General features: G+C 68.3%; 48 protein-coding genes and 1 riboswitch (1 of these 49 cut by a window edge). Of the genes, 18 read left to right on the top strand and 30 right to left on the bottom strand.

Translation table 11 applies throughout. The features are described 5' to 3' along the window. Positions 1–212: 212 nt before the first annotated feature. Positions 213–875 (top strand): ribonuclease HI, encoded by a 663-nt coding sequence (rnhA, locus tag GGQ91_RS17670; protein ID WP_182592534.1) that lies wholly within the window; start codon positions 213–215, stop codon positions 873–875. On the opposite strand, the gene GGQ91_RS17665 is transcribed toward rnhA, so the two are convergent. The 12 genes from GGQ91_RS17665 to GGQ91_RS17610 form a co-directional block, all read right to left on the bottom strand. Next, positions 872–1030, bottom strand: coding sequence for a hypothetical protein (locus GGQ91_RS17665; RefSeq protein WP_182592533.1), 159 nt, complete (start codon positions 1028–1030; stop codon positions 872–874). The genes rnhA and GGQ91_RS17665 overlap by 4 nt on opposite strands. Before the next feature lie 376 nt (positions 1031–1406). Further along, positions 1407–3077, bottom strand: coding sequence for a SulP family inorganic anion transporter (locus tag GGQ91_RS17660; protein ID WP_182592618.1), 1671 nt, complete (start codon positions 3075–3077; stop codon positions 1407–1409). Positions 3078–3543: 466 nt separating this feature from the next. Then, positions 3544–4695, bottom strand: a complete 1152-nt coding sequence (locus GGQ91_RS17655; RefSeq protein ID WP_343066810.1) for an acetyltransferase domain-containing protein — start codon at positions 4693–4695, stop codon at positions 3544–3546. 259 nt (positions 4696–4954) lie between these two features. After that, positions 4955–6442, bottom strand: coding sequence for a DUF3526 domain-containing protein (locus tag GGQ91_RS17650; protein WP_182592532.1), 1488 nt, complete (start codon positions 6440–6442; stop codon positions 4955–4957). Then, complete coding sequence (locus GGQ91_RS17645; RefSeq protein ID WP_182592531.1) at positions 6439–7767, bottom strand: DUF3526 domain-containing protein; 1329 nt, start codon at positions 7765–7767, stop codon at positions 6439–6441. Before GGQ91_RS17645 ends, GGQ91_RS17650 begins: the two co-directional genes overlap by 4 nt. 62 nt (positions 7768–7829) lie before the next feature. Further along, positions 7830–8555 carry an ABC transporter ATP-binding protein gene (locus GGQ91_RS17640; protein ID WP_182592530.1) on the bottom strand — a complete coding sequence of 242 codons (726 nt, stop codon included), beginning with the start codon at positions 8553–8555 and terminating at the stop codon, positions 7830–7832. Then, positions 8555–10642: a TonB-dependent siderophore receptor gene (locus GGQ91_RS17635; protein ID WP_343066809.1), complete on the bottom strand. Its 2088-nt coding sequence runs from the start codon at positions 10640–10642 to the stop codon at positions 8555–8557. The genes GGQ91_RS17640 and GGQ91_RS17635 overlap by 1 nt, the downstream gene beginning before the upstream one ends. A gap of 236 nt (positions 10643–10878) precedes the next feature. Continuing rightward, a riboswitch (cobalamin riboswitch) is annotated at positions 10879–11085 on the bottom strand. Between the two features lie 566 nt (positions 11086–11651). Then, complete coding sequence (locus GGQ91_RS17630) at positions 11652–11852, bottom strand: hypothetical protein (RefSeq protein ID WP_182592529.1); 201 nt, start codon at positions 11850–11852, stop codon at positions 11652–11654. 330 nt (positions 11853–12182) lie between these two features. Next, positions 12183–13232, bottom strand: a complete 1050-nt coding sequence (locus GGQ91_RS17625; protein ID WP_182592528.1) for a patatin-like phospholipase family protein — start codon at positions 13230–13232, stop codon at positions 12183–12185. A gap of 94 nt (positions 13233–13326) precedes the next feature. Beyond that, on the bottom strand, positions 13327–15441 hold the full coding sequence (locus GGQ91_RS17620) for an alkyl/aryl-sulfatase (protein ID WP_182592527.1): 2115 nt from the start codon (positions 15439–15441) through the stop codon (positions 13327–13329). Between the two features lie 89 nt (positions 15442–15530). Then, positions 15531–15758, bottom strand: coding sequence for a hypothetical protein (locus GGQ91_RS17615; RefSeq protein ID WP_246410745.1), 228 nt, complete (start codon positions 15756–15758; stop codon positions 15531–15533). A gap of 97 nt (positions 15759–15855) precedes the next feature. Beyond that, positions 15856–16467: an HdeD family acid-resistance protein gene (locus tag GGQ91_RS17610; RefSeq protein ID WP_043350331.1), complete on the bottom strand. Its 612-nt coding sequence runs from the start codon at positions 16465–16467 to the stop codon at positions 15856–15858. Positions 16468–16834: 367 nt separating this feature from the next. Here GGQ91_RS17610 and aqpZ point away from each other — a divergent pair, with 367 nt between their 5' ends. Continuing rightward, a complete protein-coding gene (aqpZ, locus tag GGQ91_RS17605) occupies positions 16835–17569 on the top strand; it encodes an aquaporin Z (RefSeq protein ID WP_043350328.1) in 735 nt (244 codons plus the stop codon). A gap of 372 nt (positions 17570–17941) precedes the next feature. On the opposite strand, the gene GGQ91_RS17600 is transcribed toward aqpZ, so the two are convergent. The 4 genes from GGQ91_RS17600 to GGQ91_RS17585 all read right to left on the bottom strand — a co-directional run bounded on the left by GGQ91_RS17600 (position 17942) and on the right by GGQ91_RS17585 (position 24022). Further along, positions 17942–18592, bottom strand: coding sequence for a BON domain-containing protein (locus GGQ91_RS17600; protein WP_182592525.1), 651 nt, complete (start codon positions 18590–18592; stop codon positions 17942–17944). Positions 18593–18632: 40 nt separating this feature from the next. Further along, on the bottom strand, positions 18633–18866 hold the full coding sequence (locus GGQ91_RS17595) for a hypothetical protein (RefSeq protein ID WP_244538828.1): 234 nt from the start codon (positions 18864–18866) through the stop codon (positions 18633–18635). A 426-nt stretch (positions 18867–19292) separates the two neighbouring features. Beyond that, the gene (locus GGQ91_RS17590) at positions 19293–21131 is read right to left on the bottom strand and encodes an AMP-dependent synthetase/ligase (protein WP_182592524.1); all 1839 of its coding nucleotides are present in this window, start codon (positions 21129–21131) and stop codon (positions 19293–19295) included. Positions 21132–21133: 2 nt separating this feature from the next. Beyond that, entirely contained in the window at positions 21134–24022 is a 2889-nt protein-coding gene (locus tag GGQ91_RS17585; RefSeq protein WP_246410743.1) for an AMP-binding protein, read from the bottom strand. Positions 24023–24300: 278 nt separating this feature from the next. Between GGQ91_RS17585 and GGQ91_RS17580 the strand changes: the two genes are divergently transcribed. Further along, on the top strand, positions 24301–24663 hold the full coding sequence (locus GGQ91_RS17580) for a hypothetical protein (RefSeq protein ID WP_182592523.1): 363 nt from the start codon (positions 24301–24303) through the stop codon (positions 24661–24663). A 67-nt stretch (positions 24664–24730) separates the two neighbouring features. Here GGQ91_RS17580 and GGQ91_RS17575 read toward each other — a convergent pair whose 3' ends face one another. Together GGQ91_RS17575 and GGQ91_RS17570 are read right to left on the bottom strand one after the other, a co-directional pair. Continuing rightward, entirely contained in the window at positions 24731–25060 is a 330-nt protein-coding gene (locus GGQ91_RS17575) for a c-type cytochrome (protein WP_078947047.1), read from the bottom strand. Continuing rightward, the gene (locus GGQ91_RS17570; RefSeq protein WP_179697932.1) at positions 25060–25872 is read right to left on the bottom strand and encodes a universal stress protein; all 813 of its coding nucleotides are present in this window, start codon (positions 25870–25872) and stop codon (positions 25060–25062) included. The genes GGQ91_RS17575 and GGQ91_RS17570 overlap by 1 nt, the downstream gene beginning before the upstream one ends. 173 nt (positions 25873–26045) lie before the next feature. Here GGQ91_RS17570 and GGQ91_RS17565 point away from each other — a divergent pair, with 173 nt between their 5' ends. Next, on the top strand, positions 26046–26864 hold the full coding sequence (locus tag GGQ91_RS17565) for a universal stress protein (RefSeq protein ID WP_053608952.1): 819 nt from the start codon (positions 26046–26048) through the stop codon (positions 26862–26864). 14 nt (positions 26865–26878) lie between these two features. Continuing rightward, a complete protein-coding gene (locus GGQ91_RS17560; RefSeq protein ID WP_043382136.1) occupies positions 26879–27070 on the top strand; it encodes a hypothetical protein in 192 nt (63 codons plus the stop codon). Positions 27071–27225: 155 nt separating this feature from the next. Here the strand turns inward: GGQ91_RS17560 and GGQ91_RS17555 are convergent, their stop codons facing one another. The 4 genes from GGQ91_RS17555 to GGQ91_RS17540 form a co-directional block, all read right to left on the bottom strand. Continuing rightward, positions 27226–28734 (bottom strand): DUF2336 domain-containing protein, encoded by a 1509-nt coding sequence (locus tag GGQ91_RS17555; protein ID WP_182592522.1) that lies wholly within the window; start codon positions 28732–28734, stop codon positions 27226–27228. Next, positions 28731–29816: a lytic transglycosylase domain-containing protein gene (locus GGQ91_RS17550; protein WP_182592614.1), complete on the bottom strand. Its 1086-nt coding sequence runs from the start codon at positions 29814–29816 to the stop codon at positions 28731–28733. The genes GGQ91_RS17555 and GGQ91_RS17550 overlap by 4 nt, the downstream gene beginning before the upstream one ends. Before the next feature lie 89 nt (positions 29817–29905). Further along, positions 29906–30535 (bottom strand): flavin reductase family protein, encoded by a 630-nt coding sequence (locus GGQ91_RS17545; RefSeq protein ID WP_043349196.1) that lies wholly within the window; start codon positions 30533–30535, stop codon positions 29906–29908. A gap of 11 nt (positions 30536–30546) precedes the next feature. Next, on the bottom strand, positions 30547–31110 hold the full coding sequence (locus tag GGQ91_RS17540) for a nitroreductase family protein (protein ID WP_182592521.1): 564 nt from the start codon (positions 31108–31110) through the stop codon (positions 30547–30549). Positions 31111–31263: 153 nt separating this feature from the next. Here GGQ91_RS17540 and GGQ91_RS17535 point away from each other — a divergent pair, with 153 nt between their 5' ends. Continuing rightward, positions 31264–32181, top strand: a complete 918-nt coding sequence (locus GGQ91_RS17535) for a hypothetical protein (RefSeq protein ID WP_043755151.1) — start codon at positions 31264–31266, stop codon at positions 32179–32181. A gap of 17 nt (positions 32182–32198) precedes the next feature. Here the strand turns inward: GGQ91_RS17535 and GGQ91_RS17530 are convergent, their stop codons facing one another. Further along, on the bottom strand, positions 32199–33086 hold the full coding sequence (locus tag GGQ91_RS17530; RefSeq protein ID WP_075381572.1) for a DMT family transporter: 888 nt from the start codon (positions 33084–33086) through the stop codon (positions 32199–32201). A 276-nt stretch (positions 33087–33362) separates the two neighbouring features. On the opposite strand from GGQ91_RS17530, the gene GGQ91_RS17525 reads away from it, so the two are divergent. Beyond that, positions 33363–33761: a PRC-barrel domain-containing protein gene (locus GGQ91_RS17525; RefSeq protein WP_043349208.1), complete on the top strand. Its 399-nt coding sequence runs from the start codon at positions 33363–33365 to the stop codon at positions 33759–33761. A gap of 171 nt (positions 33762–33932) precedes the next feature. Here the strand turns inward: GGQ91_RS17525 and GGQ91_RS17520 are convergent, their stop codons facing one another. Beyond that, positions 33933–34235: a hypothetical protein gene (locus GGQ91_RS17520; protein WP_246410741.1), complete on the bottom strand. Its 303-nt coding sequence runs from the start codon at positions 34233–34235 to the stop codon at positions 33933–33935. Positions 34236–34524: 289 nt separating this feature from the next. On the opposite strand from GGQ91_RS17520, the gene GGQ91_RS17515 reads away from it, so the two are divergent. Together GGQ91_RS17515 and GGQ91_RS17510 are read left to right on the top strand one after the other, a co-directional pair. Next, positions 34525–35019: a phosphohydrolase gene (locus GGQ91_RS17515; protein ID WP_182592520.1), complete on the top strand. Its 495-nt coding sequence runs from the start codon at positions 34525–34527 to the stop codon at positions 35017–35019. Between the two features lie 394 nt (positions 35020–35413). Further along, a complete protein-coding gene (locus GGQ91_RS17510; RefSeq protein ID WP_170867471.1) occupies positions 35414–35572 on the top strand; it encodes a hypothetical protein in 159 nt (52 codons plus the stop codon). Between the two features lie 157 nt (positions 35573–35729). Here GGQ91_RS17510 and GGQ91_RS17505 read toward each other — a convergent pair whose 3' ends face one another. Next, complete coding sequence (locus GGQ91_RS17505) at positions 35730–35918, bottom strand: hypothetical protein (protein ID WP_053608958.1); 189 nt, start codon at positions 35916–35918, stop codon at positions 35730–35732. Between the two features lie 676 nt (positions 35919–36594). On the opposite strand from GGQ91_RS17505, the gene GGQ91_RS17500 reads away from it, so the two are divergent. Then, positions 36595–37884 carry a D-serine ammonia-lyase gene (locus tag GGQ91_RS17500; RefSeq protein ID WP_182592519.1) on the top strand — a complete coding sequence of 430 codons (1290 nt, stop codon included), beginning with the start codon at positions 36595–36597 and terminating at the stop codon, positions 37882–37884. 168 nt (positions 37885–38052) lie between these two features. On the opposite strand, the gene GGQ91_RS17495 is transcribed toward GGQ91_RS17500, so the two are convergent. Continuing rightward, on the bottom strand, positions 38053–38304 hold the full coding sequence (locus GGQ91_RS17495; protein ID WP_053608960.1) for a PilZ domain-containing protein: 252 nt from the start codon (positions 38302–38304) through the stop codon (positions 38053–38055). A 1076-nt stretch (positions 38305–39380) separates the two neighbouring features. Here GGQ91_RS17495 and GGQ91_RS17490 point away from each other — a divergent pair. From GGQ91_RS17490 to GGQ91_RS17475, 4 genes are all read left to right on the top strand, one after another. Next, entirely contained in the window at positions 39381–42650 is a 3270-nt protein-coding gene (locus GGQ91_RS17490; protein ID WP_182592518.1) for an efflux RND transporter permease subunit, read from the top strand. Further along, complete coding sequence (locus tag GGQ91_RS17485; protein ID WP_182592517.1) at positions 42650–44035, top strand: efflux RND transporter periplasmic adaptor subunit; 1386 nt, start codon at positions 42650–42652, stop codon at positions 44033–44035. Before GGQ91_RS17490 ends, GGQ91_RS17485 begins: the two co-directional genes overlap by 1 nt. A 176-nt stretch (positions 44036–44211) precedes the next feature. After that, positions 44212–44892, top strand: a complete 681-nt coding sequence (locus GGQ91_RS17480; protein WP_043347627.1) for a response regulator transcription factor — start codon at positions 44212–44214, stop codon at positions 44890–44892. Continuing rightward, the gene (locus GGQ91_RS17475; protein WP_182592516.1) at positions 44879–46264 is read left to right on the top strand and encodes an ATP-binding protein; all 1386 of its coding nucleotides are present in this window, start codon (positions 44879–44881) and stop codon (positions 46262–46264) included. Before GGQ91_RS17480 ends, GGQ91_RS17475 begins: the two co-directional genes overlap by 14 nt. 67 nt (positions 46265–46331) lie before the next feature. On the opposite strand, the gene GGQ91_RS17470 is transcribed toward GGQ91_RS17475, so the two are convergent. Together GGQ91_RS17470 and GGQ91_RS17465 are read right to left on the bottom strand one after the other, a co-directional pair. After that, positions 46332–46625: a hypothetical protein gene (locus GGQ91_RS17470; RefSeq protein ID WP_182592515.1), complete on the bottom strand. Its 294-nt coding sequence runs from the start codon at positions 46623–46625 to the stop codon at positions 46332–46334. A gap of 719 nt (positions 46626–47344) precedes the next feature. Then, positions 47345–48943, bottom strand: a complete 1599-nt coding sequence (locus GGQ91_RS17465; RefSeq protein WP_043347634.1) for a porin — start codon at positions 48941–48943, stop codon at positions 47345–47347. Between the two features lie 848 nt (positions 48944–49791). On the opposite strand from GGQ91_RS17465, the gene GGQ91_RS17460 reads away from it, so the two are divergent. From GGQ91_RS17460 to GGQ91_RS17445, 4 genes are all read left to right on the top strand, one after another. Beyond that, positions 49792–51552, top strand: a complete 1761-nt coding sequence (locus GGQ91_RS17460; protein ID WP_182592514.1) for an ethylbenzene dehydrogenase-related protein — start codon at positions 49792–49794, stop codon at positions 51550–51552. Positions 51553–51566: 14 nt separating this feature from the next. Beyond that, the gene (locus tag GGQ91_RS17455; RefSeq protein ID WP_182592513.1) at positions 51567–52604 is read left to right on the top strand and encodes a 2Fe-2S iron-sulfur cluster-binding protein; all 1038 of its coding nucleotides are present in this window, start codon (positions 51567–51569) and stop codon (positions 52602–52604) included. 75 nt (positions 52605–52679) lie between these two features. Then, complete coding sequence (locus GGQ91_RS17450) at positions 52680–53489, top strand: PstS family phosphate ABC transporter substrate-binding protein (RefSeq protein WP_182592512.1); 810 nt, start codon at positions 52680–52682, stop codon at positions 53487–53489. Then, positions 53486–56347 (top strand): EAL domain-containing protein, encoded by a 2862-nt coding sequence (locus tag GGQ91_RS17445; RefSeq protein ID WP_182592511.1) that lies wholly within the window; start codon positions 53486–53488, stop codon positions 56345–56347. The genes GGQ91_RS17450 and GGQ91_RS17445 overlap by 4 nt, the downstream gene beginning before the upstream one ends. Before the next feature lie 75 nt (positions 56348–56422). On the opposite strand, the gene GGQ91_RS17440 is transcribed toward GGQ91_RS17445, so the two are convergent. Next, complete coding sequence (locus tag GGQ91_RS17440) at positions 56423–56809, bottom strand: DUF1203 domain-containing protein (RefSeq protein ID WP_279897522.1); 387 nt, start codon at positions 56807–56809, stop codon at positions 56423–56425. Between the two features lie 245 nt (positions 56810–57054). Next, positions 57055–57528 carry the 3' end of an adenylate/guanylate cyclase domain-containing protein gene (locus GGQ91_RS28530; RefSeq protein WP_043755123.1) on the bottom strand. Its footprint extends 582 nt past the window's final position, so the window shows 474 of its 1056 coding nt (coding positions 583–1056); the start codon falls outside the window, past its right edge; its stop codon occupies positions 57055–57057.

The following is a 57528-nucleotide window of genomic DNA, read 5'->3' as shown; positions in this document are numbered from 1 at the left end:
CCGTGAGGAGCAGCAGATTTGCGAGCCCCGCGATCGTGCTGACGGGCGCCACGCAGGCCCGGCCTGCGGCGTGGCCGGGGCGACAGGTGTGCTGCCCGGCTCGCAGCTCTCCAGCGGGACCGGCCTGGGGTGGGTATACCGTCCGTCAGCCGAGTTCGGGCATGGATGGCGGCCTCCCATCGACCACACCAAACGGAAGGGCTGACGCCACGATGCGAACGATCGTTTATGCCGATGGCGGTTGCGACCCTAACCCCGGGCCAGGTGGTTGGGGGGTCGTCGTTGCGGCCCCGGACGGCACGGTCGAGCTGTGCGGCGGAGAACCCGGTACGACGACCAACAACCGCATGGAGCTGACGGCCGCGATCAAGGGTCTCGAGCATTTCCCGGCCGGAGCCGCGATCGAGATGCGGTGCGACAGCCAGTACGTCGTCAAATCCGTGACCGAGTGGATGCGCGGGTGGAAGGCGAAAGGCTGGCGCACGACGACGGGTGACGTGAAGAACGTCGACCTCATGAAGCGCCTCGACGAACTGAACGCGGCGCGCGACGTGAAATGGACCTGGGTCCGGGGGCATGCCGGCGACCGTCTCAATGAGCGCGCCGACGCTCTCGTCCACCGAGGCCGCCGCGAAGCGAAGCTCGGCAAACTCGAATCGCGGACCCATGCTGCGCCCATACCTGCCCCGACCCCCGCATCGGCTTCGCCCAGCCAGGGTGCGGACCTGCGCGTCGATCTCGCGCTGGGTCTCCAGATCACGCGCGCCGCAAAGGCTGCGGGCGTCACGCCCGACGCTCTGGTCGACGATGCGATCCGCTTCTACCTTGAGATCGGGCCTCGCGAGGTCGCACGCCTGCGATCGAGCCGGGCCTAGTGGCCGAGGCCGATCCAATTCGCCTCGTGGATGTGTCCGCGGATGAGCGCGATCGCGCGGTCCTGGGTCTCGCCGACATGACGCCGGCTGCGACGGGCCTGCGCGACATTCATCCCGCGACGCTGCCGAAGCTTGACCTCGACTCGCAGGGGCACGGGGATGGTCGGCTACGGCGTGCAGGCGGCCGTCGAGACGGAGCGTCTGCTGTTCGCCGCCCCGCGCGCTCAAGCGCGGTGACCCGGTCGTCCTCGGCAATCGGCCCGCCCGCAAGGTCGGCGGTCTCCGCGCGCCTATCGAGGCGGCCAGCTGACGGTTACTCCACCGACCGGCCGACTTTTTCGACTTCAATCCGATCGGACTCGTCTTCGCCCCGCTCACGGCCAGACCACGCGCCGAAGCAGCCCGCGGAATCAGCGCCTTCTGGGACACCATCACACGCCTGTTCCCAGGCGCTTCTCCACGGCCGAGTGCCGCAACTTTCCCGCGGCCGCAGGCTCCGACTCTGACGATCCGGCCAGATCGGATGAAACGCTAGTCCGGCGCCGAACGCGGATGAAGCTCCCTGTATCGCGCGATGGCTGCCCGCGTGTTGAACAGCAGGCGATCCGGACCGAGTTCCTGATCCAGGCCAGCGCGCCGCACCATGTCGAGGACGCTCGGATTGAGGTCCACGAGCCAGACCGTCACGTCGGTCCGCCGTACGCCCTCCTGCAGCATCTGCAGCGCCGAATACTCGATGTCTGGCACACGGCTGAGGTCGAGGGCGACGATGCGTGGCGCACGGTCGGCGACCAGCGCCCGGATCCGATCGGCCACGTTCTGCGCGTTGGCGAAATAGAGGCGGCCTTCGGGACGCAGGATCAGAAGGCCCTCGAACGTCTCGTCGTCGGGGTGCTCCGGAGACAGGGGGCGCAGGACATCGGCCCCCCGCTTGCGGACAATGATCGAGACCCGCGGATGGGCGGTCTGGAGGGCAAGGCCGAGGAGCGAGAGCACGATCGCCACGACAATGCCCTGGAGTGTTCCAAAGACGAGCACGCCGAGTGCCGCCACAATCGCCCAGCGGAATTCCATGTGCCGTACGTGGTAGATGGCCCGGAACTCCTCCGGCTGAATGAGGCTGGCTGAGTAGACGATGACGATCGCCGCGAGGGTCGCCTGCGGCAGGAGACTGAGGATCGGAGCCAGGAACAGCATCGTGGCGAGAGCCGCCCCGGCCGTCACGAGCGAGGCCACTTGTGTCCTGCCGCCAGCGGCTCGGACGACACCGGTCTGAGACGTTCCGCCGCCGGCCGGCATGCCCCCGAGCAGGGCTCCCCCCAGGTTCGCCAAGCCCGTGGCGACCAGTTCGCGATTGGCATCCAGCGGCGGATCGCCGGGCCTCACGAACGCCCGTGCCGCGGCGATGCTCTCCGTGAAGCTCATCAGGGCGATGCCCATCGCGCCCGGCAGGAGTGCTTGAGCGAGCGCTAGGTCGGGCAGGCTGAAAGAGGGCAGGCCCTGCGGGATTGTCCCGACGGTCGACACGCCCGCGGCGCCGAGATCCAGCAGCCATGAGGCAATGAGGGCAGCCGCCACCGTGACCAGAGGGGCTGGCGCGTGCGGCTTGAGCCATTCCATCCCGACGAGCACGGTCAGCGTGGTCCCTGCGACGGCCAAAGTCGGCAGGGAGGTTGCGGGCAGGTGCTGAACGAGGCTCACCACGTCCGCAAGGAAGGACTGTTTCGCGACGTGCAGCCCGAGGAGCTTGGGAGCTTGGTCCAGCAGAATGACGGCTCCGATGCCGGCCTTGAAGCCCGTGAGCACCGGCAGCGAGATGAAGCTGGCGACGAAGCCCAGCTTCAGCAGTCTGGCCGCGAGGAGCAGAATTCCGACAAGTGCCGTCAGCGTCGCCGTCGCGGTGACGAGCTTCGCCGGATCGCCGTCAGGGACCACGCTGCCGAGTTCTGCCGCGGTCAAGATGGCCAGTGTCGTCGTCGAGCTGACGCTGAGCACGCGGGACGAGCCCAGAAGACCGTAGATGAGCGCGGGAACGAAAGCCGTATAGAGACCGACCGCCACCGGCAGTCCAGCCACGGTGGCGAAAGCCATCGCCTTGGGCAGGACGACGGCCGCAGCCGTAAGGCCTGCCACCACGTCGAGCCGAATCTCCCTTGGCGCGTCTTTCCGGACTGGATGTGGCGTCGAACCGAAGCCCTTCATGTGCGCTCCTCCGCGTTCGGCGTGGGCACGAGGATCGATTCTACCAGTGCTTGGACGATTCCCGCACATGACGCCGCGCAGCTTCGGCCGGATTCTTGTCTTGAGAACTTTCCTCAATTGAGTAATGGATCGCGTTCGATCCGCGAAGTCGGGCGTGGTGAAGACCGAGACTGTCGCGCCGGCAGCCGACAGCAGCATCCGCCACGGCCCGCGTCGATGGTTCACCTCGGTCTCGCCCAGGCCGATCCCCATATCGGGAAGGCGCTCGGTGTCGCGGTTGCCCAGGTCTTGCGACCCTCGGCCGGACTGGCAGACGCGGCCGCCGCCGGATCGCGACCCGCGGTGCAGACCCTGCGCCGTCGGACGATGCCGGCCAGGCCCCTCCCCCGCATCTGTTGGGTTATCCGTCACCAATGGGACGTCCGTCGTCCCGCTCTCTGCTCTAACTGGGACGATCTTCGTGCTCTCAAAGATAGCTCAAAGCCGGCCATCTCCCGGATCGTTTCAGCCGTACCATCGAACGGCAGGCCACCCAGAGGGGAATGCTGACAGCGGCGGCGATGAGCCAGAGCGCCGCCGGTGAGCCAGCCTCGACCCGTCCCGAGGCCCCAACCAGACCGGCCGTCGCGGCTCCGTCATACAGGAGACGCAGGAGCGCAAGGTGGAGCAGGTAGAAGAACAGCGGCGCGCCGCCGAAGACGCACAGCCAGCCGACGAGCCGCGCCGGAACCACCTCGAACAACGTCAGCAGGCAGAGGCCCAGCCCGAGCGTCAGCAGCAGGAAATCGGCGGACGGCGGGTACTTGGTCAGATTGACGAAGGACAGCGCGGTGGCGAGGGGCGTGCGGCCGGGCTGCCACGCCACCGGTTCGCCGTAACCGTTGAGCCCGCGCAGGACGAGGAAGGCGACGAGGGCGGCCGCCCCGAGCCCGACGAGCCAGGCGCGACGGCGCGTTTCGTTGACCGCTCCCGTGAAAAGCGGCCCGAGCGCGTAGCCTGCCGCGATCACGCCGATCCACGGCAGGAGCGGGTACGAAGTCCGCGCCACGCCGCCCCAGGGCAACGCGATCATCCCGCGCTGGTGCAGGATGGACCAGAGCACGTAGCCCGGCTCGTCCGCTTGGAGCACGAGCCCGTCGAGCAGGTTATGACCAAGCATGAGTGCCAAGGCTCCGGTCACGAGGAGAACCCGCGGCAGCCAGAGCAACGCGGCCAGCGCCACCATGCACAGGCCGATCACCCAGATCACCTGCAGATAAAGGATCGGCGGCGAGAAGCTGCCGGCCCAGGCGACATTGACGAGCGTCACTTCCAGCAGGATCAGGAGCAGCCCGCGCTTGAGCAGGAAGGCGGCGGTCGCTCGCGGACCGTGCTTCTGCCCATAGAGTCTGGCCGAAAGGCCGGTGAGCAGGATGAAGAGCGGAGCGCAGAGGTGCGAGGACGCCCGCGTCAGGAACAGGTCCGGCGGCGTCGCGGCGAGATCCATGGGGTCTCGGACCTGCGCATGAAGGTAGAAGAACTCCCGCACGTGGTCGACGAGCATCAGGAGCATCACCAGCCCGCGCAAGGCGTCGATCGAGAGGATGCGCGGCGGGCGCTTCACGTCCGTGGTCGTCACGACTGGTCCTCAAGACGGCAAAGCAGATTTGGGCGCGCGGCCGGGGTCCAGACGGTGCCCCCGCGGAGCATGCAGAAGCCGCGACGGCTCAATCCGCCGGCAAATCCCACCGGGGTGTACGGCCGCTCGCGCACGAGAGCCGCCAGTCGCCGCTTCGACGCGTGCCTGGACCAATGCGCGCGGAGCGACGCGGCTCGACGTTCTGCATCGCCGGGCCGCGTCTCAAAATCCGGGCGGGCAGCCGACGTCGCGACAGCGCTCATACGGACCATATCGCGAAGCGGCGGAAGGCCAGCCCGGCCAGAGCCAATGCCACGCCCCACAGGGTGAGCGCACTGAGCGCGGCCTGCCATCGCGCTGCGTCTGCCGCGATCACAGTCGGAAAGCGCGGCACGGCATCGTAGGCGTCGAAATCGAGGCGCGCCGGGCAGCCTGCGCAGACGGCCGCCGGCCGCAGCTCCTGCGCCAGGATGCGCGGTTCGAAGAAGGCGCGCAGGCTCCGGCGGTACTCGGAGGCTGAAGCGAGAAAGGCGGCGTGGCGGGCGGCGTCGGTGCCCGCCGCCGTGTCGAGCGTGAGGGCGAGCGTCGTCGCCGGAGACAGAAGAGCCAGGCGTGCGCTCCAGGCCGCGGCGCCCTCTGCGCGGGCCTGCATCCCTGCGCGGTAGGGGGCGAGCGTCGTCTCGTAGAACGCGTCCCGGGCCAGCCGGTTGATTTGCGGCGTCTCGCGCAAGTCGGGTCGGTCCGTGGTGCCGGGCAACCGCGCCGTCAGCCATGCGGCCGTGACTTTCGCCGCCTCGTCGCCCCGGTAGAAGGCATCCTGAACTTGGCGGCTGGCGTCGATGGCGGCGATCCGCGAGGGGGGCGGCGCCAGTTTGTCCACCGCGAGACCGAGGAGGGCCGGCAGGACAACGGTCACGCAGGCCCAGGTCAGCACGAGGATCGTCAGCGACGCCACAGCCCCGCGCCATAGGCTGGCGGCGAGGGCACAGGCGGCGACCCAGAGCACGACATAGGCGCAGAGCGCGGCGGCCAACAGGGCGAGGGTCGTGGCCCAGCCCGGAGGGAGGTCCCGCCATCCCGCCAGCGCCAGGGCCAACGCCGTCCCCCCGATCACGGCGGCGACGAGGATGAGCGCTGCCGCGCCGAACTTCGCGCCCGCGACGATCCGGGGGTGTACGGGCTGGGCCGCGATGAGGCGGAGGATCCCGGCATCCTGCTCGGCGGCGAGGCGCGTTCCCGCGATGGCGATCACCGCCAGGGGAACGAGGTAGATGAGGACGAAGGCGAGGTCGAAGGGCCCGAGCCTCAGCGCGGCGGAGGATCCCAGTTCGTAGGCCGTGTCCTCGAAGACGGTGCTGAAGCCGAAGCTCGTCTTCATGACGGCGGGCTGGATCTCGCTCTGCCCCGCAGAGAGCACGGCCAGGGGCGTCGGCGGCTTCACGGCGTAGGCGGCGAGGAAGTAGTGCATGTAGCCGAAGGCGTGGGTCGGATCCTGCCAGTAATTGACCGTCATCGCACGCGGCACGGCGTAGCGGGCGGCGGCCTCCTTAGCGTCTCGAAGGGAGCGCGCGGCATCGTCCGAGGCTTGCGCGATCGCGGCCCGTTCGCCCGCCACACGCTGGGCACCGGTATGGCCCCCGAGGCAGAGGGCCACCTGGAGCGCGGCGAGGATCGCCCAGGTCAGCCGCTCGCGAAGAATCAGGCGCAGTTCGGTCCTCAGCAGTGGGAGAAAGCGCGATTGGCTCACGGGGCCAGCCTGCGGATCAGGGGGATGCTCCCGGCGGCGAGCAGCGCCAGCCACAGACCGAGCAGGAGGGCCGGGACCCGGATCTCGGCGAGGGACCGCGACAGCGGCAGGGGCGCAAAGGCAAAGGGCGGAATTTCGCGCCACAATTCCGGCCCCGCCAGCATGGCGCGCCCGTCGCGCTGTGGGTTGTCGCGGATCTCGGCATTCATGCGCTCCGAGATCGCCCGCCGGTAAGCCTCGGCAGACCAGACGAAATGGGCGTGCTGAACGAAATCGGTCCCCGCAAGGCCTTCCGACACACGCTGGAGGGCGACGCGCGGCGAGAGCAGGCCCGCCCAGCCGAACGCGGCATCCCGCGCAGCCAGGGCCGCGAAGAAGGCCCCGAGTTCCCGGTCGTAGACCGCGAAGGCATGGTGGTCGTTCTCCACCATGATGAGGCCACGCAGATCCACAGGGAGTTCCTGCTGATCGCTCACGCCGTAGCGGGCGAGCGTCGCCTGCGCTCGCGCATCGCTGGCTTCGGCGGATTTATGGGGACGCAGGTCCCCGTCGATCCGCAGCCGGGTCTCGCGATAGGACGGGGCGGGCGAGACCATCTCCATGCCTGCAGTCGCGAGCCGTGGCGCGACGAGGCACAGCGCGATCCAGATCGCGAGGGAGATCGTCAAGGCTCCTCGCGCCGTGCGGGCCAGCAGCGAGGCGATCATCGCGATGAGCAGGAAGACGGCACCGTAGAGGGCCTGCACCGCGACCCAGACGAGGAGGCGCGGCCAAGCCTGCCAACCCGCGGTGCCGAGGCTCGCGATGGCCACGCCGCCGAGCGTGAGGAGGGGCAGGCAGACCAGGACCGCAAGGACGAGGGTCAGTGCGGTGAAGCGGGCGGCAAAGAGTGGGCCGGGCGGCGCGCCGTTGCCGAGGGCGAGGCGCAGGGTACCGCGCTCGCGATCCGCCGCGAAGGCGGCAAAGCCGAGGAGAAGCGCCACCAGGGGAACGACGAGGCCGACGACATCGGAGACATCGGAGAGGCCGGCCCGGTCGAAGGGGCCGGCATCCTGCACGGCGCGGTAGACCGCATCGTTGAATAGGTGCGCCTCGATCCGCACCATCCGGCCGGTATAGGGCTCGGTGCCGGGATCGAAGATGGCGAGGGGCGACGACGGGCGAAACACCCACAAGCCGTAATGATCGGCGGAATGCGGGTTCTTGGCATCCTGCCCGAGCCAGCGGGCCCGCTCTGCGGCCGTGACCCGCGCGACCTCGGCACCGTAATCGCGGGCGGATTGCCAGGCGCCGAGGCCCGTGACCATCAGGAGCAGGACGAGCATGCCGCCGATCCAGCGGACGCGCGCGTCCCGCCACAGCAACGCCAACTCCGCGCGGACGCGCCTCACGTGACCGCCCCCGACAGGCGCGCGATGTAGAGGCGTTCCAGATCGGTGTGCGCGTAGCGCCTCGGATCGATCTCCTCGGCGACGCGCCCGCCCGCCAGCACGCCGACCCGGTCGGCCATCTCGCGCACGCGGTAGAGGTCGTGGGTCGCCATCAGCACCGCCGTGCCGCGCTCCGCCGCCGCCCGCACCGTCCCGGAGAAGGCCGCCGCCGCCGACGGGTCGAGGCCGGATGTCGGCTCGTCGAGCAGCAGCAGCCGGGTCTTTCGCGCGAGCGCGATGGCGATGCCGACCTTCTGGCGCATCCCCTTCGAATAGCCGGAGGCGGGCCGCGACCAGGCCTCGGGCGCCAGGCCGGCCGCCGCGAGATGCGTCTCCGCCTCCGCCCGATCGATCGCGAGACCGGCGAGGGTCGCGAAGTAACGGAGATTCTCCAATCCCGATTGCCCCGGATAAAGGGCCACCTGCTCCGGGATGTAGGCGGTGCGCGCCCGGGCAGCGATGGGATCCGTCCCTGCATCGATCCGGCAGACCCGGACCTCCCCCGCATCGGCCTTCAGGAAGCCGAGGATGAGGTTGATCGTGGTGGTCTTTCCGGCACCGTTGGGACCGAGCAGGGCATAGACCTCACCCGCGCGCAGGGTGAGGTCGAGACCGCTGAGGGCGGTCCTGCCTCCGAACTGCTTGACGACGCGGCCGAGCGCCAACACCGGCTCAACCGCCATCAGAACCGCACCGTCACGGAGCCCGTGATGCGACGGGGCGAGCCCGGATAGACGCGGAATACGTTCAGTGAACTCTCGTAGTAATCGGTGTCGAATATATTCTCGATGTTGAGCGCCACGCGGGCGTTGCCGAATTTGTAATAGGCCAGCGCATCGACCGCGATGAAGCCCGGCAGGGTGAAGCCGGACCCCGCCGCGTCGCCCGCCCGCTCGCCCACGCCGCGCACGCCGCCGCCGATCCCGAAGCCGCGCCACGCGCCTGCTGGCTCGTAGACCGCGAGCAGGCTGCCGGAGTGGCGGGGCACGTTGACCAGGGGGGCGCCGACCGGAAGCACGTTGTCCTTGGTAACGCGGGCATCGGCATAGACGTAGCCGGCCAGGAGCTTCAGTTCCGGCGTGATCTGTCCTTGAGCCGTCAGCTCGAAGCCCTGGCTGCGCACGGCGCCGGCCGCGAGGGAGAAGCCGGTATTCGCCGGGTCGGGCGTGAGCACGTTCTCCCGCTCCACGCGGAAGGCAGCGGCGGTGAGGAGCAGATTGCCGCCGAACAACTCGGACTTGGCGCCGACCTCGTAGCCGAGGCCGGTCTCGGGCGGCAGCGCCGTGCCGCGCGTGACGGCGGCGGCGTCGGTGCCGATATTCGGCCGGAAGCTCGTGCCGACATTGGTATAGAAGGCGAGTTCCGGGATCGGCCGGTAGACCAGGCCCGCCCGGGGCGAGGCCGCGACCCGTGACTGGTCCACTTGGCTGCGCACCACGCGCTCGCGGAAGCTCTGCTCGAAGATGTCGAGCCGAAGGCCGATCAGCGCCCGCCATTCCGGGCTCAGGACGATCTCGTCCTGCGCATAGAGGCCGGTATTGGTGATGCGCTCGATATTGTTGCGTGGGATGGTGATCGGCGGCAGCGCCTGTCCGTAGACCGGCGAATAGATGTCGAGGGCGAAGGGGCTCGTGCGGAAGTTCGAGCGCAGATAGACCGTCCGGCTGTCGGTGCTCTCCCGGTCCATGCCGAGGAGGAGCGTGTGGCCGATGCCGCCCGTATCGAACCGCCCGATCAGGTCGGCCTGACCGACCGCCACGTCCCAGCGATAGTCGCGCACGTTGCGGTCGCGAAAGACGGTGCGGTTGTTGGCGGCGATTCCGCGGATCTCCGCCGATTCCCCTTCCAGATCGCCGGTGTTGAAGTAAGCGGCGAGCCGCATCTGCCAGTTCTCATCGAAGCGATGATCGACGCGGACCTGCAGCGAATTGTTGTTCTGGTAGGTGCTCTGAACGGGCTCGCCGAGGAACCGCGAGAGCGGCAGGAAGCCGAGCTGGCGGTTGAGCGCGATCACGCCCCGGTCGAAGACGATGCGGTTCTTCACGAACTCGGTCTCGACCGTAACGCGTGTGTCCGGCGTGACCTGCCAACTCACCACTGGAGCCACGAGCAGCCGGTCGCTGTCCACGAAGTCGCGGAAGCTGCCGGCCCCCTGTGCGGCGAGATTGAAACGATAGAGGACCGTCCCGTCCGCGTTCAGGGCACCGCCGGCATCGATGGTGCCGCGGGTCAGACCGAACGAATCGACCTGATTGCCGAACTCGACGAACCGTTCGGCGGTGGGTTGCTTGGTGATGAGGTTGACGAGCCCGCCGGGATCGCTGCGTCCGAACAGGGCCGCCCCCGGTCCCTTGAGCACCTCGATGCGTTCGATGTTCTGCGCGTCGGGCGGAGGCGGGGTCCCGCGATTGAGGGGGAAACCGTTCTTGTAGATCTCCGAGGTCGTCACACCACGAATGGCGTAACTGAAGATCGAGAGACCCCCGAAATTGTTCTGCTGGGCGACGCCGGGCAGATAGTTGAACGCCCGGTCTACGCGGGTGGCGGCGAGGTCGGTGATCGTCTCCCGCGGCGCCACGGACACGGCCACCGGCACGTCGATCTGCGGAGTGGCGGTGCGCGTGGCGCTGACGGCCGTGCCCGCTCCGTATCCCGGCGTCGGACCGATCAGGCCGATGGTGCCGCGCCCGGAGGCCGTCGTGCGGCCGGCACCCTCCCCGACCTGCTCGACCGAGAGTTCCTCCAACGTCACGCTCTCCTGCGCCCGCACGTCCTCGATCGGAAGCCCGGCCGAGAGGACAGCGGCGAGCGCCAGCCGCCGACCGCGATGCGGAGTCCGCGGACGACGCGCTGATGGCGCTGAAAACCGCGCAGGCTCGCCGAGAGACGGACGTTCGGAGGTCGCCACCACACACTCGCTGTTGCCGGGTGGAGGCCACGGGGATACGGGCAGCGTCGCCCACGAGACGGCGACACCGCGCGCTCCGCCGGGGCACCCCGCCCGAGGGACGTCATCGTGCCGAAGGCAGGTCTCCTGGCTCACGGGTCAAAGCGCCCGCCGGACCTTCCCAGTGCAAGCACCAGTGGTCATCGGTGGCAGGCGCTCGCCGCTCACAGTTGCGGGGGCAGCTTCGGATTCGCTCCGAAAAGCGCACCGAATTCCCGTCTTAGCTCCGGGCCGGGACCCGAAGAACCTTGGCTGGACGATATTCGCCACCGGCGCGCATCCGGTCAACGGGCCTGACAAACTTTGTAACAGTGTTACGTTACGTGTGGCGCTATGGACACAGTCGGATCCCCGATGGAATTTACGGCTCTCACGTTGCGGTGATGGACCGGATTGGGCTCGGACGACGCGGGTCCGAATGAGATCGGCGGGCCGATGGCGGCTGGATATGCGCTATGCTGAACCGAACGGACGAGCGGTCATCGACGCCCTGTTTCATGCGCCGCTGGGCGCCGAGCGTCTCAGCTGAATGGAAATCCGACGGAACGCTCTTGGCATCGTGTTGCTGACTGCGGAACGCGCGGCCCGAGCTCATGACCCGGCATACGGTCCTTCGGTGACCCGCTCCATCTCAGGGCCGGCCTTGCCGTCCAGCCTTGGATCGCGGCATGCGTCATCGCCGCGGTCGCGGTGGCCCCGTGCCAAAACTTCTCGTTCGGTGCGAACCCGATACCCTGACAGGCTGGCTTTGCACCGGGCAGATGCTCTCGATCGGTTCGGTTCTAAGCCAGCCGGTCAAGTCAGTCATGCATTTGCGGTCGCTCGATCGCCCCTACATCTTCCGCTCGCGATGGATACGCTTCTTCTTCGGAAGTGCCTTGTGACGGCCGATGGTGACCCTGGCTTCCGACACCGTCGGTCCGGCCAGCGCCTTGCCCGGTGCGGGGCCAGCGGCCGTCGCGTCCGCGAACGTCGCGAAGGTCAACAGGGGTAAGGCGGCCAGCGCCGCGCGAAGAGCCCGGATCGTGTGCATAAGCGTTCACTCCTCTGTCTGTGGGCGCCGGGCCGTTTCCGGGGCCGGCCGGATGCGACGAGCGGTCTTCGGTGTGAAGGTGCTCCCCCGGAATCGGGCCGGTCCGACTGCGAAGTGCCGCGCCGATCATGCGCGTGAACCGGTGTGAAGAGGCTTGGGCAGAGGCCCATTTAGTCTGACAAGATATCGTCGATCTGCAACGCGCAAGACTGATAAATGGAACACATGCTGTATTTATATTAAATAAATATAAGTCATAAATCAATATAGGCGCCTTGATTTTGATCAAGTTCTGCGAGCTCTGCCACGCGACGGAGCGTTCCGGCTGCGTCAGACGCCTTCGAGCAGTCGGTCGAGGTCGAAGGACGGACGCCGGCCTAGATCCGGCCCATGATCGGTCAGGAACGTCGCGGCGCTCCGGCGTCCCTCGTCCCGAAGCATCGTCAGGAATGCCCATTCCGCATTGAGCTTCGAGGACGAGCCCAGCTCGGCGACAACGTCGCTGGCGATGCGGTGCATGCGCATGGCCGCCCATCGTGCGCACTCGGAATTGTCCGTGGGCGCGACCTGCCGCAGCAAGGCCATCATCCGCAGTTCCTTGAGCAGGACCGCGTTGAAGGAGATCTCGTTGAGCCGGTTGAGGATCTCCCGGGCCGAGGTCGGCGCTTGTCTGCGCTCGACCGGATTGATCTGCACGATGATCGTATCGCGCGACTCGCATTCGCGGACCAGGGGGGTGATCGTCGGGTTTCCGGAATAGCCTCCATCCCAGTAAGAGGCACCGTCGATCCGCACCGCCTGGAACAGGGTCGGCAGGCATGCCGAGGCGAGGAGCACGTCGGCCGTGACCTCGGCGTTGCGGAACACCCGGCCCCGGCCCGTATGAACATCCGTCGCGGTGACGAAGAGCTTGATCCGGCTCCGTGCGATACGCTCGAAATCCAGCCGCGAGTCCAGGATCTGTCTGAGCGGGTTGAAGTCGTGCGGATTGAGGTCATACGGGGAGAAGACCCGCGCCATCAGGTCCGCGGCCAGATACAGAGGCGCGGAATCGAGCGTCCAGCGGCCCAGTATCACGTCGAGCGGGCTGCGCTGCAGCGGGCTGAACCGGGCCGCGCGCGAGACGGCGTCCCAGAAGGTCTGGAGTGCCGCGCGCGCACCGGTGGCCCCGTCCCGCTCGTAGCCGTCGATGAGGACGGCTGCGTTCATGGCACCGGCCGACGTCCCGGAAATGCCGTCGATGCTCAGCCAGGGCTCCTCGAGCAGGCGATCGAGGACCCCCCATGTGAAGGCGCCGTGCGCGCCGCCGCCCTGCAGGGCCAGATCGATCAGGACCGGATCCCGCCCCCGCCTGCCCGCCGTGATCGCCTCATCCGACATGGGACCGATACCCTCATCCCGTAAGCACCTCTTCCGTCGCCCTGCCGCCATCCCGGACCGCGACCGGCTGCGGAGCAAGAGCGGCTTTCGCCGTCTACTCGGCGACCGCCTCGCCGGAATCGGCCCGATACGGGTCGGACTGCACGCGATTGGCGGCGCCGCGCACCTTGGTGCCGGGCAGGATCTCGAATCGCGGGTCGAACGTCACCATCGTGGCGGCCAGCCGGCTCAGGAGGCCGGCGTCGCCCTCGACCTGCGCGGTCCCGTCGGCAATCTGCGCCTCCAGGGTCTTGGCGCCGATCATCGTCTGCTCGAGATCCGACCGGTTGATGGTCAGGGTGAGATCGGGCTTCTCGGCCTGGAAACCCGGGATGTTGGTCAGCGTCGCGTTTTCCAATTCGACGATGAACCGCTCGCCGTTGTCCGGCGTGATCAGATTGATGGTGAAGCGCATCCCCTCCGCCTTGCGGCTGTCCATGCGGATGCCGAGAAAGTTCAGGAAGAGCTCGGTCGGCATCGCCCGCACCACGTCGGGGCTGCTCGAACTGGCCGTCGCGCCTTCCGGGATGCCGGAGCGCAGCTCGTAGGCGCCGGCCAGGAAGCAGTTGCGCAGGCTGGGATTCTCCTGCTGGTAGCCGATCTGCTCGAAGATGTCGGCGAGGAGGTCCTTGGCGGCCTGGTTCTGCGGCTCGGCCTGGACGAGCTTGTTCACGATCTCCTGGGCCAGCAGATACTGGCCCGCGTCGTGCAGCCGCTTTCCCCGGGCGAGGATCGTCTCCGCACCGCCCATCATGTCGACGTAGAGGGGGGCGCTCTCCGACGGGGCGAGCGGAATCAGCGTCGCCGGGTTGCAATCCCAGAATCCGAGATAGCGCTGGATCACGCCCCGGCTGTTGTGCTCCGGCGACCCGTGATAGCCGCGACAATGCCACGTCTGCTGTAGGCTCTGCGGCAGCGCGTAGACCTTGTGGATCTCGTTGATCGTCACGCCCTGGTTGGCGAGGTGGAGCACCTGATTGTTCATGTGGGCGTAGAGGTCGCGCTGCGCCCGCAGAACCGCCTGGATCCGCGCATTGCCCCAGCGGGGCCAGTGGTGGGAGGCGAACATTACCTCGGCCTCCCAGCCGAACCGGTACAGCGCCGCGTTGATGTATTTCGACCAGTTGAGCGGATCGCGCACCGGGGCGCCGCGCAGGGTGTAGATGTTGTGCAGGGACGCGATGACGTTCTCCGCCATCCAGAGCGCCTTCCGGTCCGGGATGTAGGTGTTCATCTCCCGCGGCGCTTCCGTGTTCGGCGTATTCTGGAAGACCATCGGGATGCCGTCGACCTCGAAGGTCTCGATCGGCTTCTCCACGTAGCGCGTCGGGGCGATCAGACCTGTGGTGCCGGCCGAGACGCGCTGTCCCAGGCCCTGTCCGACATAGCCGTGCGGCGCCGCCGGCAGGAGCAGCCCGTACTGGTAGAACAGCCGCCGGTTCATGGCGTTGCCGGCGTAGACGTTCTCCGCCACGGTATGGACGAGGAAATCGGCCGGCGCGATCACCGGCACGGCGCCGGACCGCACGTCCTCCTCCTTGAGGATCCCGCGCACGCCGCCCCAATGATCGCCATGCGTATGCGAGTAGATCACGGCCGAGATCGGCCGCCCCTCGCCCACATGCGTCTGGAACAGCGCCCAGGCGGCGCGTGCGGTCTCCTGGCTGACGAGGGGGTCGAACACGATCCAACCCGTCCGTCCCCGCACGATGGTGAGGTCCGAGAGATCGAACCCCCGGACCTGATAGATGCCGGGGACGACCTCGTAGAGCCCGTGATTGTTGTTGAGACGCGAGATGCGCAGCAGAGACGGATGGATACTGTCGAATTCGTCCTGCTGCTCCAAGAACTGGAACTGCTGCATGTCCCAGGCGACGTGACCATCGTCGGCCCGGATGATCCCGTCGGCCATGGGGGCGATCAGCCCGCGCCGCTGCTCCTCGAAATCCGTGTCGTCCGCGAACGGCAGGCGCGTGCGGGCCTGCCGGAGCACGGCGCGGGTGAACGACGACGGCGGTTTGCCTTTCGGATGGAAGTGCTCCGGACCGGCGAATGCCGCCGGGGATTCCCCGTCGCCCGCGGCGCGCGCTTCCGCCAGGAGGCATCCGGCTGCGGAGAAGGCGGCTCCGACAGCGGGAAGAGTCTTGATGAAGGCGCGGCGCGTCGACATCGGTCTGCTCCATCCCGGACGCGGTGGCTTGCCGTGGGACGACCGGGTCGCCGGGCGGCGGCGGCCGGATCCGGTCATCGGCGCACCGGTCAGCGCCAGGCGCAGACCCGGCGTCCGCGCCGCCACCAGCAGACCCTGCGGCGGCGCCGCCGCGGGACGACGACGACGGCCTGTGCTTTTTCGACAGGCGTGCCGCTCGGATCGTCGAGGGGCTCGATTCTCAGGGGCGCGGCGTAGACGGCACCCGGCACCATGAGCAGGCCCGCAGCCGCCAGGGTGGCGGACGAGAAACTGCCCAGCACGGCACGACGATCCATCGGTTCCATTGCCATCCTCCGGCTCGTGGTCTGATGTCCCTGGCTCTGCCACCCGATCCCGTCCGCGCCGACGGAGATCGGCGTTCGCCTATGCGGCTCACCGGGTCGCCGATCCGCTGCCGGGCGATGCGAGCGCCGGCGCGACCGGCGGCGGGCCGAAGAGGCCGATCCACGCCCATGACAGTCCCGCGGCGATCAGGTCGCAGGATACGAAGAGGCCGATCGCCCACAGGCCCGAATAGGGCCATTGCGCAATGATGGCGGCGCCCAGGAGCATCGAGAGCAGGGCGAACAGGATCACCGTGGCGCGCGACAGCTGCGTCGTGTGGACGATGGCCCAGAGCGCGCGCGCCACGCCGGAGGCGATCAGGGTGAGCCCGAGGACGAGCGTGAGGGCGAGCGACGCTTCGAGGGGGCGGAAGACGGCCCAAAGACCGCCGACGAGGTAGAGCAGGCCCGCGAAGAACCGAACGACGCGGGATCGCCACGCTTCGACCTCCGACGGCTTGGCGAGCGCCTCGGCGATCTCGGCGATCCCGGCCGCGATCAGGAGGACGCCGTACCAGAGCGTGCTGACGATCGTGAGGCTGACCACCATGAAGAGGCCCACGATGCCGAGGATCAGCAGCAGGCTGCCGACCGCGAGAAGCCATCCGCGGGCACGCCCCGCTCCGGTCTGCAGCGTTCCAAAGGTGACCGTTCCGCCCATACGACACCTCCCGTCGGACCCGTGGATGAGGAGGCTGTCCCCATTCCGTCCGATCACTTCCGATTGAATCGCCCGTTCGGTCGGAACGGCGTTGATTCAAATCAAAGGCGCGGGTCCCCGTTCTCGACGGCCCGGGTGTCGATCGACGGCTCGGCATGGCCTGCGCAGCACGGGAGAAACCGGCGGATCGACCGAGGCACCGCACCGAAGAGACCGGTGCCGGCGACCAGACCCGCGATGCGGGATTGATCTAGCTCAAATCGAGGCCCCTCCCTTCGCGGCAGGATGCGGTCCGGCCCTGGATAATCCGATCCGCTCGGTCGGGCGGGCCACGGAAATAACGCCTCGCCTGACCGCAGGAGGTTCCATGGATATCCGCAAGTGCGCGGCCGAGGCCATTGGCACGTTCTGGCTCACCTTCGCGGGCTGCGGGAGCGCCGTCATCGCGGCCGCGTTTCCGCAGGTCGGAATCGGCCTCCTCGGCGTCGCGCTCGCCTTCGGCCTGACTGTCGTCACCATGGCCTATGCCATCGGGCACATCTCGGGCTGCCACCTCAATCCGGCGGTGACCTGCGGACTCGCAGCCGGAGGCCGGTTTCCGGCCCACGACATCCCGGCCTACGTCATCGCCCAGGTCGTCGGCGGCCTCGTCGCCGCGGCTGTGCTCTACGCCATCGCCAGCGGCGCGCCGGCCTTCTCCGTCGAGAAGGGCTTCGCCGCCAACGGCTATGGCGCGCATTCGCCGGGGCAATACGCGCTGACCGCCTGCCTCCTGACCGAGGTCGTGCTCACCATGATGTTCGTCTTCGTCATCATGGGCGCGACGCACGGCAAGGCCCCGGTCGGCTTTGCGCCGCTGGCCATCGGGCTGTGCCTGACCCTCGTCCACCTCGTCGGCATCCCGGTCACGAACCTCTCGGTGAACCCGGCGCGCAGCACGGGACCGGCGGTCTTCGTCGGCGGATGGGCCCTGACCCAGCTCTGGCTGTTCTGGGTCGCCCCGATCTTCGGTGGGGTTCTCGGCGGGATTCTGTATCGCTGGCTGAGTGAGGAGCCCTCCGTCCAAGTGACCGGCATCTCTCCTCCGGCCCCGGCGGAGTGAGACGACGCACCGCTCGCCGGGAAATCAGGCAAGAACTTTGCTGAAAAACCATATTCACTGTCTCTCTTCGCGATGTCGATTTTTGCGCGCGGCGCGCCGTCGCGATGCGCCGAACGTGACTTGGCCGGACCACCCGGGATGTTCCTCCCTGCGCCGGCCTTCGCCAGTCGAATCGAAGGCCGGCGCGATCCTTGATCGGACACCGGGAACCGCGCCTCAGCGGCTCGCGATCTGTCACGCGACGGGACAGGCCCCCCGGTCCGAACACTTCGTGTCTTTCCGTCCGCCAGACGGATCGGTGCCGCGCGCGTTCGTCTCCGGGATCGAGGATCGATCTCGAATCCGCGCCGCGGTGCATCTCATCTTGTCCGCTCAGGCCATGGCTACGATGCGGTCCTCGACGGCGCGCACGCCCGGCACCGACCATGCGGCACGCTCGGCCGCATCGCGCTCCGCCCAGGCCGTCACGGCACCCTCCAGAATGACCCGGTCGCCCGAGACGGTGACCTTGATCGCGTCGGCTTCGAACAGCGCGCTTCGCCGAAACGCCTCCAGGATCTTGTCCTTGACCGCCCCAGGTGGAACGCGCGGTTCGATCGCGATCCGGTTGGTGACGCCAAGCACCCCTGAGAGCTGCCGCACGACGGCCTCGGCGGATCTCGACTGGTAGCGCCAGGGCACGGCGCCCGTCAGGGTGATCCAGCCGCCGCTCACCGTGACCTGGATGGCGTCCTTCGGGAGATGCACAGACCAGTCGATGATCGCCAGCGCCCGGGCGGCGATCTGGTCGTCGGCCACCTTCTTCGCGTCGGCGTAACGGACCGCGATCTCCTGCGCGATGGCGCGCACACCCCGGACGCGGCGCACGGCGCGCTCCGCCTCCACCTTCTCGGCGTAGCTGCCGACATGGCCAGTGAGCGTCACCACCCCTTCGGAGACGGCGACGCCGATATCCCCGGCGTCCAGGCTGGGGTCGAAGTCGAGTTCGTCGAGCACCGCCCGGCGCAGGGCCTTGTCGGTCATGGCGTTCCTCCTGAGGCGGCGCGGGCCGCGCGGCTCCCGGTCAGGCGGCGCCGGCCGCCTGATCCATCAGAAGGCCCTCGCCTCGCGCTCGCTCGAGCACGAGCCGTGCGGCCACCCGGGCTCGGCCGGCGCGCAGCCTGCTGTCCGGATGGCCCTCGCGGAGCGCCTGGCAGGCACGGGCCCGGAACCAGTTGGCATTCGCGATCGCCGTGGCCCGGCGTTCGGGCTGATCAATTCCGCGGGCCTTTTTCAACGTTGCCATCGTCTTCAGCATTCCGGTTCGCGCGACACCGAGAGCCTGTCCATCGTGGCGCTGGCGGCGCTCTTCGTCTGTCGAAGCGGTGAAGCAGTCGACCGCGGCACACATTGATCAGGATCAACGCTGCCGCATCCGTCTCCGGCATCAAACTCTCAAGCCAGGAGGAGGATCGCGATGTCGCCATCGGATATTCGACTCGCTGTCGAAGCCCACAGAGAGGCCCTCGACGCATTGACCGGATTCTTGTCCGAGTTTCCTATGATTCCGCGATATCTTGTCGAGAATCATATCGCCTTCGAAGTTGCCCACCGCATCCGATCGGGCGTCAGATCGCGCGATCGTCTGGTGCGTTACGGGATCGAGGCGGTTTTGACGGACAAGTACTGAGTGGCGAACAGGAGCCGCATCAGGGGTGGATCGTGTCGGCGAACCCAGACTTGCTCAGGCGCGCGGCGGTTCAGGCTCGCCGCGCAGGGCCGCCACCGTTCCGGCGAACCGGTCAAGGAGGACGGCGCGGCGCAGCTTCAGCGTGGGGGTCAGGAGGCCGTCCTCGACAGTCCAGGGCGTCCGCAGCAGACGCACCGCCCGGACCCGGGCAGCGCGGGGGCCGTCATGCAGCGCCGCGGCGATCCGATCCAAAGCGGCCCGTCGGGCACGCGCGTCATCGAGGGCGTCCTCCGCCGCGGGATCGAGACCCAGATCCTGCGCGAGCTGCGTCCACATCGCCGCATCGACCACCGCCAGGACCGACAGCCGCGCTTCGCCCTCGCCCAGGACCATGGCCTGACGGAACAGGGGATCGCGCAAGATCGCGGCCTCCACGGCCTCGGGCGAGATCTTCTCGCCGGTCGACAGGACCATCATCTGCTTCAGCCGGCCGGTGATGCACAGATCGCCGTCCTGCAGCGTGCCGAGATCGCCCGTATACAGCCATCCGTCACGCAGGACCTCGCCCGTGAGGTTCGGACGGCGCCAGTACCCGAGCATCACGCCTGGCGAGCGCACGAGGATTTCCCCCGATGCCGCGAGGCGGATCTCCATTCCGGGAAGTGCGGGGCCGACCCGGCCCGGGCGCGTGGCGCCGAGACAAAATCCCGTGACCGCCGAGGCCGCCTCGGTCAGGCCGTATCCCTCGACCAGGGGCAGGCCGAGGCTGAGGCAGAACCGGGCGGTATCCTCCGGAAGCACGGCGCCTCCAGAGACCGCGAGCCGCAAACGACCGCCGAACGCGCGGCGGATGGGGCGCCCCACCAGGCTGCGCAGCAGGAGGCCGAGTACGGTCCGGGCAAGGCCGAGCCGCCGTCCGTCCCGCCGGGCCGCGAAGAGCGCCCAGCCTCGGGCCAGGGCTGCGCGCAGCAGCCAGCGCGTCGGCGGCGTCCGCTCCGCCCGTTCCGTCACGCTGTGGCGCAGACGTTCCAGCACGCTCGGGACCACCAGCAGGATGGTCGGGCGTGCGAACAGGAGGTCCTCCTGGAGATGCGCCACCGATCGTGCGAACACGACGGGCGCTCCGAGGATCAGCGGCAGATAGCACCCGACCACACGCTCGAAGATGTGGGCGAGGGGCAGATAGGACAGGAACACGTCCCGATCCGAGCCGGGGTTGCGGTCGAGAACAGCCTGCGCGACCGCCAGCAGATTGCGGTGCGAGAGCATCACGCCCTTCGGGCGACCGGTGGTCCCCGACGTGTAGACGATCGTCGCGAGGGCATCGGGGTCGCGCCCGGCAGGAGTCAGCACGGATCCACGCGCGCCTGCGAGCCAGAACCGCAGGCTCTGCAGGCGCGGATCGGAAGGTCGGGTTCCTCGCGGCTCCTCGAGCGCGATCACGCGCTGAACTCCGGTGCGCAGCTGGGCGCGATCCCCGAGGCTCTCCCATTGCGCCGCCGTGCGGACGACGACGATGCGGGCGCCGGAATCCGCCAGGATGTCGACGGCATTGGCGGGAGCGTCATCGGGAAACAGCGGCACCACCACGAGGCCGAGCGAGAGCGCCGCATGATCGAAGGCCACCCACTCGATCCCGTTCGGCAGCCAGAGCGCGACCCGTGCGCCCGGTTCGAGCGCCTCGCTGGCCAGGGCGGCCGTCCGTTCGGCGACCCGCTCGGCCATCTCGGCCCATGTGATCGCAGAAAAACGTCCCTCGGCAGGATCGTGCGCCACGTAGGCCACCGCCGTCGGGCGGCGGGTTGCCTGGGCTCGCAGAAGGCTGGGGATCGTGCCCGTCGAGGCGTCCGCGGGCGGCTTTGCGCAGATCCGTGTCTCGGAGCGGCCCGACATGATCATTCCGGAGCCGGCTCGACGGGCGGCGGCATCGCTTCCCGGGAGAGGTCCGGCTCGTTGCAGCGGGCGAGAATCGCCGCGCGGGCCCGATTGCGCAGGCGGATCGCGGCGTGGAAATCCTCGCCGTCCGGGGCGATCGGCGCTCCGATATGGACGTGGATCACGCTCCGCCGGGGGAACCACTGATCGGCCCGCAGCGCCGACCGCGTGCCTGTGATCGCGACCGGCACGATCGGGGCACCCGCGCGGCAGGCATTCAGAAACGCACCGGGGTGGAAGCCGAGGAGGCCCGGGGTCCGGGTAAAGGTGCCCTCCGGGAACGCGACCACCTGCTCGCCATCGCGGATGCGCCCGACGATCGCCGCCGCGTCGGCGATACCCGCCACGGTACCCCGGTGGACGAAGGCGGTTCCCAGCCGCCGCAGGAACGGCCCGGCGATGCGCTGACGGGCCAGCTCCTGCTTGGCGAGGAAGACCGGCGTCCCGGGCAGCACGGCCGCCAGCACGGCGCCGTCGAGATAGCTCGCATGGTTGGCGACGACGACGGCGCCGCGGCTGACGGGCTCGCCCGATACGGTCAACGGCGTCCGCGTGACCCGGAAGAAGACACGCAGGCCCGTCCGGAGGGCGCCGAAGCGCCAAGCGCGCTTCGGCAGGACGAGCACCAGCGGCCATAGGATGGCACCGATGACGACGAGGACGCCCCACCAGGAGGCCGCGTAGGCTGCCTCTGACCAGAGCCGCCCGATACGGCGCAGCCGCGCCGCGGCCCCCGCGACGGCGAGCCGGACCAGCTGCGTCCGCAGGGCGGCTTCCGGCCGGCCGAGTTCGCCTGCCGCGTAGAGCGACCGCGTCGCCGCGCGACGGATCTTCCCGCTCGACGTCTTCGGCAATGTGCGGGGCGGACACAGGACGATCACGTCGGGCGGCTGCTCGATCACGCCCATCGCTTCCCGGGCCAGGGTGCGGCGTAGCTCCTCCAGGGCCGCGGCGTCGGTGAGGCGCGTCTCGGCGGCGAGGATCAGCCGCTCCGTCCCGGTTCTCGGGTCGGGGCTCGCGAAGGCCGCGACACAGCCCTTTCGGACGCCGTCGACCGCGCCCGCCACCTCTTCCAGCTCGTGCGGATGGATCTTCCGACCGGCCCGGATGATGATGTCCTTGGTACGCCCCGTCACGAAGACGTCGCCGCTCGCCAAATAGGCGAGGTCGCCGCTCTCGAGCCAAGCTCCGTCGAACAGGGCGCGCGTGATCTCCGGACGCCGGAAGTAGCCGGTCGTCGCGGAGGGACCGTTGAACTGCAGCCGCCCCTCCCGGCGCTCCGGCACCTCGCGCCCGGCCTCGTCCACGATCCGGATCTGATGGCCGCGCAACGGATGCCCGCAGGCCGCGAAGGCGACGGCCCCCGGAGCGCCAGGCTCGGCCGGCAGGGCCTCGCCGCTCCGCGACAGCGTTGCGCGGTCGATCCAGTCGATGCGCGGGCCCCGGCCGAGGGGCGGAAAGGTGAGGCCGACCGCGCATTCGGCGAGCCCGTAGACGGGTGTGACGGCCGACGGCCGGAGGCCGAAGGCCGCGAAGCGCTCAGTGAACCGGGCCAGCGTGTCCGGGCTGACCGGTTCGGCCCCGTTGGTCAGGACGCGCAGCGAGCTGAGATCGAGCCCCGCGAGATCCTCGTCCCGCAGGGTCTTGAGACACAGCTCGTAGGCGAAGTTCGGGGCGGCCGAGATCGTGCCGCGCTGGCGATGGATTGTCCTGAGCCAGCGCCCCGGATCGGCCAGGAAGGCCAGGGGTGAAAGGATCGCCGCCGGCGCACCGTAATAGAGGCTGCCCAGCCAGCAGCCGATCAATCCCATATCGTGGTAGAGAGGGAGCCAGCTCACGACGACGTCAGCCGACGAGGCCGCCACCGCTTCGCCCATGGCGCGGACATTGGCGAGCAGGTTGGCGTGGGTCAGCATCACGCCCTTCGGATCGCCTGTGCTGCCGGAGGTGTATTGGATCAGCGCAAGGTCCGCCCCCGTGGCCGGGACGGCCGCCGCCAGAGCGTCTTCCGTCACGAGATCCGCGGTGGTCGTCAGGACCCGCAAACTCTCGACGCCGTCGCGCAGCAGCCAGGCGAAGGGTTTGATCGCCGCATCGGTGATCAGGATCTGCGGCGCGGCGTTCGCCAGGATACCGACTTGACGCTGCAGGTGATCCTGGATCTGGGCGCGCCGGAACGGCGGGTAGAGCGGGACCGGGACCCCACCCGCCAGGATCGTACCGAGGAAGGCCGGGAAGAAGTCGGGCCCGGTGGGCAGCATGAGGGCGACCCGGTCGCCGAAGGCGAGATCGAGCTTCAGGAGGCCGGCCGCGACCTGACGCGAACGCCGGTCGAGCGCCGCGTAGGTCAGAACGGTCTCGGTCCCGTCCTCCTGTTGCAATCGAAGATGGGGGCGGTCCGGGTGATTGCGGACGTGGAAATCGAGCACGTCCGCCCACGTGGTGGCCCGGTGCGGCTCGGCCGCCGTCGGCAGCGCGGCTGGTGGCGGGGATGCCGCCGAGGGCTCGCGCGCGGCGCCCGCAGCCTGGATCGCGGCCAGCAACGCGGCCGGCGTCGCTGCCTCGCCGATCAGCCTCTCCGGCAGCGACACCCGGAAGCTGCGCGACAGCCTCAGGATCAGCTCCGCGCGCCCCAGGCTGTCGAGGCCGAACTCCCGTTCGAGGTCGCTGTCGAGGTCGACCGCGATCGTCGCGCCCCGCTCCGGGTGCAGTTCGAGCAGGAGCGACCGGACCATGTCCAGGACAGCGGCTCCGGTGGGCTGCGCGACCGGATCGAACCGCTCGCTCGGCAGGCGCGCGACGTTCTCCACGAAGGACTCCGGGATGCCGGCGAAATGACCGGGCTCCAACCCGCATCCGCAACTCAGATAAGCCGTGTCCCGCCGCCGCGGCTTGATCTTCATCAACACGGGAACGCCGCATCGGATGTGCCTATGCAGCGATCGACCGGGGAAAATGCTGTGTTCGAGTGTGAACCGACGAGCTTGGCCTGCCGAGGCGGCGCGTCCTCGGATCGCGCACGCAGCGAGACCTTCGCCGGATGAGATTCCGTTGACACGCGTCAAACGCGCGGTCGGGGTGCGGGTCTATGATCCGCGCCGTCATCCGGTGACCGGAAGAAGGCGTCATGTTCCGCTCTGTCCTCGTCATCGCCGTCCTGGTCGGATCGACCGCGGCGCTCGCGCGGCCCGGAAGCGGCGCCCTGCCCTTCGCGCATGTCGAAGCGCGTCGGACATCGACCTGCCTGTGCGGCCCCGTGCGAAGATCGCCCCGCTTCAGGGACCGGGCGTCGGTCTACCGCGATCGCGCCGCCTCTCAAGGCGGCGTGCGAAGCCGGACCCTGGCCGGCGGCCGATTCGTGACGGGCGCCCCTGTTCCGGTGATGGGCACGGCAGACGGATTCCAGCGCTGGAGGCGCTACGACGATTGCATCTGGGGCTACGCTGGTCTCCTTCCGCCGGCGCATTGCACCGACTATTACGCCTTCTGAACCCGGCCGCGATCCGATCCGCACTGCAGTGGCCGGGATGCACGGTCGTGCATTCGTCGACCGGCCGTCACGGTTTCAGCGTCTTGAGGTAAGCCGTGAGGTCGGCGGCATCATCCGGTTCGAGCCGGAAGTCCGGCATCGCCGGATGCCGCCGCTCGACGCCCTCGATCAGGACGTCGGCGAGGTCGTCGACGGGAAAGCGCTCGGCCAGCATGCGGAAGGTCGGGGCCGCCCGCATCGGGCTCGCGCCCCGGAGGCCGATGGCGTGGCAGCCTGCGCAATGCGCATGCGCAAACTTCCGCCCCTGCGGCGCCGAGGATTCCTCCGCCTCGATCGCTCCGGTGCAGAGCAGATCCAGGCCGAGGGCGACACCGACGGAGAGGAGCCGCCAACGCATCAGTGACACATCAGGCTGCAGATGGGTGCGCGGTCGAGGACATCGCGCGTGACGCCGCCGAAGATCCATTCCCGCAGGCGGGAATGGCCATAGGCCCCCATGACGACCAGGTCCGCGTCCTGCTCCAGGGCGAACCGCATGATCGCGTCGGCATCCGGGCCGGCAGCGTGGAGGTGGTGGGCGGTGGCGCTCACGCCGTGCCGGGCGAGGTGAACCGCCAGATCCTCGGCGTTGCCGACCCGCAGGTCCTCGCCGCGGGTCGCGACGAGCACCTGATCCGCCGCGCGGAAGAAGGGCAGCGCCGCCGACATCGCCCTGCGCGCTTCAGGACCGTCCTTCCAGGCGAGGACGATGCGGGCGGCCTTCAGATGGACGATCCGCGGCGGCACGATGAGGACGGGCCGGCCGGCTTGCATCAGGACGGGCCCTGGCGACACGCCGAGCGGACCCGGGTCGGGATCATCCGGCCCCTGCCGGCTCACGACGACGAGGTCGGCGGTGCTCGCCTGTTCGACGAGATGCGTCAGCGGATCGGCGAAGCCCGCGTGCCAGATCGTGCGCAGCTCGCTGCCGGCGCTGTGTTCGAACACGTCGCGCGCCCGTTGCAGGATTCCGCGGACCCGGGTCGCATTCTGCTCGACGTCGTCGGCCGCCTCGCAGAGGTCCCGCACCAGGATGGGAACAGGCACCGTCTGGGCGGCCGCACCCGTGAGGATCGCTTCGAAGCGCCGCGCCAATCCGGCGGCGAGGCTGACCCGGTCCGGAGCGTCCTCGCTGAGGTCGAGGGCGACGAGGATATTCGCGTAGCCCATGGCGCCCCTTCCCGTGCCGAAAGCGAGACACGACGGGTGGCCCAGAAGGCGCGTAGCCGCCTTGATCCAGCGCAAGATGCTGGGTCGTCCGGGTCTTGAGATGGATCAAGGCTCTGCGGAAACCGCGACCGCATTGTGGGTGGGTATTCCGCTCCCGGTCGCAGGATATCCGCATGTCGTACGCCAGCCTCATGGTCGCGGTCGATGACGGGCTGCACGCCGCGCAACGCATACGACTCGCGGCGGATCTCGCGCATCGCCTGGGCACGCGCCTCGTCGGCGTGGCCGCATGCGTGCCGGATTATCCGCGGGGCTATGGCGAGACCGCCGTGCCCATGGGCTCGGCCATCGAGGACATCCGCCAAGCCGCCCTTACGAGACTCGCAGGCTTCGAACAGATCTTCCGGGAGGCCGCCTGCCGCAGCGACCGCGTCGAGTGGCGCTCGGATCTCGACCATCCCGTCCGCTTTCTGGAGCAGCAGGCGCGGGCCGCAGACCTCGTCGTCGTCGGTCGCTACGCGCAGAACGAGGGAGTGTCCCTCGGGGCTGCGGTCGACCTCGGGGACGTTCTGATGGAGCTGGGCCGTCCGGTTCTGGTCGTACCGCCCGGCGTCGAGCGAATGGAGGCGAAGCGCATCGTCGTCGGGTGGAAGAGCTCTCCGCAGACCCGCAGGGCCGTATGGGACGCGATGCCGTTGCTCAGGCGTGCGGAGACGGTCCAGGTGGTGCGGGTCAACGATGGCGAGGACGCGTCAGAGATCGAGGATGTCGCCCGGTACTTGGCCCTCCACGACGTGAATGCGGTGCCGCGCCGAGTCGTGGCATCGGGCTGGACGGCGGCCGAGGAACTGCAGAGGGCAGCGGTCGAGGCCGATGCGGACCTGATCGTGACCGGGGCCTACGGCTACAGCCGTCTGCGAGAATGGTTCTTCGGCGGCGTGACCCGTGACCTCCTGGCCGACGCGTCGGTCTGCAGCCTGATGAGCCACTGACGGGAGGTGCGCCGATGGCGAACCCGGGCAACCCTGGCGATCCTGACACCGGCTTCCCGCCGCCATCTCCAGCGCGAACACCGGAGCCGCAGCAAACCCCGCTGCCGGAGCCCCTGGGCATCCCCGACTCGGAGCCGGACGACGTGCCGCCGGCCAACGAGCCGCTGGGCATCCCGGGCGGAATGCCGCCCGAGATCGTGCCCTGACTGCGGATTCGTGCCTGACCGGCCCCGGAAGCCGGCGATCCCGGCCGTGTCCTGAAGCTCTTCCCGTGCGGAGCGATCCAGGCGCAGCGGTGCCGCCCGCCGCTGCGCTCGCCCAGGACGAGGCGGCGACGGCCAGGCCGGGCCCTGTCGTCCGATCAGGCGGCGATGCGCGCAGCCTGATCGCTGGTCGCCTCCTCCGAATCCGGCTCGGCGCGACCCTGGCTGGCGCGGAAATGGTCGAGGAGGCTGTCACCGAGGCCGTCGAGCACCCGATCGGTCGCGGCCTGCGTGGCCGGGTCCAGTTCCTCGGTGCGGTACCAAGCCAGGATCTGCTCCGGCAACGCGTCGAGGATCGCCCCCACGGGATTGAGCGGCTCGGCCACAGCCGGCACGTTGGCAACGGCTGTGACGATGACGGTTTCGTCAGGACCGGCCTCGGCCACGAAGGCGGTCTGGCGCTGGCTTTCCAAGGCAGCACGCCACGCGGCGTCGGCGGCTTCGGTCTCCCGGCGGGCCGTTTCCCGGGCGAGCGCCTGTGCGGCAATGGTGCGGGCCGCCTCGCGGGCCTCGTCCCGGGCGGCCTCGGCCTCGTAGCGTGTCAGCAGGGTGATGACCGGATGCATGTGCGGATCCGAGAGATCGCCGCAGGCCTCGATGGCGCATTCGATGATCCGCCGCGACAGACCGGTTCCCCGGGCGGGGAGCGCCCGGTCGGCGAGGTCCTGCCAGGCGGAGAGCGCCGCCTGCATCGCCGGCAGGAGCGGTTCGGGAAGGCCGGCTCTGGCATGCAGGTCCGCGAACTGGCGCGGGTCGCGCATGGCCCGGACGATCGCGGCATGATCCTGACCCGAGAGGTCGGCCAGGGCGGCCAGGGCGAAGTCGATCCGGCCGGAGAGCACGGCTCGGAGAACGAGCCCTGCCGTCAGCTGCCGGGTCGTGCGCAGATGGGTCACGAGGCGCGACACCGCAGCCGCACCCCGTCCTTCGCAGGCCTCGAGGGCCACGCGCTCGCCGGCCTCGCGGCTCATCCGGCCGCAACGCTCGGCGCTGAGCCAGCCCCGGTCCGTGACGAACCCTGAGAGAGCCTGTGCTACCGCGATCCCGAGGGCATGGCGCACCTCGGGCGGCAGGTCGGCCCGGGCAAGCAGCGCCTCGCGCAGGGACGCCTCGTCTCCCCGCCGCTCGATCATGCGCAGCAACCGGCCGGCGGTGATCTTCGCCGTCGGATTGGCCGCCAGAACGACCAGCGTGTCCGTCTCGCCGATCTCGGCCAGGGCGCCCGAGACCGCGTGCGACAGGTGGTGCCGGGCGGCGATCACCGCGCGGGTCGCCTCATCGCCGAGGGCCGCGGCATCCACGAGATCGGCATCGGTGAGGACCGGGGATCGGGCCAGGACCAGCCGCGCCACCTCCGGCACATCGCAGGAGAGGGCGACCACGAGGGGACGCGGGGCCCGTGCCGAGGCCGCGCAGGTCTCGGCGAGCGCCCGGCGTACCAGCGGCGATGGATCGTCCAAGAGCGCGAGCAGCGCCGTCTTGGCCTCCCAGGCCTCGTCGGCGTTGAGATCCCCGTACAGGTAGGCCCGCGCCAGAGACGCGGTCGCCTCGGCCCGGCCTCCGGCCGAAGCATTCTGCGTCCAGGCCAGGAAGTCGCGGATGATCATCGACCGCTCCGGGGGGCGAACAGGCTGGTCCTGTCGCCGGGCATGGGCACTGCGACCGCAAGGTCCGCGGGTCGGCGGGGCGGCAGCGGCGGATTGAGAAGAGGTGCGCCCGCGGGCGTCGCCGCCGGCTCGGGAAGTGCGCCCGTGACGGCAGGCTCCGCGTCGGCGACGCGCGACGGCGGCTCCGAATCGGAGCGCGGGAAGTAGGTCGGCGCCGGGTGCTGCGTCGGCGCGGCGGAGTTGCGGGACTGCCAGAGCCGCGCCGCGGCATCCGACGCCGCACCGCGCTGGTCCGTCTGGAACAGGCTGCGCAGATCCGAGCTCCCACCGAACGCGGTCGCTGCACTGGCATAGGCCGACACGGCCTGCGGCGCGGCGGGATTATCCTGGCGCAGGCCGGTGAGGTCGGTGGCGGCCGCGCCCTGTGCGGCCGCCGAGAGGCTGGCATACAGTTCGGCAGCGCTACGCGGCCTTCCGGCGCGGTCGTAGAACAGAGCCCGGTTCGCGGCGGCCGCCTCCGGCAGGTCGAGGGCGGCGGCGCGCTCCGGGAAGGCGCGGGCCGTCGAGATCAGGGCCGCGGCACCCTTCGCGCCCAGCACATGCGCCGCATAGAGGTCGCCCGCGGTCGGCTCGCGGCCGAGGGCGCTCGTCAGGGCGTCCGCATTCTGCTGGGTCAGGGCGCCGGCCAGCGTGGCGGAGATCTTGGGATCGCGGCGCAGGTCGAGGATCGCCTGCCGCTGGCTCGCGTCGGGGACCGTATAGGTGCCGTCCGACTGTCGGGTGATGGCTTCGGCCTGGGCCTGCAGACCGAGCCGCGGCCCGGCATTCTTCATCACGCCGAGCCAGGTTTGCTCGATGAACTGGAACAGCCCGGTGGCAGAGGAGGTCCCCGCCTTGGCGGCGGGATCGAGGGCCGATTCACGCCGCGCCGTGGCGAGGAGATAGTCGAAGCCGACGCCGCTCGCCGTCGCTCCGTCACGGATCGCCTGGACGACCGGACCCGAGGCGGGCGCGGCCGGCAGGGACCGCGCCTGGGGCGGCGGGCTCTCCGGTGGGCTCGACGGCGTGGTGAACAGGAACATCCGGGCGCGCACGGGAGTGGGGACCGTCCGAACCTGCGCCCGCTATGGTAAACAAGTCCTCAATCGACGGTGCGCGGCCCGATCCTGTTTCAGGACCCGGTGAACTCCCCGGCGCCCTTCGGCCGGCGCATCTGGAACCGGGTGTCGGCCGTGACGTGAAAGTAGTCGAAGTATCCGCCACGCATGATCGGATGCATCGCCGCGGTATCGACCATGCCGTCGACCACGTAGCGTGGATCGATATAGATCGACACGACTTGGCCGATCACCAGGAAATTCTCGGCCTCGCCGCCCTCGAGGGGGACCAGCGGCACGGTCTGCAACCAGCGGCATTCCAACGCCGCCGGCGAGGCGGCCACCCGCGGTGGGCGAACCTTGTGCGAGGGCGCGGTCTCCAGCTTGGCGAAGGCGAACTCGCTCGTTCCGCGCGGCAGCGGCGCCGAGGAATCGTTCATCCCGTCGCGCAGATCCCAGGTCGCGAGACTGCAGACGAATTCCTGCCCCTCCTCGGCGAAGGTCATCGCGTCCTTGCGGCCCGTGGAGGAGAACGCGACCATGTTGTCGGCCACGGCGTTGAAGAACGAGTAGGGCGCGAGGTTCACCGCGCCCGCACGGTTCATGGCGCTGATCCAGCCGATCGGCCGGGGCGCGACGATGGCCTTGAGCGGATTGTGCGGGAGGGCGCGCGCCTCCCGAGGCAGCGCGAGATCGTAATGCACGGCCGGTCCCTTCAGAGGTAGGTGACGATGTCGTCGAGCGCCGGCCGCGGCCGGTCGGAGGGCACCTCGCGCGCCCGGCCGATATGGACGAAGCCCGCCAGTTTCTCCGCCGGCGCCAAGCCCAGTGCGTCGAGGACGCGACGGTCGTAGGCGAACCATTCCGTCAGCCAGGAGGTCGCGAAACCGGCGGCATTCGCCGCGATCACGAGGTTCATGGTGGCGGCACCGGCGGAGAGCACCTGCTCCCATTCCGGGATCTTCACATGCGGCCCGGCTCGCGAGACCACCGCGACGACCACCGGCGCGTGGGTCAGGCGCGCCCGCTCCTGCGCGAGCCGATCCGGCGAGGCGTCCGGATTGTCCGCCGCGAAGGTCGACGCAATGATCTCGCCCGCCCGCGACCGCGCCTCCCCGCCGATCACGATGAAGCGCCAGGGCGCGAGCTTGCCGTGGTCGGGCACGCGGGAGGCCGCGGTCAGGATTGCCTCCAGCTGCGCGCGATCCGGGCCCGGCTCGTCCAGCAGCGGCGGCGGCACCGAACGTCGGGTCTTCAGGAGATCGAGGGTGGCGGTCATGCGCTCCGTCCCGGTATCGCGTCCCGTGGGGGATGTGGCATGCGCGGGCCTCCGGTGGAAGTGCGGCCTTGCCACCGCCATGGTCCGGAGGCACAGGCAGCCCCGGACGATCCGGCGTCCGAGCTGGGGCGAAGGGTTGAGAGAGGCCGACCGATGCGCATGAGGCTTGCCGCGACGGCGCTGGCGATTCTCGCTGCCGGCCTGCTGCCCGCATCCGCCCAGCAGGACCCGTTCCAGAACCGGCTCGGCGGCGCCCTCCCCTCGCCGTCGATCACCACGCCGAACCTGCCGCCATCCCTGCCGGCGGCCGAGCCGGAGGCGCAGCTGTCCCTGTCGGCGCTTCTGTCCGGGCCGGGCACACCCCTGCGCCAGGGGCTGGCATGGCGCATCTACGAGGACCGGGGCGACGGCACCCGCCCCGCGATTGTCGCCCGTTCCAACGAGGCGGAGCCGCATTTCAACCTCGCCCCGGGCACCTATGTGGCGACCGTGACCTACGGTTTCGCCAGCGCCTCGAAGCGGCTCGTGATGGGTGGCCAGCCGACCACCGATACGCTGCGGGTGGCAGCCGGCGCACTGAAGCTTGCGGGCGCCGTGGGTGACCAGAAGATCCCGCCCGGCCAAGTGATGTTCTCGGTCTTCGTGCCGGTGGGGACCAATTCCGAGGGCCGCCTCGTCCGCTCCGGGATCAAGACCGGCGAATTGCTGCGCCTGCCCGAGGGCACGTATCACGTGGTCTCGACCTATGGGGAGTCGAACGCGATTCAGCGCGCAGACCTCCGGGTCGAGAACGGCAAGGTGACGGAGGCGACCCTCAACCACCGCGCCGCCACCGTCACGCTGAAACTCGTGGCCGCTCCCGGGGCCGAGGCCTTCGCGGGCACCGCCTTCTCGGTTCTCACCCCCGGCGGCGACACGATCCGCGAGGCCATCGGGGCGTTCCCGCAGGTGACCCTCGCCGAGGGCGATTACGTCCTGATCGCGCGCCATGACGGGCAGGTCTACACGCGGGAATTCAAGGTCGAGAGCGGCCTCGACCGCGACATCGAGGTCGTGGCCAAGTCGGGCTGAGAGCGCCGGATCGGCTTTCAGGCGAAGCGCCGGGCCAGGGCTACGCAGGCGGCCACGGCCAGAGCGGCGCCGATCATGGCGGGCTCGATCCGCTCGCCGAGGACCAGCGCGGCGACGCCGAGGCCCAGGAACGGCTGCAGCAACTGGAGCTGGCCGACCGCCGCGATGCCACCGCGCGCCAGGGCCCGATACCAGAACACGAAGCCGATCAGCATGCTGAACAGCGCCACGTAGGCAAGGCCCGCCCAGGCCGGCAGCGGGATCGCGCCGGGCTCGGCCGGACAGAGCGCCAGGGCCAGCGGCACGCTCACCGGCAGAGACAGGACCGTGGCCCAGGCGATCACCTGCCATCCGCCGAGCCGGCGCGCCAGGACGCCGCCTTCGGCGTAGCCGAGCCCGCAGAGCACGATCGCCGCGAGCATGAAACCATCCCCGGGGCCGGGCGGTCCATCGAGGCCGCGCGCGGCGAAGGCGACCGTGACGAGCGCACCGGTGAGCGAAAACAACCAGAAGACGGGCGATGGCCGTTCGCCCGAGCGCAGCGCACCGAACAGCGCGGTGACCAGGGGCAGCAGGCCGAGGAACACCGTTCCATGCGCGGCACCGACGGTCTGCAAGGCCAGGGCGGTAAGCAGCGGAAACCCGACCACGACCCCCGCGGCCACGATGGCGAGCGCCGGAACGTCGGCCCGGCGCGGGCGCGCTTGGCGCAGGGCCAGAAGGGCCGCCGCACCGGCGAGGCCGGCGAGCGCCGCCCGTGCCGCACTGAGGAACAGGGCGTCCATGCCGGTCAGGGCGAGCCGGGTCGCGACCAGCGAGGCGCTGAAGATGGTGATCCCGACAAGACCATCCATCCAGGCGCCCGGTGCCGACCTCCGCGCCCGATCGAGCGAGGCGTCTGCCATGCATGTCTCCCGCAAACTCACGTCGGCCTTCGCTTGCCGCGACGGGCACCGGTGGGCCAGGAACGATCCCGCCGCCGCCGGGCATTCTGTCCCGGTCACGCGTCAGTACAGTTGCGCAAGGGGTTCGACGGGCGACTCACGACCAGGTGCCCGCGGACCGCGCGGGCACCTCGCGAGGGCTCCATGTTCCGCGCATTAACATTTCCGTGCGGGGGCGGAACGATGCGGCGTCATCGTCCATTTCCAGCCACCCATACCGGGACACTGGAGTTATTCATGCGCCGCCTCGTCCTTACAGCCCTCGCCGCCGCCACCCTCGCCGGTCCCGCCTTCGCCGCCAACGAGGCGCCCGCGACGGTGGCGCCGAAATTCGAGGCTGTCCCGCAGGACGCCGTGCTCAGCTACAACCTGATCGGTCTTAACGTCACCGACGCGCAGAACAACACGGTGGGCGAGATCAAGGATCTGGCCATCAATCACGACAAGCTTGTCGGCTACATCGTCTCGGTGGGCGGCTTCCTCGGCATGGGCGAGCACTACGTGGCGGTTTCGCCGAGCTCGATCGCCATCGGCTACGACGCCAACGCGAAGAAGTGGAAGGCCGTCATCGGAGCCTCCAAGGATCAGCTCAAGGCTGCGCCGGAATTCAAGTACGACGGCAAGTTCAAGCGCTGAGATCCAGATCTCAGACGAGGCCGGGCAGAGCGCCCGGCCGACCATTCGGGTCTCGCGGTGGAACGATCGCGGGACCCGTCGTGGCGGCCGAGGCATAACGCAGCGCCGGGCCGCCATGACACGATCGACGACAGTGCTTCCTGTCCCGACCGCACGAGGCGGAATGACAGGCTATCGCAACGGTGCGACGGTGTCGCCCTGGGAGGGGCGATCAGGCGCTCGGTGAAGCGGTCCACCGGGGCTTTCCAGAGCCTGACGCGCCAAGCAGGCGACCAAAGCGTCGCGTTTGGCCTGACGCAGCACGATCCGGGCGGCGGCCCGTGCGTTGGCGGCGCGCAACTCGGCGCGCGGGCCTCCATCGCGAAGGGCCCGCCATGCCAGGGCACGGAACCATCGGACGTTGGCCAGGGCCGCGGCGCGCCGGCTGAGCGGCCCACCGACATCGAGCGGCTTCTCCAGTGTCACGGACGCCATGGGCTCAATCCTGAAGTGCGACTCGCCGCTTGTCCGAACAGAGACAAGAGATGGCGAGTTCCGAGGAGCTGGGCAATAGTCCAAACGGTCATAACTTTCGGCCGACGCGCGAAGACTGCGCATCCGTGATATTTTCCGGACCAGCACCGTCTCGGCTTCGACGGCCCGGGTAAGACGCGGCCTTCTTTGACGCGGGCCGGTCGGGAACACCCCAGCGCGTTGAGGACTTCACGGAGCTGGGAGCCGGAGCGACGGCAATCCGGTCCGGTGGATGCCGCAAGAGGGCAGCGTGCCGACGATCTTCGATGCCCATACCTTCGCCCTTACCGCGCATGCCGGTCAGCTCGACAAGTGTGGCGAGCCCTGCATGCGGCACCTGGAGCGCGTTGCGAACGCGGCCCTGGCCCGAGCCGGTCACGCCCGACTCAGCGACGGACTCGACATTGACCCGATGCGAGTGATGCAGGCGGCGCTCCTGCACGATGTGCTGGAGGACACGTCACGCACGACGACAGATCTTCAGGCGGCCGGTTTCGAGGCGGATATTATCAGAACGGTCACGCTTCTCACGAAGCCCGCCAGCCGGATCGCCTATTCGGAACGGATTGCGGCCCTGATCGCATCGGGTGATCTCGCGGCATTGCTGATCAAGATGTCCGATACGGAGGACAATCTTCGTCCCTCCCGGATACCGCCCGATGCCGCCTTCCTGCGCGAGCGCTACGCCGACGCCTTCGCGCGTCTGAAGTCGGCTGCGGCGGTGATGGGATACACAGGGCGCTGAGGCCGGGGGCAAACGGGTCGCGTTGTGATCCGCTTCCGACATCTCTGTGCCGCTGAACGGCAACGCCGCGATCCGGCGCCCAGAGTGGACGGAAAGCTGAAGGGTGAGGTCCCGGCTGCCGGGCTTGGCCTTCGCCGGTCAGGGTGCCCTTCCCGCCACCTGGGCTGCCGGCGGCACCGTCTGGCGTCTGAGGGAGATCGACTCGGAACTGATGATCGTCCCCCGGATTGCATCGTCTGCGGATGCTACCCCCCGCTTTGGCCGCGGAGGACGTCGCCGTATCAAAGCGGCGGGAGCAAAGTTCCGAGCGACGCAGGCTTCGGGCCAGCCTTCCGCAGGCACTGACGCCGAACGCTGTCGGTCCCATTCCATGCGTTTGCAAGAAGGAGATTCCATGCCGTCGATCAGTCGTCTCTCGCTGGTAGGATTCATGCTGATCGGCCTCGCGGCCTGCGACGACAAGCAGGCGCAGAACAATACACCGACGAAGCCCGACGCCACGAAGATGGAACCGCAGACCGATCAATCCGCACCGAACCCGCCGAAGCGCTAGAACCGTTCCCGATCGCCTCGCGATCAGGAGCGGCTCAAAGCCTTCGTCCTAAGGCGCCTCTTGCGCCGAACCGGCGTTCATTGCGGCGGCGCGTCCGCGCGCCGGCAGCCCGCGATCGTAACGGGGCCGACCGATGGACGGTCCGAGACATCTGCGGTCATGCCCGGTCCGATGTGGCCGCGGAGCCCTCCGGGCCGGAGGCGGTGGTTAAGGTAGGATCGCCGGAAGGCTCAGCCACGAACGGGGCGACTGCGCCGAAGCTCAGGGCGGCTTGGACGAGGATGTCATCGAGCGTATCGGCAGCCCAAAGCGCGCCGTCGAATACGGACCACAGGATCTGGCGCATCGCTCTCCTCCCGCCGCATCCCGGGTCGACGCCGCTCCCCGGCGTCGTCCCGGGATGCGGCGCTCATTCGGTTCGCATCTGCATGCTCAGACGAAGTGCATCGGCAGGGCACGATCGAGGACTTCGACGTAGGTTCCGGCCAGGACCGCGATGGTGGCGACGGCGGCGGCGGCGGCAAGGGTGAGACGCGCAGTGAGGGTCATAGGAAGTCTCCATCGGATCCGCGACTGTCTTCGCGGTGTGATTCCGATGTAAGCTCAAGCTTTGCGGGCCGAAGTGCTCCCGCACACCTGAAAACGGATCGCGTGACCGTCGCGCGGCTCAGGGGAGCGGCAGTCCCGTCGGGAGCGTCGCGGGGCCGGAACGATCGCCGACGGCATCGACGGCGCGGTTCAGAGGGCCGGCGTGGCGTTTCCGTCCGTCGAGATCGTCTCCCTCTTACACAAGCCTCCCCCTGCGACGGCGTCTGGGTGACCTTCACGGGATGTCCGCCACCGCGACAGCGCCAGCCCCGACGAGGGCGCAAGGACGGATCGCCGGCCAGACCCACCATGCGCCCGATGGGCATGCCGAACGGCAGGTGGCTCTGATAAGCAGTCCGGGCGGAGACACGCGGCCGCGTCACCGACCCTCGCGCAGGTCGGACCGGCCCGAAGCGAGCGGGATCCAAAACGCCATGGCAGGGATCGTCGAGATGCAGAACAGCCCCGGGGTCGACCGCATCCCCGTCGCGGTCAAGCAGGCCTGTCCGACGATCTGGATCAACCCGGCGGTGGCCGACAGTGCGTCCGTCCTCCCGGATCTGGCGCTGGGCAGAGCCGACGTCGACGGTGCGGTGGCACGCTGGCAGCGCTTCGCACCGTTGCTGACGCGCCTCTTCCCGCAAGAGGTGTCAGGCCGAATCGATTCACCGCTGATCCCGCTGGCGGCCGGCTTGTCCGACACCATCCTGCGTGGAGCGGGGGGCCGTGTGCTGGTCAAGGCGGACCATGCATTGCCGGTGACGGGCTGCATCAAGGCACGCGGCGGCGTCTACGAGGTCCTGGCCTACGCCGAGGCGCTGGCCGCGCAGGCCGGACTGCTCGCCGAGGGCCGATCCTATGCGGCCTTCGCGGACCCGGAATTTCGCGACCTGTTTGGCCGTCACATCATCGCGGTCGGCAGCACCGGCAATCTCGGCTTCAGCGTCGGACTGATGGGACGGGCGCTCGGCTTCGCGGTGGAAGTCCACATGTCGCACGATGCCAAGGCCTGGAAGAAGGAACGCCTTCGGGAACTCGGCGCCCGCGTGGTCGAGCATCGCGGCGATTACGGTGCGGCGGTCGCGGCGGCGCGCAACGCCTATTCCGGACGCGGCGACGCGCATTTCGTCGACGACGAGGACTCGGTCGAGCTGTTCCTGGGCTATGCGGCCGCGGCCCTCGACCTGGAGCGCCAGCTCGCTGCAGCCGGGATCCCGGTTGGACCGGCCCATCCCCTGTTCGTCCATCTGCCCTGTGGCGTCGGAGGCGCGCCGGGTGGTGTCGCCTTCGGCCTGAAGCTGCTGTTCGGTGATTCCGTGCATCCGGTCTTCGTCGAGCCCGTGGCGTCGCCCTGCATGCTGGTTCAGCTCGCGGCGGGGCTCGAACGGCCGGTGAGCGTCTACGATGTCGGTCTCGACAATCGCACCGCCGCCGACGGGCTGGCGGTCGCCTCCGCGTCCATGCTGGTCGCTCGCACCCTCGAGAAGCTTGTCCGGGCCGTGGTCACGGTCCCCGACGATGCGTTGTATCGTTGGCTCAAGATCCTCTGGACGGAGGCGGGTATCCGCCTGGAGCCTTCCGCGGCGGCCGGCTTCGCGGCGGCGGGACGTTTTGCACAGATCATCCCGGCGGAGACGCGCGCCGCCGCAACCCACGTCATCTGGACGACCGGTGGTGCGCATCTCCCGGCCGAGGAGTTCGAGGCGGCGCTCGCCCGCGGCTGAGGGGCCTTCCCCGGGGCGGATGCCGACGTCGCGCGCCCCTTCGAACAGGGCTCGACGATCAGTGCCGGGTGGATACGCTCTCCGTCCCCGACCAGGGTGCCGCGAGGTAGACGGCGTCCGCCACTGGGACGCGGCCCGCCGCCTCGCCGCGCTCCCGAGACGCGACGATCATTCCATCAGATCGGTCAGGGCCCCGATCTCGTCGTCATTCTTCCAGACCGTCTCGCAACCGATCACCTTCTCGGTGGCGTCGATCGTCAGCTGGAATTCAGCGGGGACCCGCTCCGTGCCGACCAGCCGAAGGCGCACGCCCCAGCGGGACATGTCATGGACCACACAGGGTATCGTCGGGTGACCCGCGACCGCGATGCGTCCGTGCAAGTTGACTGATACGCGCCGGGCGCTTCGCTCTTTGATCATGACAGCTCGACCCCAAACAGGGTCAAGCTAGTGGCGAGGGCTCAAAAAGGTCTTCACGGATTCATTCGAATTGCCGGAATGGGCCTGCCATGACGGCTGCGGCCCGCCGCCGACCTCACGCACGCAGAAGTCTAAGGATAGGCGTGCCGGCGTGCGCGTTCGAAGGCATCCGCGCAGGCCTTGTCGAAGAGCCTGCACGGCGCTGGCGCATCGCCGGGTTCCGCCAACATCGGCTGACCGCGGATGTCTCCGGCTGAATGCACTTGAGAATATCGCGACCGCGGATCGAAATAGGGATCCGACGTGTAGCTGCTCATGAACGCGCCCCCTGCCGCCATCTCGCTCTCCGCACGCGCGGACCCGACCAAGCGCAGCAGCGTCAAGGCCAGGATGAGGAGCCCCAGGTATCGTCCGCCCACCGGCTTAACTCCTCGTCGAGCCTGACATCATCAGCACAGACGCCGATCGATCGGCGTCTTCATTCCGCCCCGGAGCGGCGGTGACGGGGGCCGCTCAGGTGTCCGAGAGGTTCGCTCGCCGCCATGGCACGGGGTGAGCGGACAGGCCGCAACCCGGCCGAAACGAGGCCCTGCGGTTCGATCACGCGAGACATCGGAGCCACCCCGGCACCCCGGCACCCCGGGTCGCGTGGCACGGGCAGCCCCGCGATACGCGGCAATGGCACCGGATCGGTCGGAGCGGCGCCAGAATGATCGTGCAGGATGTGCAAGAGACGCAATTAAATAAGTCTTCTGGCAGTAAAAATTCAATTTTTTTCCAAAATACCTTTTAATTTTCGACCGGCGCGCCGCCATTGGCGTCCGGTGCCGTAGCACATCGCCGGTATGGAGCCCGGCGATCTTTAAGAGAGCTGGGGCGTTTTTAATTTCTTGAAATCCGCTTTAGATTGTCGTGTCGAATTCATTCGAAGAGTGTTTCAGCAAAAGCTATATCTCTTCCGCGCCGGGCATTCGCCCTGTGTTCTCTCTGTAAACGAGGCGTGATCTGCTCGATATTCCCGCGGCTTGGCCGCACGGGACGCGGGCCGGATCATGATGGAAGATCCGACAGGCCACATGGAACTCGTCCGGTTCGCCCTGAAGTTTCGCAAGAGCTTCTATGTTCTTGCCGTCCTGATGTTCCTCGCGGGCGTCGGCTCCATTGCCGTAGCCCCCAAGGACGTCCTTCCCGCCGTCGACATACCGGTTGTGGTCGTGGTGTGGACCTACAACGGCCTCGATGCCACCGACATGGTCCAGCGGATCACGAATTACAGCGAGTTTTCGCTGTCGAGTAACGTGAACAACATCAGGCGGATCGAATCGACCTCGATCCAGGGCACCGTGACTGAGCGGATCTACTTCGATTCGGCGGTCAGCATCGATCTGGCGATGACCCAGGTCGACTCGGCCATGAACGCGATCCGCTCGCGCATGCCGCCGGGCGTGCAGCCCCCCGTCATCATGCGCTTCTCCGCCTCCTCGGTGCCGGTCATCCAGATGGCGCTGTCGTCATCCAAGCTGCCGCTCACCAAGGTCTTCGACTACGCGCAGTACCGGACCCGCCGGCGGCTCGCCGAGGTGCCGGGCTCCACGCTGCCGTCGCCCTATGGCGGCGCACCGCGTCAGGTCATGGTCGATCTCGATCCCGCCAAGCTGCGCGCGATCGGCATGACGCCGCTCGATGTCCTGAACGCGGTCCTCAAGCAGAACCTCGTGGTGCCCTCCGGGCTCGCGAAGATCGGGACGCAGCAATACACCGTGCGCCTGAATTCGAGTCCGCAGCTGGTCGATCAGCTCAACCGCATTCCCATCAAGGTCGAGAACAACCAGCCGGTTCTGCTGCGCGATGTCGCCCATGTCCGGGACGGTTCGCCGCCGCAGATCAACATCGTCCGCGCGGATGGGCACCATTCGGTCCTGCTGCAGGTCCTCAAGAACGGCGCGGCCTCGACCCTGGACGTCGTGAATGCCGTCAAGGGCGCCCTGCCCGACATCCACGCGGCCGCGCCGAAGGGCATGACGATCACGCCGCTGTTCGATCAGTCGGTCTTCGTCTCGGACGCCATCTCCGACGTGGTGCGCGAAGCGGTGATCGCGGCCGGCCTCACAGGCCTCGCGATCCTGCTGTTCCTGGGGTCGTGGCGCTCGACCATCGTGGTGCTCGTCTCGATCCCCCTCTGCATCCTCACCTCTCTGTCGATCCTGGTCGCCCTGGGCCAGACCATCAACGTGATGACCCTGGGCGGCCTCGCCCTGGCGGTGGGTATCCTGGTGGACGATGCCACCGTGGCGATCGAGAACACCTACCGGATGTTCGAGGAGGGCTTCTCGTTCAGGCGCTCCGTGGTCGAGGGCGTCGCCGGTATCGCCAAGCCGGCCCTGATCTCGACGCTGGCCATCTGCTCGGCCTTCTCGGCGGTCTTCTTCCTCACCGATGCGCCCCGCTACCTCTTCGTCCCGCAGGCCGAGGCGGTGGTCTTCGCGATGCTGACCTCGTACCTGCTGTCTCGGACGCTGGTGGCGATCCTGATCGACGTCCTCGTCGCCCCGGAATACGCGCAGCATCACGGCGGGTCGGAGGCGGGGCCCGAAGAATCCGCGGCGCCCCGGCGCCGCTCGGTCCTCGGGCGCGTGCTCGGCTTCGCGGTGCGGCCGCTCGTCTGGGCGTTGCGGTATCCGGTGCGCGGCGCCCTCGCCTTCCGGGCGGCCTTCGAGCGGGGCTTCGCGCGGTTCCACGCCGGCTATGTTGGACTGCTCTCCGCCGTGATCAGCCACCCGGCCCGCGCCCTGGTCGGCGTGATGGCCGTCTTCGCGGTGACCGCGGCGATCTTTCCCTTCGTCGGGCAGGATTATTTCCCGCAGATCGAATCCAGCCAGATGACGTTGCACATCCGCACGCGGCCCGGCGAGCGGATCGAGCAGGCGGAAAAGACCTTCGCGCAGGTCGAGGACGTCGTCAGGCAGGTCGTCCCGAAGGACGAACTCGGACTCATCCTCGACAATATCGGCCTACCGGCATCGAACTACAATTTCGCGTTCATGGATGCCTCCTTCGTCGCCTACAACGACGGGCAGATGCTGATCAACTTGAAAGGCGAGCACAAGCCGATTTCCTTCTATGAAAAGCGCCTGCGCAAGGTTCTGCACGAGGCCTTCCCGGACGACATCTTCTACTTCCAGCCCTCCGACATCATCACGCAGATCCTGAACTTCGGAACCGTCGCCCAGATCGACGTTCAAGTGTCCGGACGTCACGACGACAAGGACTTGGCCGTGGCGCGGCATCTCGTGCGCCGCATCGCGGCGGTCCGAGGCGCGGTCGATGTCCACCTGCACCAGATCGTCGACGCGCCGCAGATGTACGTGAATGTCGACCGGAGGCTGGCTTCCGAGATGGGGGTCAGCGAACAATCCATCGCTCAGAATCTGAACGTCTCGCTCTCCGGCTCATTCCAGGTCAGCCCGAACTTCTGGGCCGATCCGAAGTCCGGGATGCCCTATCAGCTCTGGGTCCAGACGCCGGAATGGCGCAACGCCGATATTCATCAGCTGATGAATACGCCGGTCTCCGTCCATGCGAACGGGCAGGACAAGCCGGGCATTCCGATCCTGCTGTCGAACATCGCCACGATGCAGCGGCAGCCGGAGCAGACGGTCATCAACCACGTCAACCAGCAGCCGACCCTCGACATCCTCGCCAACGTCCAGAACGCCGATCTCGGCAGCGTGCGCACCGCCGTCGACCGGATCGTCGCCGACGAACAGGCTCAGCTCCCGGCGCCGGACAGGATCCTGGTCCGCGGCCAGATCGAGAGCATGGAGAGCGCGTTCTCGCGGATCGAGCTCGGGCTCGGCATCGCCCTTGTGGCGGTCTACCTGCTGCTCGTCCTGAACTACCAGACCTGGGTCGATCCCTTCGTGGTCATCGCGGCGCTGCCGCTCGCCTTCTGCGGCATCGTGATGAGCCTGTTCATCACCAGCACGGCGTTCTCGATCCCGGCCCTGTTCGGGGCGATCATGTCGGTCGGCGTCGCGAGCGCGAACTCGATCCTGCTCGTCACCTTCGCCAAGGAGCATCGGGAAGCCACCGGCTGCTCGGCCCGCGAGGCCGCCCTCATGGCCGGGCATACCCGCCTGCGGCCTGTGCTGATGACAGCGTCCGCCATGTTCCTGGGCCTGATCCCCATGGCGATCGGCGCCGGCGAAGGCGCCGAGCAGAACGCCGCCCTCGCCCGCGCGGTGATGGGCGGGATCGGGATGGGAACCGTGTCGACGCTGCTGTTCGTCCCCCTCCTCTACACCCTGCTCCGGCGTCAGCCGATCAAGCCCCTCGAGGATTATTGATGACCGCTTTCACCGACCCTCCCGAAGCCGGCGCCGAGCCTGCCGCGCGGGCGCACCAGCACGCGCTCGAGGTCGATCCGCTGCGGCGGGACGAGGCCGGGGAGACCCTGGCCCAGGCCGCGCCACCGCCGCCGCGCAAGCGGCCCTTCCTGGTGGCGTTCCTCGCCCTCGGCAGCGCCCTCGGGCTCGGCGCGTGGCACCATTGGGACGTCTATCAGGCGTCGCTGGAGACCCAGGCCGAGGCCGTGGACTTCGTGCCTACGGTCCGCACCGGCCCAGCGACCGTGGATGACGGGCCCATGCGGCTGACACTGCCGGGGCAGACCGAGGCGTTCGACCATGCCGATATCTTCGCCCGTGCCACCGGCTACATCGCCGAACGCAAGGTCGATATCGGCTCGCGGGCGAAGAAGGGCGATCTGCTCGTCCGCATCGCCGCACCGGACCTGGATCAGCAGGCCCGGCAGGCGGAAGCCCAGCTCGGTCAGTTCAAGGCCCAACTGGCGGTGGCGCAGGCGGACGTGGAGCAGGCCAAAGCCAACGTGACGCTCGCCAACGTCACCGACGCGCGCACCGCGACCCTGGCCGGTCAGGGCTGGGCGTCCAAGCAGAATGCCGACCAGACCCGCGCCGGCATGCTGACGGCCACGGCCTCCCTTGCCGCCGCGCAGGCGAAGGTGAAGGTCGCGGAGGCCAACATCACCGCGCAGCAGGCCACCGTCGAACGGCTCCGCACCCTGACGACCTTCGAGAACGTGGTCGCGCCCTTCGACGGCATCATCGTCGCCCGCAAGGTCGACGTCGGCGACCTCGTCCATGGCGATGCCGGCAGCGGGACGCCGCTCTTTTCGATCGACAGCATCGATGTCCTGCGCGTGACCGTGCAGGTGCCGCAATCGGCGGCGGTGGGCATCCATGATGGCGTGAAGGCGCGCGTTCAGGTTGCGCAGATCCCGGATCGCACCTTCGCGGGCACGGTGTCGCGCAGCTCGGTCGCCCTCCAATCCTCGGTCCGGACGCTCGACACCGAGGTGGACGTCGCCAATCCGGAGGGAACGTTGCGACCGGGCCTCTACGTCGCCGTGACCTTCGAGGTCCCGCGCATGCACCCGCGCGTGGTCATCCCGTCCGAGGCGCTCATCTTCGACGCAGGCGGAACGCAGGTCGCCGTGGTCGGCACGGACGACATTGTGCATCTCCGGCCGATCACGATCGCGCGGGATCTCGGCACCCGCCTCGAGCTGCGCAGCGGCCTCAGCAGCGGTGAAATGGTCGTCCTCAACCCGCCTGCCGACCTCCGGGAAGGCGGCCGGGTCGTTCCGAAAGGCCCCACCGCTTCCCGGATCCCCACAGCCAAGCTCTCCGAGCAGGCGAGCGCGGAGTGAGGCGCATGGTTCAGATCCCGCGCTCACCTGTAAGCTTTGCCGAACCGATGATGCAGAGCGATAGCCCCGCGCCGTCCCCATTTGACTCCGGAACCGAAGAGGATATTTCCGACACCTCCTCCGAGCTGCAGGAGACCAAGCAGAGCCGACGAATACAAAATAAGAAGGAAAAACGGATGGCCAGCGTATTGGTGGTAGAGGACGACCGGCGGGTCGCGGCCGAGATCGGATCGGCACTCGCGGAATACGGATTTCAGGTTGACGAGGCCCCAAGCGGCAGTATCGGATTACGCAAGGCCCTCGACGGTAAATTTGACGTGATCGTTCTGGACCGGATGCTTCCGGAGATTGACGGCCTGTCGCTGCTGACCAAGCTGCGCGCCGCCAAGGTCTCGACGCCGGTCCTGATCCTCAGCGCCCTCTCGGCCGTCAACGAGCGCGTCGACGGCCTGCGCGCCGGCGGCGACGATTACCTCGCCAAGCCGTTCGAGTTCATCGAACTCACCGCCCGCGTCGACGCGCTGGCCCGCCGCAAGATGGCCGCCGAGGCGGTCAACGAACTCGTCGTCGGCGACCTCCGCCTCGATCTGATCGACCGCGTCCTCTACTGCGCCGAGCGCGAGATCGAACTCCTGCCCAAGGAATTCGCGATCATCGAGTTCCTGATGCAGAACGCCGGCACCCTCGTCAGCCGGAAAATGATCTTCGAATCCGTCTGGGGCTACAGCTTCAATCACCAGTCGAGCGTCATCGACGTCCATATCGGCAAGATCCGCAAGAAACTCGATCCCGACGGGCTCAACCCCCGCATCCATACCGTGCGCAACACAGGCTTCATCCTCCGTGCGCCTGCTTGAAGTCCGGCGCACGAGCGGCTTCCGGGTCGCCTGCCTGTTCTTCGCGACCTTCGGAACCGCGTCGCTCGCGCTGTCGGCCTTCCTGTACGTCGACACGCGCAGCTACGGCCGCAAGGCCGCGTTCGAATGGGTGGGATGGGAGTCGAAGCATCTTCTGGGGCTGTCCCCGCGCGCGCTGCGCGAACGGATCGACGCCTCCGAGGATTTCGCCGAAGGCGGCCGCCCGCTGGTGCTGTTCGGGCCCGATCAGACGCGCCGGGCCGGCGCACCGATCCCCTTCCCGGTCACGGCGCCGGTTGGCCGGCCGTTCATCCTGTCACAGCCGACGGACCACGGCACCCGCGCGCTGTTCAGCCAACTCACGGAGCTGCCAAGCGGCGAGTATGTCCTCGTCAGCCGGTCTGCCAAGGATCTGGAGACCCTGGAAAAGGCGCTGGTCGAGACCTTCGTCTGGGGCATGATCGCCACCATCGTCATCGGTCTGATCGGCGCCGTGGTCTTCGGGGCCGGCTCCCTGCGGCAGAACGATGCGATCACCAAGGCGGTGGAGCGCATCATGCGGGGCGATCTGAGCGAGCGACTGCCGACGCGCGGCGTCTCGGCCGACCTCGCGCACCTCACGCGTGTGGTCAACGACATGCTGGATCAGCTTCAGCGGCTGATGCTGGAGATCAAGGGTGTCAACGAGAACATCGCCCACGACCTGCGGACTCCGCTGACCCGGGTGGTCGGCACGCTGGAACGGTCGCTGCGCAAGGCCGACAGCGTCGAGGCCTTCCGGGCCTGCAACGAGGACGTGCTTGCCGAGGTCAAGTCGATCGTCGTGCGCTTCTCGGCGCTGCTGCGGATTTCGGAGATGGAGGACCGGCTGCGCCGATCGGGCTTCACCGAGGTCGATCTCGGGCGTTTGCTCGAGGACGCCGTCGAGTATTACGAGCCGCTGGCCGTGGAGCGCGGCATCCGGATGCGCTGGGAGCGGCCGGACGGGCCCTGCCTCGTGGAGGGTGATCGCAGCCTGATCTTCGAGGCGGCGAGCAACTTGATCGACAACGCCTTGAAGTTCACCCCGGCCGGCGGAGAGGTCGCGGTCACGCTGCTCCAGCATCCGGCGGCCATCCGCGTCGTCGATACCGGCTGCGGCATCCCAGCGGACGAACTCAGCGCGGTGCGGGCGCGGTACCGTCGCGGCGCCTTGAAGACCGACAAGAGCGGCTTCGGGATCGGCCTGAGCTTGGTCGATTCCATCGCGCGGCTCCACAGTGCCACCTTCGACATCGCCAGCGACGGGGCCGGCTGCTGCGTCACCTTCCGATGGGCCCGCACGGTCGCGAACACGCCGTCCATCGACCTTGTCCCCGCCCCTGCCCTGTAGTGCCGCCGCGCCCGGCCACTTCCCGTCGTCAGGAGCGCCGGGCGCGCGGAGCCTCCAATGCGGCGTCTCAGTAGGACGACCGCCCGTGTCGACGCTCGCGGGCGTTGTAGCGGCTCCACTGAGGATTGGCCGGGACCGTCCCGATCGAGGCGGGCCGCTGAACGGCCGCGCTGTAGCCGGTCGCGCCTTCCCACATGCCGCCGGCTTTGTCGTTGCCCTCGGAGGCGGACCACGCGTCGAGACCGCTGCCGTTTGTCCGGATGATGAGGCTCGGATCGATCGACGGACCTCCATCCTGCGCGAACGCCGGAGCCGCGATCAGCATGGCGCCCATGGAACAGGCCAGGACAATGTTCTTCATGATAATCTCCCGTCTTTGTTCTGTCGCGAACCGGCGACGTGAGTAATACATGCAGCACAGACGGTTTAAATGCTATATTTTATTGCAGAATAATTCTTTCGCTCTTTGTTTCGGCTTCAATCTTGAAAGGATTTTTGAATTTTTGACATTGGCGAAGGCGGAGTGCAGCGCGAACGGCGTTCGAGCCCGCCGCGTCGGGATCGCGGACGCGGCCCTCTGCATGGGGTTTGCTGGCATTTGGCTCGGTGAACGAAGCGACGGCTTTTCGGGCCGACAACGCCCGACAGTTGCGCAACACGCCTGTGCGGCTTGAGACGCTGTGCGGGGTGGCGCTCGAAGGCCTGCAAAATCCGGTCTTTGACCCGGGAGATGGCGCAGGAGATCGCTCATCTGGATGCCGGCCGGCATCGAACATGAAAAAGCCGACCGGTTGCCCGGTCGGCAGAGTCTTTTGGGTCTGAAGCTTTGGATCAGGTCGGCCCTGCCCTGGTACCCGGGCCCGCCGATCTGAAACCGTAGCATCTGCTCGACCGGAGGCGAAGCGAGCCGCCGAAGAGCTGTATTGGTTGTAGCTCATTCCTCGGCAGTATCAATTAAAAGAAGTTTTATTTGCCGAACAAAAGCGAAAATTTCCAAGCGTCTTCCGGTCAAACAGAAGCCCAGCCGAATGGCTGGGCTCGGGATTTCTTGTTGTGAGTGGTTGCGCGCGTCGCTGGTGCTCAGAAGTCCCGCTGCACGCGGAAGCGGAACTGGGCCGCGTCCTGAGAACTCACGTAGCGCAGCGCGTTCTTCGAGATGTCGGGCGTCACACCATTGTTGAGGGCGGTGCGGATGTACTCACCTTCGACCCCGATATCCAGGTCCTTCACCGGAGTCCAGATCAGGCTCGCGCCGGTGATGATCTGGTTGTTTCCTCTCAGGACAGGGCTTGTGGCGAAGGCCAGGGCATTGGAGGCACTGGCGCCGGCCGGTGCGAAGCCGAAGCCCAGGAGGCCGAGGGCATTGCGGCCCTTCGAATTGTAATCGATCTGAGCGTAGCTTCCGAAGAAGGCCGACCGCCAGGCCGGTGACCAGTAGTGGAGCATCGACGCGACGGCCGAAAATGACGTCGACAGCTCGAGACGGCCCGTGGTGGGGTTGAGGACCGCATCGGCGTAGTATTGGGCGAACGAGCCGCCACCCACGGGCGCTGCGCCGAGGGCATCGTACGGAGCCGTGTAGTTCGAGATGCCCGTATAGGCGATGGCACCCTGGCCGTAGGCGCCCTGAAGGTACAGCGTATCGCCCGTCGCGATGAACGGCAGATTGACCTTCAGGCCGCCCTGGACCGCCCATCCATAGGCGTTCGACGCGCGTCCCGTGGGCGATATGCCGAGACCGGTGGTGGCCGTGGTGATGCCCCCCACCGTGCTTCCGGCATCGCCCGCATTGATCTCGTGGACGGCGGCCGACACCTGGGCGGATCCCCAGGCCTGATCGATGCGTGCCACGCCGATGAAGTCGGGCATCCGGCTTTTCTGGGTCACATCGACGAAAGCCACGTTCCCGGGACCGACCACGATCGGCGCGAGGAAGGTCGCGGGCGTGAACGGGTTGAAGGCGTTGCTGTAGCCCGCGAACCCGCCGCCCGCCGTGAAGGCGCCGACAGCGGCCCCAGTGCCGAAGATCGGGAAGCGGCGATAGACCGGGTCTTCCATGGAGGCCGTCAGGGTGACGCCGTTCCCGAGCGTCGCCGAATAGGCGAGCAGGTTCGTGCTGAACGTGTCGGATCCGGCCGTTCCGCCGATCAGCTCGAAGTCGTGGGCATAGAAGTCGAAGAACGAGGAGGCGCGGCCCGCGGTCAGGCCGGCGAATTGAATGAACGCCTTGTCGGCGTTGATGTAGGTTTGCGTGCGCCCGAACGCGTCGGCGCCGAGTCCGGCGATCGCCAAGCTCTCGCGCTGCCTCGATCCGGAGGTCAGGAACGGGCCGCTGCGGTTGGCGACGTCGACCCGCAGGAAGGCTCTCAGGGTTCCGTAATCGGTCTGGGTCCGCGCATCGAGGTTGATCCGCATCAGGCCCAGATATCCGGTCAGGTCGCCGCCACCGCCGGTGCGGACCTTGCTGGTCTGATACAGGAAGTCATACCGCGCCCTGCCGGATATGCGGAGGCAGGTATCAGTGCCGGGAATATAGAAAAAGCCCGCTCCGTACGCGTTGCAAACGCGCACGAATTCGACTGGCGCTGACTTCAAGGTCGGCAAATCTGCGGCTTGTGCGCCTGCAATCGGAAGCATCAGAGCTGAAGAGCCCAGTAACAGCGCCTTGATTTTGGTCATGGTGTCCCCGCATCCGACGCCGTGGCCATGGAGGTGCCAGCGTCAACCCAATGATCCGCGTTCACGCGCGTGCGGGATGACCGGCACGATGCGACGTCGCAGTGTTTTGGAGATTTGGCCGGCCTATCGATCGGCAGCTTGACCGTATCTATCAAGTAATGATTTTACAAATAAATTAGACTTGTATTTTTCAACTACAATTCGGTTCCTTAAATTTGTTTTTGTATCTGAATCTTGAAACGACGACGAAGCGCGGGGCTTTGCGGTTGCGACGTTTCCGCGGCCAGGCAAGGTCCTGCTCAGGGGGAAGCCGCGGACGGGATCGCCGATCGTCCGGGTGAGCGGCGGCGCCACGGCGCCTGTCCGTCGTCGCGATGTCACGCGCAACCATCGAAACGGATCGCCGTCCGCGCCCCGCGTTCCCGCCGGCGGCCCCATCGGTCCGGGGAGACCGAAAGCCTCTGCGGTCATGCTCTCGAGGGAGGCGCTGACGCTCCTGAGCGTGCATTGGACCGAATGCCGTGCCGATCTCGCTCGATGGCCGGCCCGCCCTACCAGCCGGACGGAGCAGGCCGGCAGGATGCGACATGGATCCGCCGGCCATTGCCCGCGGGCATCAGCGGACCCCGAATGGAAACGATGGCGCAGCCGATGCGATCGGTCGCCGAACCACGATGGCCGGACCGTTTCGCCACGGGGGATTCGGTCGATCGCTCAGGACGGCGCCGTTAAGCATATCCGCGAGGAATCTCGGATTTGAAAGCTCGGCCATATCGCCGGGTGTGGTCTATGATTTACAAAGTCCTAACGCAGGTCGGATAAATTGCGCCGATTGAGCGGAGGATCGAATGTCGGAACCGCTGACCCTCGCGCCCCATCCGCCTCGTGGCGCCGCGGCACCGTCCGAACCGGGCGTGCGCCTCGACCGGCATCCCCGCTCCGATACCGGCACGATCGTCATCCATTGGATCGTCGCCGGCGCGATGGTTGCGAGCCTGCTCACGGGCCTGCGCATCTCGGCCGACGCTCCTGTGGCGCGCACTGCGAAATTCCTGGCCCCGTTTCTGCCGCAGGGCGAAGTCTGGACCGTGCACTTCGTGGCTGGTCTCACCCTGTTCTTCGGGATCACAGCCTATCTCGTCTACCTTGTGCGCGGACGTCTCACGGATCGCAATGGCCTGTCCCGGCTCCGCGCGCTCCGCGTCAGCGGCCGGAGCAAGGCGGCGCGGAAGGCGCGGTGGGGTGGCGTCAACGTCGCCCTGCACTGGCTGATCTATGCCGTCACCCTCGTCCTGACCGGCACCGGCATCGCGCTCTATCTCGGCTATGGCGGCTGGGTCGTCTGGCTGCACGCCACCTGCGCCCTGGGCGCGCTGGCCTACATCGCCATCCACACCCTCGCGCATTTCATGTATGGCGGGCTGTGGCAGCTCCTGCGGCTCTTCCGCCCCGCGCCCCTGGCGGACGGGGCGACCCGCCGCCGTCGGCCCTTGCTGGCGGCCGCAATCGTCGGCCTGCCCGTGGTGGGTTTGCTGGCCTGGGCAGATCTGACGGGTCGCTCCACCCTCGTGGTCGACAAGGTTCCGGTCGGGCCCGACCTGTCGAAGCTCCTCGACGATCCCGTCTGGCGCACCGCCCGACCGGTTTCGGTCCGGACGATGCAAGGCGCCAATTTCGGCGGCACCGGCGAGACCACCGTGGAGATCCGCGCGGTGCGCGACGGGGCGAACGTCTACTTCGCTTTTCGGTGGTGGGACCCCTCCCGCTCGCTGAAGCGCGTCCCGATGATCAAGAAGGCCGACGGCTGGCATCTCCTCGACGCGGACGCCGCCAAGGCGGACGTGACCGGATACTACGAAGACAAGCTCGCCGTGATCTTCTCGCGCTCCGATGCCTTCGGCAGCGGCGGCTCGACCCATCTCGGTGCCCGCCCCCTGCCGGACGCCCCCGCGCCTCTGAACGGCCGCGGCTACCACTACACCACCGACGGCAGCTACATCGACATGTGGCAGTGGAAGGCGGCCCGGGGCGGCATGCTGGGCGTCGTCGAGGACATGCATATCGGGCCGCCCACCGAGCCGACCGCCGCGGAGCGGGCTGTGAAGGGCCGCTACCAGGCGGGCTATTGGGGCGATCCCGGCACAAGCACGTACCGCTACAATTTCCGCTTCGAGGGCCCCGGTGGCTACGAAGGCGCCGTCGAGCCGCTGCGGCTGCCCAAGGACTGGCGGGCCACCGTGGCCAGGCTCGGGACCATCGATCTAGGCCTCGATGCCAGTACCGCGCCGGGTTCGGCTTGGTGGATGGTCGAGAAGACCGAGACGGTTGCCTACTCGGCGGCCGGCGACGCAGAGATACCGGTCGGGACCGTCATGCCGGGTGTACTCATGACAGACGGCTATTCGGGCGATCGGGCCGGAATCTCGGCGGCGGCCGACTGGGCTGACGACCATTGGACCCTGGTGGCCTCGCGCAAGATCGCGACCGGCAGCAAGTACGACGTCGATTTCCTGCCCGGCAGCAAGTTCTTCCTCTACGTCTCGGCCTTCGATCACACGCAGACCCGCCACACGCGGCACATGCGGCCGGTCGAAGTCCTGCTGCGCTGACGCGGGATCGCAGCATGACCGATCGCGTCTCCCTCGTCGTCAATGGCCGGCCCATCAGCGCCGGCGCCGGACAGACCCTCCTCGACGCGGGTCTGGCATCCGGCCAAGCGATCCCGCACGATTGCGCCACCGGCCAGTGCGACACCTGCCGGGTCCGGATCCATTCCGGCTCGGTGGACGATGCCGGGACCCGCATCGGCGACACCGTCCTGGCGTGCCGGGCGCGCCTGACCGCGGACATCGCCATCGAGTTCGACGAGGTTCCCGACGTCGTGCGGCGGGCCGGCATCGTGGACAGCGTGGTCGAGCTCACTGCCGAGATCGTCGAGGTCACGGTCGCGTTGCGCAAGCGGCTGATCTATCTCCCGGGACAGTACCTTCGCGTCTCCTTCGCCGGCCTGCCCGCCCGCGACTACAGCCCGACCCTCCGCGTGGACGGATCCGGCGAGCTGAACGAATTGATCTTCCAGATCCGCCGGCAGCCCGACGGCGTGGTGTCGCCGCAGCTCGGCGGACGGATCGGACCGGGAACCGCCGTGAAGGTCGAGGGTCCGTTCGGAACCGCGTTTCACAGGTTGGGGCGCGGCCGTCTCGTCGTCGTTTCGTCCGGCGTCGGCTTTGCGCCCGCCTGGGCCGTCGCCCGAGCGAGCCGCCTGCGTGAGCCGGAGCGCGACCTGCTCGTCGTGGCCGGCACGCGCGAGCCGCAGAATCTCTACATGCGTCCGGCCCTGGAATGGCTGCGCGACCGGGGGGCGGCGACGATCTTGACGTGCAGCGGTCGCAACCCACCCTCCGACGCCCGAGCCGGGCGGCCGACCCTCCATCTGCCGAGGCTCACACGGGACGACACGGTTCTGGCCGCCGGCGCCCCCGAGATGGTCGCGGCGGTGCAGTTCCTGGCGGCCGCGACCGGTGCGACCTGCTACGCTGATCCGTTCTACGCCGCGACACACAAGCCGGACCGGAGCCCGCCGTCCGACACGAACTTCCTCCAGCGTTTTCTCCAGCGCGTGGCAGGTAATCGGACCGCTAAAACGGATCCGGTCGCCTAGCGGATCGTCAACCACATCTTCAAAGCAACCTAGTTGGTGACTCGAGGTTAAGCATTCGAGACGCATTCTGCGGCAATGGGCCCCATATTCGCGAACGTTCGAAGCGCTACGGCGCTCGCCATTCTCCTTCTGAGCGCGTCGACCGGCGTCCGGGCGGAGGATCTCCCGATCGTGGGTACGGGCGACGGGATCGAGATGCTCCAGGCCGTCGCCGATTCCTACAATGCGGAGCATGGCCAAGCCCGGGTCTCGGTTCCCCCGAGCATTGGTTCCGGAGGGGCCGTGGCGAGCGTGGGCGGTGAGCGCCAGAAGCTCGGGCGGGTCGCGCGTCCGCTCACCGAGACGGAGAAGGCGCAGGGCCTCGTGGAGGTGCCGCTCATCCGAATTCCGACGGCGATCTTCGTTCATCGCGGTGTCGGCGTGGCGACGTTGACGAGCGCACAGGTGGCCGCGGTCTTCTCGGGCGGGATCGACAACTGGAGTGCCCTCGGCGGGCCCGATCTGAAGATCCGGGTGGTCCGCCGCGAGGAGACCGACAGCACGCTGTCGGTGCTCCGGGCGACCATGCCGGGCTGGCGTGATCTCGTCCTGACCAGCCGCTCGAAGACCGCGACCACCACGCAGGACGCGATCGCGACCGTCCGGGATACGCCCGGCGCCATCGGATTCGGCCCTTTCTCTCCGGGTCTGGCAAGCGATTTCACGGTCCTGTCGATCGACGGCAGGGCGCCGCGTGACCCGGGCTATCCCAGCGCGGTGACCCTGGCGCTCATCTACAAGACCGCCACGAAAGACGCGGAGGCGTCGGCGTTCCTCGCCTTCGCAACGTCGGATCGCGCCGGGCAGCTGATGGCGGAGCGGGGCGGCGCCCCGCTCAAGCCGTGACGGGCACCGTCTTCTCGCGATCCCTGCGCGCACGCCTCGTCGGTGCGACGCTCTCGACGGCCGCGATCGCACTCGCGGCTCTCGTTTTCCTCGTGGTTCTCCGCTCCGAGCAGACGTTGCGGGAACAGGCGCAGGAAGTCACGACCTGGTCCGAAACCCAGCTCTCCGATCGCCTCCTGAGCGATGCCAAGCTCGCCGCGGCCCGGCTCGCGATGCAGCGCGAGGATGTCGAGCGCCGCTTCGCCACCATGGCAAAGCGCTGGGATGTGGTGAAGGCTGTGTTCTCCGGCAACACGGTGGCGGCGTCGGAGCTCATGCGGCCCGCCCTCGCCCTGGCGGATGTCGACGGGGCGATCGCCTTCGACGTCAACCTGCGCGCCCTCACCGCCGACCGCGTCGATGCGGATCTCCTCGCCGCCAATGCGGCCTTCGGGACGACGTCCGTCGCCACCGCGTTGCGCGCCGTGATCGCCGGGAACGACCGGGAGCACGCGAACGGGTTTGTGCTGTCCCTGCGCTGGGACGACGGCCTCGCGAAGGCGCTCGCTGCCGAAGAGTCCGGTGCGGTCGCCGATGTCTTCGGCCAGCCGCTGTTCGACGAGTTCGGCGACGTGATCGGCGGACTGGTCGGTTATCGCGTCCTGCGACCGCACGAGCCGACCCTGACCGCCTTCGCATCGCTGAGCGGACGCGACGTGCTGATCCTGTCGGGGCAAAGCCTCCTCTCCTCGGCCGGTGCCGACGTCGCCGCCGCGCGGCTCGGCGACATCTCGGGCGCGGATCTGCACGCCGTCGTCGGAGCCGAGAAGGTCGCGCGCTGCCTTCCTCAGCCTCCGGATCTCCGTCTCTGCGTCGCGGCGCCGCTGCGTGAGTTGCAGCAGCTCACCGGAAAGGTCGTCGGCATCGGCGAGGAGAGTTCCCGCTCGCTCCTCAGGACGCTCAGCGTCGTCGCGGGCCTGACCCTATGCCTTGTCGCCCTGGTCCTGCTCATCCTGTCCAGCCGGATCACCCGTCCGCTGGTGCGCATCACGCAGACGGTGTCCGAGGTGGCGCGCGGGAACTGGCACGTCAGCGTGCCCGATATCGACCGCGCGGACGAGGTCGGCGACATCGCCCGCGCCGTCGTCGTGCTCGAACATTCCCTGTCGGAGCGGGATCAGCTGCGCGACGACGTCTTCCGGCAGAACACGATCCTGACGGAGCGCGAGCGGCAGCTGCAGGAGCAGAACGAGCGATTCGATGCGGCCCTGAACAACATGTCCCAGGGCCTGTGCATGTTCGGCGCCCATGGTCGCCTCAAGGTGTTCAACGCGCAGTTCTGCCGGATCTACAGTATCGCTCCGGGTGCGCTCGAAGCCGAACCGACGCATGCGGATGTCCGCCAGCTGGCCGGTCTTGCGGATTGGTCGGGTCCGGAGAGCCGCCCGCACCGGCGGTCTCTGACCAGGACGCTCGCGGACGAGCGATGCGTCGAGATCACCGTCGAGCCCATGGCGGATGGCGGCTGGGTGGAAACGCATGAGGACGTCACCGCGAGCGTGACGGCCCAAGCCCGGATCGCCCATCTCGCGACCCACGACGCCCTGACCGGTCTCTCCAACCGGGCCCTGCTTGCGGATCGCTTGGCCGCGGCCTTGGCAGGCCATGCGCATGACGGCCGGGCGGTGACCGTGATCTGCCTCGACCTCGACGACTTCAAGGGGATCAACGACACCCTGGGCCACCCGGCAGGCGACGAGTTGCTCCGGCAGGTCGGTCGACGCCTGACCGTGCTCTGCCCGCCCGGCGGCACCGTTGCGCGGCTCGGCGGTGACGAATTCGCCATGGTCCTCTCGGAGGCGGATTTACCGGCCGGCGTTCTCGCGCTGGCGGATGAGGTCCTCACCCAGCTCAGGCGGCCGTTCATCCTCGCCGGACAGTTCGTGTCCGTCGATGCGAGTCTCGGGCTCGCGGTCTCCGCGGCGGACGATGCCGACGGCGACGATCTCCTGCGTCGCGCCGACGTTGCCCTCTATGCCGCCAAGGCCGACGGTGGCCGGCGCGTCCGCGTCTTCGAGCCGGAAATGGAGGAACGCCAGAATCAGCGACGCTGGCTCGAACGGGAGTTGCGGCTGGCGATCGGGACCGACCAGATCGCGCTGCATTATCAGCCGCTGTTCGATCTGGCGACGAACGCGGTGACCAGTTTCGAGGCTCTGGCCCGCTGGCATCACCCGGAGCGGGGCATGATCTCGCCCGGGGAGTTCATTCCGGTCGCCGAGGCGACCGGGCTGATCGACGCCCTCGGCGCTTACGTCCTGCAAAAGGCCTGCGCGGACGCGATGGGTTGGCCGGGCAAGCAGCGTGTCGCCGTCAACATCTCGCCGATCCAGTTCCGCGAAGGCAATCTCGACCGGTTCGTCGAGGAGGTCCTGCGCACGACCCGACTGCCGAGCCAGCGGCTCGAACTCGAGATCACCGAATCCGTGATCCTGAGCCAGGATCAGGCGAGCTTCGATATGCTGACCCGCCTGCGTCGCCTGGGCGTGCGATTCTCGATGGACGATTTCGGGACCGGCTACTCATCCCTGAGCTCGCTGAACACCTTCCGCTTCGACAAGATCAAGCTGGATCAGTCGTTCGTCCGGAATCTCTTGGAGAAGGACGAGGCGGCTGCCATCGTCCACGTCGTTGCCGAACTCGGTCGCAGCCTGAAGATCACCACGACGGCCGAGGGCGTCGAGACGCCGGAACAGCTTGCCCGGCTGCGGGCGAGCGGATTCTCGGAGGTTCAGGGCTATCTGCTGAGCCGGCCGATCCCGGCGGCCGACGTACCCGACTTCATCAACACGCAGAACGCGTTGAACGCCGCGGCCTGAAGGCGCCCTGTGTCTGACGGCCCTCAGCGCTCAAGCGGTTCGCGCGCGCAACGGGGCGATATGGCCCGCTCCGGCTCAGTCCGTCACCCGTTCCACCCGCGACAGCAGACAGCCGGGCCGGGCGGTGTGGATGTTGACGAAGAGCGTCCGCGAGTCGTCGAGGGCGCGTCGAAGCGGCTCCGCGACATCGCCGCCTGGGCAGACCCTTCCGAGGTCGTAGAGACAGAGGTGATCGGCGTCGTAGGCCCGAACGGAGACCAGCGGATTCGCATGAACGATGGGCGCGACCGCGTCGACCGTCTCCGTATACGGGCACTCCCTCTCGTGCAGGAAGATCGGACTCGGGGTCCAGTAGATGCCGAGCGGCTGCCGGAGATCGTAGGATCCCAGCAGCATGCTCTCACCGGCTTTTGCAAGTTTGAGACAATGTCGGCAGGGAAATTGTCCGCTCGCCGTCGCCATGATCCGCCGGATCGGGTTGCCCCGGTCATCGAAGCCCGTGCGACGGAAGCGGTCCGCCGTCGCCGTCTCGATCGGAACACATCGAAATCTCGTCATCTCTCTTCCTCCGCGACCCGCTGTACGGCGCGTCGCAGAGGTGCTGCATCCCGCTTCTTGCTGCGCAATCAGGTCCGCCGAGCAGGTCCCGTGGGGACGATCCGTGAAGGCCCGTGCGCGAGACGGCGACGCGCGCAGCCGCACGCGCTTCAGGCGGGATCCGGATCGCCCGCGTCGAGCGCGTGGCGATAGACTTCGACCGCGCCCTTGCCCTTGAGCGTCACCGCGCCGATCGGCCGGACGCTCCGCCGGTCGGGCAGGCGCAGAAACGCCGCGTGCGACAGATGCAGCGCGGTTCCCTCGCCGAGGCCCGACAGGCGCGCCGCGACGTTGACCGTGTCGCCCCAGAGATCGAACGTGAACTTCGTCCGGCCCACGATCCCACCGACCACCGGCCCGATATGGAGTCCACCGCGGATCCGCCAGCCGGGCTCTCCGGCCGCCGCGACCGCCACCATGTCGGCGGCACATCGGATCGCGGCCGTGACCGGATCGGCATGTTCCCGCAGCAGGTTCGCCGTTGCCATGAAGGCATCGCCGATGGTCTTGATGTTCTCGAGACCCCGCGCCTGCGCGACGACCTCGAACGCTTCGGCCAGGCGCTGGATCTCCGCGACGACGAC

Source organism: Methylobacterium fujisawaense (assembly GCF_014138435.1).
Taxonomy (GTDB): Bacteria; Pseudomonadota; Alphaproteobacteria; order Rhizobiales; family Beijerinckiaceae; genus Methylobacterium; species Methylobacterium fujisawaense.
This window is presented reverse-complemented; position numbering and strand designations above follow the sequence as displayed.

Excerpts from the sequence above, each read along its gene's own strand:
- rnhA (WP_182592534.1), top strand. The coding sequence starts at position 213 with ATGCGAACGATCGTTTATGCCGATGGCGGTTGCGACCCTAACCCCGGG.
- GGQ91_RS17660 (WP_182592618.1), bottom strand. The coding sequence starts at position 3,077 with ATGAAGGGCTTCGGTTCGACGCCACATCCAGTCCGGAAAGACGCGCCA.
- GGQ91_RS17645 (WP_182592531.1), bottom strand. The coding sequence starts at position 7,767 with ATGCTCGTCCTGCTCCTGATGGTCACGGGCCTCGGCGCCTGGCAATCC.
- GGQ91_RS17640 (WP_182592530.1), bottom strand. The coding sequence starts at position 8,555 with ATGGCGGTTGAGCCGGTGTTGGCGCTCGGCCGCGTCGTCAAGCAGTTC.
- GGQ91_RS17630 (WP_182592529.1), bottom strand. The coding sequence starts at position 11,852 with ATGCACACGATCCGGGCTCTTCGCGCGGCGCTGGCCGCCTTACCCCTG.
- GGQ91_RS17625 (WP_182592528.1), bottom strand. The coding sequence starts at position 13,232 with ATGTCGGATGAGGCGATCACGGCGGGCAGGCGGGGGCGGGATCCGGTC.
- GGQ91_RS17620 (WP_182592527.1), bottom strand. The coding sequence starts at position 15,441 with ATGTCGACGCGCCGCGCCTTCATCAAGACTCTTCCCGCTGTCGGAGCC.
- GGQ91_RS17615 (WP_246410745.1), bottom strand. The coding sequence starts at position 15,758 with ATGGATCGTCGTGCCGTGCTGGGCAGTTTCTCGTCCGCCACCCTGGCG.
- GGQ91_RS17610 (WP_043350331.1), bottom strand. The coding sequence starts at position 16,467 with ATGGGCGGAACGGTCACCTTTGGAACGCTGCAGACCGGAGCGGGGCGT.
- aqpZ (WP_043350328.1), top strand. The coding sequence starts at position 16,835 with ATGGATATCCGCAAGTGCGCGGCCGAGGCCATTGGCACGTTCTGGCTC.
- GGQ91_RS17600 (WP_182592525.1), bottom strand. The coding sequence starts at position 18,592 with ATGACCGACAAGGCCCTGCGCCGGGCGGTGCTCGACGAACTCGACTTC.
- GGQ91_RS17595 (WP_244538828.1), bottom strand. The coding sequence starts at position 18,866 with ATGCTGAAGACGATGGCAACGTTGAAAAAGGCCCGCGGAATTGATCAG.
- GGQ91_RS17590 (WP_182592524.1), bottom strand. The coding sequence starts at position 21,131 with ATGTCGGGCCGCTCCGAGACACGGATCTGCGCAAAGCCGCCCGCGGAC.
- GGQ91_RS17580 (WP_182592523.1), top strand. The coding sequence starts at position 24,301 with ATGTTCCGCTCTGTCCTCGTCATCGCCGTCCTGGTCGGATCGACCGCG.
- GGQ91_RS17575 (WP_078947047.1), bottom strand. The coding sequence starts at position 25,060 with ATGCGTTGGCGGCTCCTCTCCGTCGGTGTCGCCCTCGGCCTGGATCTG.
- GGQ91_RS17570 (WP_179697932.1), bottom strand. The coding sequence starts at position 25,872 with ATGGGCTACGCGAATATCCTCGTCGCCCTCGACCTCAGCGAGGACGCT.
- GGQ91_RS17565 (WP_053608952.1), top strand. The coding sequence starts at position 26,046 with ATGTCGTACGCCAGCCTCATGGTCGCGGTCGATGACGGGCTGCACGCC.
- GGQ91_RS17560 (WP_043382136.1), top strand. The coding sequence starts at position 26,879 with ATGGCGAACCCGGGCAACCCTGGCGATCCTGACACCGGCTTCCCGCCG.
- GGQ91_RS17555 (WP_182592522.1), bottom strand. The coding sequence starts at position 28,734 with ATGATCATCCGCGACTTCCTGGCCTGGACGCAGAATGCTTCGGCCGGA.
- GGQ91_RS17550 (WP_182592614.1), bottom strand. The coding sequence starts at position 29,816 with ATGTTCCTGTTCACCACGCCGTCGAGCCCACCGGAGAGCCCGCCGCCC.
- GGQ91_RS17540 (WP_182592521.1), bottom strand. The coding sequence starts at position 31,110 with ATGACCGCCACCCTCGATCTCCTGAAGACCCGACGTTCGGTGCCGCCG.
- GGQ91_RS17535 (WP_043755151.1), top strand. The coding sequence starts at position 31,264 with ATGCGCATGAGGCTTGCCGCGACGGCGCTGGCGATTCTCGCTGCCGGC.
- GGQ91_RS17530 (WP_075381572.1), bottom strand. The coding sequence starts at position 33,086 with ATGGCAGACGCCTCGCTCGATCGGGCGCGGAGGTCGGCACCGGGCGCC.
- GGQ91_RS17525 (WP_043349208.1), top strand. The coding sequence starts at position 33,363 with ATGCGCCGCCTCGTCCTTACAGCCCTCGCCGCCGCCACCCTCGCCGGT.
- GGQ91_RS17520 (WP_246410741.1), bottom strand. The coding sequence starts at position 34,235 with ATGGCGTCCGTGACACTGGAGAAGCCGCTCGATGTCGGTGGGCCGCTC.
- GGQ91_RS17510 (WP_170867471.1), top strand. The coding sequence starts at position 35,414 with ATGCCGTCGATCAGTCGTCTCTCGCTGGTAGGATTCATGCTGATCGGC.
- GGQ91_RS17505 (WP_053608958.1), bottom strand. The coding sequence starts at position 35,918 with ATGCGCCAGATCCTGTGGTCCGTATTCGACGGCGCGCTTTGGGCTGCC.
- GGQ91_RS17500 (WP_182592519.1), top strand. The coding sequence starts at position 36,595 with ATGGCAGGGATCGTCGAGATGCAGAACAGCCCCGGGGTCGACCGCATC.
- GGQ91_RS17495 (WP_053608960.1), bottom strand. The coding sequence starts at position 38,304 with ATGATCAAAGAGCGAAGCGCCCGGCGCGTATCAGTCAACTTGCACGGA.
- GGQ91_RS17490 (WP_182592518.1), top strand. The coding sequence starts at position 39,381 with ATGGAACTCGTCCGGTTCGCCCTGAAGTTTCGCAAGAGCTTCTATGTT.
- GGQ91_RS17485 (WP_182592517.1), top strand. The coding sequence starts at position 42,650 with ATGACCGCTTTCACCGACCCTCCCGAAGCCGGCGCCGAGCCTGCCGCG.
- GGQ91_RS17480 (WP_043347627.1), top strand. The coding sequence starts at position 44,212 with ATGGCCAGCGTATTGGTGGTAGAGGACGACCGGCGGGTCGCGGCCGAG.
- GGQ91_RS17470 (WP_182592515.1), bottom strand. The coding sequence starts at position 46,625 with ATGAAGAACATTGTCCTGGCCTGTTCCATGGGCGCCATGCTGATCGCG.
- GGQ91_RS17465 (WP_043347634.1), bottom strand. The coding sequence starts at position 48,943 with ATGACCAAAATCAAGGCGCTGTTACTGGGCTCTTCAGCTCTGATGCTT.
- GGQ91_RS17460 (WP_182592514.1), top strand. The coding sequence starts at position 49,792 with ATGTCGGAACCGCTGACCCTCGCGCCCCATCCGCCTCGTGGCGCCGCG.
- GGQ91_RS17455 (WP_182592513.1), top strand. The coding sequence starts at position 51,567 with ATGACCGATCGCGTCTCCCTCGTCGTCAATGGCCGGCCCATCAGCGCC.
- GGQ91_RS17450 (WP_182592512.1), top strand. The coding sequence starts at position 52,680 with ATGGGCCCCATATTCGCGAACGTTCGAAGCGCTACGGCGCTCGCCATT.
- GGQ91_RS17440 (WP_279897522.1), bottom strand. The coding sequence starts at position 56,809 with ATGGCGACGGCGAGCGGACAATTTCCCTGCCGACATTGTCTCAAACTT.